Source organism: Streptomyces sp. NPDC005262, assembly GCF_042872425.1.
Taxonomy (GTDB): Bacteria; Actinomycetota; Actinomycetes; order Streptomycetales; family Streptomycetaceae; genus Streptomyces.
This window is the reverse complement of the sequence record NZ_JBIAKK010000022.1, coordinates 55,981-103,415: the sequence shown is the minus strand read 5'-3', so window position 1 is coordinate 103,415 and position 47,435 is coordinate 55,981. Positions and strand designations below refer to the sequence as shown.

Below are 47,435 nucleotides of genomic sequence, written 5' to 3'. Positions count from 1 at the left end.
CCCGTTACGAGAAACGCGCCTACATCTACCTCGGAACCGTCACCCTCGCAGCCCTCACCATCTGGCTCCGAACATGATCCAAGAAACAGTGCCTAAGAGGTTGTCTCACGTGGCAAGTTCCGCGAGCTTCTTGTGCAGCTCGGGGCGGTGGCTATGGCCAGGCTTCGGCTCTGCCGGTCGTTGCGGTCCACGTACGGGATCTTGAGGCCGCGAGTAGTCCATGGCAGGCTCATGCCGCATGATCGATGAATTCGCGAAGGACAACCTGCTCGGGAGACTGCGGCGGGACCGCAAGGCGCTGCTCTGGAAGCTCGACGGCCTGTCCGAATACGACGCCCGCCGACCTTTGACAGTGACCGGGACCAGCCTCCTCGGCCTGGTCAAACACGTGGCCAATGTCGAGGCCAGGTACTTCGGCGAGGTCTTCGACCGGCCGTCCCCGGAACCGCTGTCCCGGTGGCAGGACCACGACGGCAGCGATCTGTGGGCAGCTGAGGACGAGGCGCGCGATCAGATCATCGAGTCCTACCGGCGCACGTGGGAACACTCAGACGCGACGATCGACGAGCTTGCCCTCGATGCCCCCGGCCACGTGCCGTGGTGGCCGGAGCCTTCTCCCAACACGAACCTGTTCGCCATCCTGGTCCACGTCCTCGGCGAGACCAACCGGCCCTGGGTCCAGGACTTCATGCGTCCGGCGTCGTCGTAGGCGTAGGTGTTGGTGCTCGCCCCCGCCGTCCACGGTCTCCGTGGCAGCGGCGCCGGCCGGCCCGGGTTCCGCGTCGGCCGCCCCCGCTGCAGGTCGGTGAGTTCGGCCGGAACCGTTGCCTCTCATCCGCCCGCAGAGCGGCAGCGGCCCGCCAGGCGGGGACAGCGCCAGTAGTAGTCCTTGCAGCCGACCTGTCGACGCCGCCGGCCCGCCGGAAGTCGCCTCGGCGTGTCGCCTTGCAGGGTTCCCCGGATACGTCAGCGACGGAGAGCCTTGCGCCGCCCCGCCGTGCGGGCACGAGCCCACACCTCGGGAAGCTGCCGCTCCCGGGCGCCGGCTGCGGCCCTCTCCTGACCATGCAGCAGGCGCCAGGTGAACCCGGATTCGCCCGCCGCGTGCGCAGAGACCGCGAGCCAGCGCAACGCGTCACATGTCACGACGCTGTCGTGCTGGGAACCGCTCACCTTCTGTACGTCCTTGACGCGCTTGCCGAGACGTCGCACAGGCTTCCCGAGGGCCGGGCGGGCCGCCTCCGCAGCGTAGCGGAGCCTCTTGGCGACCTTGCGGGCGTTGTGGATCGCTGCGTCACGCTCCGGCCCGGAAGGCATGTCGAGTGCACGATCCATCCGCTGAGCGAGCCGGTCGTACTCCTTCAAGAGGGCCTTGACCAGGACCTTCTCGGGCTTGCCGGCTGCCTTTGTACGCAGCGGCGGGCCGTCGGCCAGCAGCTTCAGCTTCTCCAGCAGGTCCAGGTAACGCGGCGAAGCGAGCGCATCGAGAGTGCGTCGACGGCCCCCAGCCCGCCGCGCCGCCTCCCATGCCTGCAGCCGTGCGTTGACGGGGCCGAGGACCAGCTCGCCGGGCAGTTCCCCCACGGCGGAGGTCAGACGACACCGAGCTCGGGTTGCTCGGGCCAGTCAGGCACTGCGTGGCTTCCGGCCGGTACTCTTCTTCGCTGCCGTCTTCTTCGTCTTCTTCGTCGTGGCTCTCTTGGCCGCCGACCTTTTGGCAGGTGCCTTCTTGGCCGTCTTCTTTGCGGCCGCCTTCTTGCGGGGTTTCATCTCGTGGACGGTGGCGTGTTCGCCGGTCTCGCCGCGGGACTCCTTGGCCCTCTGCACGGACGCGTTCAGGGCTGCCATCAGGTCGACGACCTGCCCGGGCTGCTGCTCCTCGCCCTCGGCCGGTTGGGCTGGCTCCTTGCCTTCCCTCTTCGCCTCGATGAGCTCTTCCAGGGCGTCCCGGTACGCGTCACGGAAGCCGGAGATGTCGTCGATGGCCATGCTGTCGGCGAGCTGTACGGCCTGCTCGATCTCTTTCTCGCCCAGCTCGGGTTCCTTCGGGGCCAGCTCGGACGGGTCGCGGATCTCGTCCGGCCACCTCATGGCGTGGAGGACGATGACGTCGTCCCGTACCCGGAGCAGGCCGAGGCGCTCGCGGTTGTGCCAGGCGAATTTCGCGATGGCAGCCTTGTCGGACCGCTCAAGTGCCCTGCGCAGCAGGGTGTACGGCTTCGCCGCTACTTGCCCGTCGGCTGCCAGGTAGTAGCTGTCACCGATCCGCACCGGGTCGATCGTGTCGGCGTCCACGAACGTCACGATCTCGATCGCCTTGGCCGTGGGAAGGGGTATCTGGTCGAGCTCTGCGTCCGTGATCGGGACGATCTCGTCCTTGGTGAGCTCGTAGCCCTTGCCGATCTCGTCCTGCGTAACGACCTCGCCGTCGATCTCACACACCTTCCGCGTGCGGACCCGGCCCATATCCTCCAGGTGAACCTGGTGGAATCGGATCGAATGATCCTCGGTGGCACCGACCACCTTGCAAGGAATCGTGACCAAGCCAAAGCTGATGGCCCCGCTCCAAATCGTCGACGGCATGCATACCTCCAGGACCCCCCCACGGGCCGGTCGGGCAGCAGTCCAGGCCGCGGCAGGGCCACCGCCCGTACAGCGATCCTTACGCCGGACCGGGGCCCGCGCACCTGGGACAGCCGGATGCGCCCGCCGTCGTCCCGGGTCAGGCTGGAGGGATGAGCGCGCCGATAGTCGTCCAGGGCCTCTCGCCCTCGGGCGGGCGGAGGGTCACGATCAACGGGCAGGGCGTCGGGCTCGCCCACACGGACAATGACCTAGTCGAGTTCCTGAGGCGGGCCGGTCTCGACGATGCCTGGGATCTCCTCGACGACGCGCACTGGGTCGAGTGGCAGGGCGGGCGGGCCCACCGGTACGAACCGGCGTGATCTATCCGAGTCGAAGACGTTGAACTTGTTGCTCCGGAGCGAGAAGCGACTTGGGTGTTTACCCAGCCCTCCTGAGGGAAAACAAAGGCAAACCTGCAAATTCATACATATTTCGATTGGAAACGTAGCAATAGTTTTGAAACAGGCAGCAGGCACTGTGGCTTAGACGGCGAACGGCGAGATCAGAAGGCATAACAGGGGCGAACTGAGCGGACCCCGTTTCATACAGAACTGGACAAGCTCAGCGACCTAGTCGTTTGCTCCCAGCCGAGCACTCCCCGCTTTCGCTCAGAAACCTGGGCAAAGTCCACGCAGCGGTGCCTAGCGCATCTCCTCCCACCGGAGGCTGCGCGTCCCAGGACGCAGGCCGATTGCTGGCCGCACCGTCGTCCGCCCACCGGAGGAAGTGACGCCTCATGCCGCCCACCCCCGCCGCCAGCATGGACCCCACCGCCATGAGGGTTGCCCGACTGCTCCCCGTGTTCTTGATCCTCGGTGGCATGGCCGCCAATCTCTTCGCTCCCGAGCCGTACATGGGCCTGCCTTTGCTGGCCGCCGCACCCCTTATGGGGTGCGTCGTCATGCGTACCCGCACAAACGTCGGCGTCGCTGCCGCCGCCTGCATCGCCAGTGTTGCCATCGATCTATGGATCGGCCGTCCACCACCCGCGACTCTGGTGGACTTGGGTGTAGTGGGTCTTATCGGCCTCATCGGACTCTGGGTCAACCACCTGATGTCTCGGCAGCGAGGCCACCTGACCGTGGCGCGCGACATCGCGGAAGCCACGCAGCGCGCCGTGCTGCCCTCACCGCCCGAACGCCTAGGATCCTTCACCGTCGCCGCCCGCTACGAACCGGCTCAGGCAGAAGCCAGGATCGGCGGGGACCTCTACGCGGTGCAGGAGACGCCCTTCGGGTTGCGTGCCATCGTCGGCGATGTGGTCGGTAAAGGCATGGGCGCCGTACCCGCTGTCTCCGCCGTTCTCGGCACCTTTCGTGAGGCCGCCGAGTCCGCCCCCGACCTTCGCGCGCTAGCGCAACGACTGGATCACGCGCTCGAGCGAGACTGCCATGCCGACGAGGAGGATGCCCAGTGCTACACCACGGCCTTGCTCGCCGAGATCCCGCCCGGCGACAGCACCGTCACACTGCTCTCCCTGGGCCACCCCGCGCCGTACCTTCTCCACGCGGGGAAAGTCACTCAGCTAGAGCCGACCGCGCCCGATCCGCCGCTCGGCACCGGGCTGCCCGAAGCTGGTCAAGACAACACCTCCGACACCTTTCCCCTGCCTCCTGACGCCACCGTTCTCATGCTCACCGACGGCGTACTCGAGGCCCGCAACCGACATGGGCACTTCTACGACCCCACCGCGACGCTGTCACGACGCACGCGCATCCAGCCGAAGGACCTCGTCGACGCCCTCGTCCGAAGCGTCTCGCGGTGGACCGACGGCGAACGCCAGGACGACCTGGTCGTGCTGGCACTTTCCCGCACGCCGGCAGGCCAGCAGGAGGCAGACCGACTCGCGGTCCGGACGCCATGGACGCCGGCCCCGTCCCCGCTGTGCGCACCCAACACATCACCTGCGCTCTCCCCGGCTACATCTCGAAACCAGCAAGAGTCCTGACCTTCCCCTCGGGTGTGGGCGGAGGGTCATCATCAACGGGCAGATCGTTGGGCTCGCCCACGATGACCTTTCCTCGTCAAATCCCAGAGGTGGGCCGGTCTCGACGTCGCCTGGATTTCCTCGACGACGCCCAGTGGGTCTGGTACGGGGTCGCCGTCGCGATCTGGATGTCCACGCCGCCCGGCCACACGCTGGGAAGGCGCCGGATCGTCGACGCGCAGGACGTCCGCGCTCCCGGGGTGCCTTACCGGCAGATCGCCACAATGATCAGGCCGGGTTGCCGTACAGCAGGACGCCGACGATCCCCGGCACACGTCACCCGGACGTGCGCGCGGCGACCACAAGGGCAAAGGAGCCGTGCCAACACCCGCACCCGCACGCGGTCCAGGCCCGCTTCCTGGGGCCTCTCCTGGGAGAGGGGCAGGGGCGGGCGCGCGTACCGGTACCGCATCGTGGTCTTCACGACGGCGTACGCGAGACGCCTTCAGCAGCAGCGCGAACTCGCCGCCCGCAGAGACCTCCTACCTGGCGGCGACGTAGCCTGATGTCGAAAGAGACCGCCGCCGAGCTCCCTGCCCAGGCCCGCGAGTCCGCCAGTGAAGCGGCCGCCACGCGAGAGTGTGGGCGGCGAGCCGCAACGACCCGAGCCCCAGACCCCCCGTCCCCCACCACAGGACCTCCATGCGCAGGTTCGCCCCGGCCGCAAGCGCCGAGGTCGTAGCAGGCTTCCTTCCTCTCGACGCCTGGCACGCCCGCTTCATCGGTTCCGGATCTGAGGCACCCCACCTGATCCGCGGTACCTTCGACGTCCACGGCACGGTGCGCCGCGCTCTGCTGCATTCCACCGCCTTCGGCGCCTATGACATCCGCATCAACGACGTCCCCGCCGACGACTCCGAGCTCAAGCCCGGCTGGACCAGCTGTCAGTGGCGTGTGAACCTCGACGTGGCCGACGTGACCGCGCATATCCGCCCGGGGCGCAACGCACTCGGAATCACCCTGACCGGCGGCTGGTATACCGAACGGTTCGGCTTTCGTGACGCGGCATGCCGCGTTTACGAGGGTGCGCCGGCCGCGGCCGCCCAGCTTACGCTCGACTATGAAGACGGGACGGTGGAGACCGTCATCACTCATGAACGGTGGCACTGGGCACGGGCCCCCGTCGTATCCGCGAGTCTCTACCAGGGGCGCTCACCGCAACCGGCCACGCGGCGGCCGCGTCGCGCTTGTTGACCCAGACCGAATGCCCTTCGTGGTTGTACCCGGTCACCATGGGCGCGACCACCGTGTGGGAACGCTGGGACTCCATGCTCGAGGACGGCTCGATCAACCCGGGCCAAATGACCTCATTCAACCACTACGCGCTGGGCGCTGTGGCTGACTGGCTGCACCGTAGCGTCGCCGGACTCGCGCCACTGGAACCGGCCTACCGCGTCATCCGGATCGCACCTACCCTGCTGGCCGGTCTCGACGACGCATCGGCATGGCACGAGACACCGTACGGGCGCGCCCGCGCAGGCTGGCGACGCGAAGGCGCGAAGGTGTACTTCCATGCTGAGATACCACCGAACACCCAGGCCATAGTTGAGCTCCCCTCCGGTACGCGTTACGAGGTCGGCAGCGGGGTTCACACCTGGGTAGAAGTCCATCCGCAAAATTCCCTGCCCCGAAGCCCGTTGAGTCTCCGCAGCAGCCTGGCCACGATCATCGACGACCGGCAGGCATACGAAGCAGTGCTGAACGCAATCCGAACCATCGATGAGTCGCGCGCTGAGACATTCCGCCGAACAACTCGTTGGAGGCCGGGCCGAGAGCTTCGGGAACCCTTGGACAAAGCTCCCGTCACCATCCTTGCGGCGGTGGAACAGGCGCTCGCCACCCTGCCGACCTGCGACCCGGTAGTCCAACAAGCAGCCCTACCGGCTCCTGACCCTGCCCGGGCTGATCACTGATTGCTGCCCGAACTCGTCGACGAGCAGTGGCCTGAGTGGCGTTGGGAACCGGCCGCTGCCCCGCGGAGCCGTCACCGGTGAGGAAGCCCTATGAGGCCTTCCTCACCGGTCACGGCTCCGCGGGGCACTCCGTCGTTTCGGTGTCTACCGGTTCCGCCCACGACTATGTACGCCGAGAACGGCCGCAGCGACCGAGCAGACCCAGTCGCGATTCTCCGAACGGCCCAACTCGGTTGCTGTCGAAGGGCGTCACTTGGCGTCGGCGCTCTTTGTCGGCGACTAAAACCGTCAGCGCAACGCGAGGGTCGTCGCGAGCCGGAGGGCGCCCAAGAGTTCGGCCCGGGTGCCGAGGCCGGCGGGGACTATGTCGAGGCCGGCGGCGATGGCGGGCTGTCCGGCGACCCCGATAGGCAGCGCCAGCCCTGCCGCTCCGGCTACGAAAGTCCCGATGACGTGTCTGCGGCTCAGTGCGCCGCGCGGCTCTGTGGACATGTCGAACTCCTTGAGTCATGTGGTTTTGCCTTGCATGGGGCCGCACTTTTGCGAACCCCTGGTCTCCACCCAGCGAGCCGAGCAGAGGCCATGTGCATGCAGGTCAGCCTCGGTTGACGGTGACGCCGTACCTGCCGCGGACAACCGTGAGTCGGGCGCAGCCGCTCTCGGCGTGGCCCTGACAGGCGCTGTACGCGCCTCGGTTGCACCCGTTGGGGCCGCTGACGGCGGTCTCCCCAGTAACAGGGAGGGTGATGGTGCCACTCGTCGCGCTCCCCGTCTCGGCGTGCAGCGTGGACGAGGAGGCTTCCGAAACCGACTGCCACTTCCCCGCGATGTCGCGGTAGAACGAGCTCCTCTCGAAAATGAAACGTTTCAAGCTTCTCCCTCGATATCCCATGTGTGTGCTTGCTCAAATCTTCCGACCGGTCTGGTCGGGGTCATCTCCTTGCCGTTGACCTGTACAGAGACCGGCTCTTTAGTAGGGCGCCCTGGGCGTGAGCACCGTGTACCGGAGTGGACTTCCCGCTACGGGAATGCCTGTGCCGAAGTGCGTCAGCGCAGCGTGAGGCTGGACTGACGTACGACCAGTTCCGGCTGGAGGATGACGTGTTCGTGCTGGTGGCCGTGTGAGCCCTCGTCTGTTTCCCGAAGCAGCAGCTCGGTGGCTTTGGCTCCGATGGTGAGGGCAGGCTGGCGCACCGATGTGAGGGGTACCGTGGCCGCCGCAGCGAACTCGATGTCGTCGTAGCCGACGATGGCCATGTCGTCCGGGACACGGACTCCGGCCGCGTACAGGGACTGCAACACACCGAGAGCCAACAGGTCGTTGGCGCAGAAGATGCCAGTGGGACGCTGCGCCAGGCCGAGGAGCCGGGCTCCCGCGTCGCGTCCGGCCGCGACGTCGAGACTTGCGGCCGGAATCTCCTGCAGGGCATGGGGAGGGAGGCCGGCCTCGGTCAGCGCAGCCAAGGCACCTGTGCGCCGGTCCTGGACCTGCGTCAGGTGTCCCGGTCCGCTGACGTAGGCGAGGGTGCGGTGACCCACCGCGGTCAGGTGACGGATTGCCAGAGCCCCGCCGACGACGTCATCGACGGAGACCGAACACCCGTCGTCGTCCCCCGCCACGCGGTCCACGAGGACGAAGGGGATGCCGTGGCGGCGGAATTCCCGAAGGTTGCGCCCGCCGGGGTCGGCGGGAGTGACCAGGACTCCGCGAACGCGCTGTTCGGCGAAGAGGGCGAGGTAGTCGGCTTCGTCCTGGGGGTTCTGGCCACTGTTGCAGACCATGACGCCCAGCCCGGCGGCCCTGGCGGCGCGTTCGGCTCCACGGGCGATGTCGACGAAGAACGGGTTACCCATGTCCAGGACGAGCAGCGCCATCATGCGGCTGTGGCCGGCCCGTAGTTGACGGGCGTGCTCGCTGCGCACATAACCCAGACCCGAGATCACTCTCTGCACTTTTTGCCGGGTTTCCGGCGAGACCCGCTCCGGCTGGTTGATGACGTTGGAGACGGTGCCCACGGAGACGCCCGCCTCGCGTGCCACGTCCTTGATACTCACCGTCCGTGCAGTACTCGTCATCCGTCCCACCTGGTCTCTCCTATCGGTTCTCCTCCTCTGAGCGAAATACCGCCTGAGGGCTTCATCCTACGCAGTCGGTATTTCCGGTCAGGCGAGATGGAAGACCTCCGTGAGCGGCCGCATGGCACCGTCGGGTGCCCGCCCGTCGAGTTCCTCGAAGAACTCCGCCATCTCGGCCTGCCAGCGGGCGTTCACCTCGGTGGCTTCCATGGCGACGCGGGCCCGGTCGAAGTCCGGGGTCTCCAGATAGCCGACGAGCAGCCCGTCCTCGCGCAGGAACAGCGAATAGTTGTGCCATCCCGCTTCGGTGAGTGCCGCCCGCATCTCGGCCCATACGTGCTGGTGGCGCTCGCGGTACTCCTCGATCCGCTCGGCCCGGACCTTCAGCAGGAAGCAGACGCGCTGCATTGTCGCCTCTCTCGGATGGGGTGGGGCCGCCGCACCGGTGGCGGCCCCACGGCTCGAACGACGCTCAGAACTTGAACTGATCGATGTTGGCCTTGTCGAAGACGGTCGGCTTGCCGAGCGAGACGACGCCGTCCTTGCCGATCGTGAACGACCCCATGTCGCCGGCCTTGAAGGTCTCCCCCTCGGCGCCGGTGATCTGGCCGGACTCCAGGGCGACGGCCGTGTGGGCGGCGAGTGCGCCGAGCTTGGCCGGGTCCCACAGCTCGAAGCCCTCGACAGTGCCGTCCTTGACATAGGCGCGCATGTCGTTGGGGGTGCCCAGGCCGGTCAGCTTGACCTTGCCCTTGTACTTGGAACCGGACAGGTACTGGGCGGCCGCCTTGATGCCGACGGTGGTCGGCGAGATGATCCCCTTCAGGTTGGGGTGTTCCTGAAGCAGACCCTGCGTCTGCTGGAAGGACTTCTGGGCGTCGTCGTCACCGTATGCGGTCTTGACGAGCTTGATGTCCTTGTACTCGGGCTTCTTCAGCTCGTCCTTCATGAAGTCGATCCAGGTGTTCTGGTTGGTGGCCGTCTGGGCCGCCGAGAGGATCGCGATCTCGCCCTTGCCGCCGATCTGCTTCGCCAGCAACTGGACCTGGGTGCGGCCGAGGTCCTCTGCGCTGGCCTGGGAGACGAAGACCTGGCGGCAGTCGGCCTGGGTGTCGGAGTCGTAGGTGACGACACTGACGCCGTTCTTCATGGCCTGCTTCAGAGCCGTGCACAGGGCGCCCGGGTCCTGGGCGGAGACGGCGATGGCGTCGACCTGTTGCTGGGTGAGGGTGTTGACGTAGGAGACCTGCCCGGAGGTGTCGGTACCGCTGCTGGTCCCGACCTCCTTGTACGTGGACCCAAGCTGCTCCACGGCCTTCTTGCCGCCGGCGTCCGAGGTGGTGAAGTATGGGTTGTTGACCTGCTTGGGCAGGAAGGCGACCGTGAGGCCCTTCTTGGTGGCCTTGTTCGGATCGGCCTTGCCGGTAGCGGCCGGGCCGGCCTCCTTGCTCGCAGAGTCCTTGCTGGTGCCCGAGCAGGCGGTGACGCCGAGGGCCAGGACGGCGGTGACGGCGAGGGCGGCTGTCAGTCGGCCGTTTCTGACGGTGGTGCCGTACATATGGGTTTCCTTTCGCTGCCGCGAGCGGCAGGGACTGCCGGGCGGACGCCCGAACGGTGACGAAGAGGGTGCGGGGTGGCGCGCAACCCCGCGGTGATGCTGTGCAGCGTGGGGTGCGAGAGGGGTCAGGGGGTGGCGGCCGATGGTGAGGTGGCCGTGGATTTCCTGCGAGCCCGGGCCTGGGCAACCTGGCGGCCGACGCGCGGGGCGAGGACGGAGATCACCAGCAGGACGCCAGTGACCACAATCTGGGACTGGGCGGAGACGTTGACCAGGCTCATGACGTTCTGCAGGGTGCCGAGCAGGAACACGCCAGCGATGGCGCCGCCCAGGGTCCCCTTGCCACCATCGAAGTCAATGCCGCCGAGCAACACCGCCGCAATGACGGAGAGTTCGAGGCCAGTGGCGTTGTCGTAGCGGGCGCTGGCGTAGTGGAGGGCCCAGAAGACGCCGGTGAGCGCGGAGATCACACCGGTGGTCACGAACATGGAGAGCTTGAGCCGCTTGACGCGGATGCCCGCGAACCGGGCTGCCTCCTCACTGGCACCCGTGGCAAACAAGGAACGGCCGATCGGTGTGGCATGCAGGACCACGACGGCCACAGCGAGCAGCACAGTGAAGGGGATAGCGGCGTACGGGATGAAGGTGTCACCGATCCGGCCGGCGCCGAAGTCGAGGTACTGGGTGGGGAAGTCGGTGACGGAGTCGGAGCCCAGGACGATCTGCGCGATGCCGCGGTAGGCGGCCATGGTGCCGATGGTGACGGCGAGCGAGGGCAGGCCGAGGCGGGTCACGAGCAATCCGTTGATCAGACCGCAGACGACGCCGAGCAGCAGGCACAGAGGAATGATCGTCTCGATCGTCATACCAGCGTTCCACAGCGCGCCCATCACGGCTCCGGACAGGCCCGCCGTGGAACCGACGGACAAGTCGACCTCGCCGGAGACCACAAGCATGGTCATGGGCAGAGCGATCAGGGCGATCGGAAGTGTGTTGCCGATCAGGAACGACAGGTTCAGCGCGTTGCCGAAGTTGTCGACGAAGGAGAACGAGCAGACCAGGAGCGTGAGAAGCAGGGCACCGACCGCGGTGTCCCAGCGGACTGCTCCACCGAGGCGGGCGAGGACCGGGGTCCGGGTGGCGAGAGACGGGGTCTTGGTCGTGTCAGGCATGGCGGGCGCTCCTCATCTGTGCGGCCTTCTTGCGCAGCCCTGCGGCCACCCGCAGGGCCAGGATCCGGTCGACGGCGATGGCGAGCAGCAGCAGGAAGCCGTTGATCGCGGTGACCCAGACGGAGCTGACGCCGATGGCCGGGAGCACGCTGTTGATGGAGGTGAGCAGAAGGGCGCCGAGGGCAGCACCGTAGACCGTGCCGGAGCCGCCGGTGAAGGCGACACCGCCGACGACGACGGCGCTGACCACGGTGAGTTCGAATCCGTTGCCGGTGGCGGAGTCGACGTTGCCGAAGCGGGCGAGGTAGAGAGCGCCGGCAAGGCCGGCGAGAGCGCCGCAGAGCACATACGCCGTCATGATCCGTGCCCTGACCGGGACGCCTGCGAGCCTGGCGGCCTCGGGGCTGGAGCCGAGCGCGTAGAGGTCGCGTCCGCTGTGGTAGCTCCTCAGGTAGTAGGCGACCGCGGCCAGTACGGCGACAGCGAGCAGGGCCAGGTAGGGCAGCACTGAGATCCCGCCGTGGCCGAAGTCGACGAAGCTCTTGGGCAGGGCGTCGGCGGTGATCTGCCGGGAGCCGACCCAGATGGAGTCGATGCCGCGGACGATGTAGAGCGTGCCCAGGGTGACGACGAGCGCAGGCACCTTGCCCAGGCTCACCAGGGCCCCGTTGAGGACCCCGAAGAGCGCGCCGAGGGCGGTCGCGAGCAGGATCGCAACGAGCGGGTTGCCGCCGTTCTGGAGGTAGATGCCGGCGGCGAAGGCGGAGATACCGAGGACGGAGCCGACCGAAAGGTCCACGTTGCGGGTGATCACCACCACCGCCTGGCCGACCGCGACGAGGACCAAGATGGTCGCGTTCAGCATCAGGTCTTTGATGCCCTGCTCGGACAGGAACTCGGTGTTGGACAGCTGAGTCACGCCGAGCATCACGGCGAGAACGAGGACCACGGCCAGTTCGCGGGCCTTGAACACCTTGTCGACGAGTCGTCGCGAGGCGACAGACTGGGGTGCGGGCTTGTGCCGCGCCGGGTCTGCAGTCATGGTCATGCCGCGTTCCTTCCTCGGTCGGCACGGCCGGTTGCCGCCGCCATCACGGTCTCCTCGGTCGCCTCGGACCGGGGGATCTCGGCGGTCAGCCGTCCTTCGTGCATCACCAGGACCCGGTCGGCCATGCCGAGGATCTCCGGGAGGTCGGAGGAGATCATCAGCACCGCCACCCCCTCTGCGGCGAGCGAGGACAGCAGGCGGTGCACCTCAGCCTTGGTGCCGACGTCGATTCCGCGGGTCGGCTCGTCCACAATCAGCACCTGCGGGGCGGTGGCCAGCCACTTGGCGAGGACGACCTTCTGCTGGTTGCCGCCGGAGAGCGTGCCGACGACATCGGCGAGGCGGGCGTACTTGACCTGGAGCTTGACCGCCCAGTCCACCGCCCGATCGCGCTCGGCGCCGCGGTTCATCAGCCCCGCTCGGGTGGTCGTAGCGAAGCCGGTGAGGCCGATGTTCCGCTCGATGGACATGTCCATCACCAGACCCTGGGCACGGCGGTCCTCGGGTACGAGGGCGAGGCCCGCGGCCATCGCCACACTCGGCGCCCCTGATCGCAGCTTCCGGCCGAGGACCTCGACCTCGCCGCCGTCGAACCGGTCGACGCCGAACACCGCGCGGGCCACCTCACTGCGTCCCGCTCCGACCAGCCCCGCGAGGCCGACGATCTCACCACGGCAGACCTCGAAGGAGACGTCCGTGAAGACGCCCTCCCGGGTCAACCGGCGCACGCTGAGGGCTACTTCACCAAGCTCGGTTTCCTGCTTGGGGTACAGCTCGTCCAGGTCGCGGCCGACCATGCGGCGCACGAGGTCGTCCTCGGTCAGGCCATCGAGGGGCTCGCTGGAGATCAAGGCACCGTCGCGCAAGGTGGTGACGCGCTGGCAGAGCGCGAAGATCTCCTCCAGGCGGTGCGAGATGAACAGCACCGCCGCGCCCTGCTCGCGCAGCGTCTTGACGACGCCGAACAAGCGGGCGACCTCGCTGCCGGTGAGCGCAGCCGTCGGCTCGTCCATGATCAGGACGCGGGCGTCGAAGGAGAGCGCCTTGGCGATCTCAACCAGCTGCTGGTCGGCGATCGACAGGCCGCGCGCCGGCTGGTCGGGGTCGAGATCGACGCCGAGGCGACCGAAGAGATCGGCCGCGGCCCGCCTGACCGCTGGGTGATCCACCCGACCGAGGGAGCGGCGGGGCTGGCGACCCACGAAGATGTTCTCCGCCACGGACAGATCAGGGAAGAGCGTCGGCTCCTGGTAGATCACGGCAACACCGGCGTCGCGGGCACCTGCCGGGCCGTGGAAGTCGACGGGCTTGCCGTCGAGCAGGACCGCGCCCGTATCGGGGCGGTACACACCTGCGAGAGTCTTGATCAGGGTCGACTTGCCTGCACCGTTCTCGCCGGCGAGGGCGTGAGCCTCACCGGCGTACAGCCGCAGCGACACGCCGCGCAGGGCCCGGACGGCGCCGAAGGACTTGCTCACCCCCTCCAGCGCGAGCACCGGAGTCGTCTCCGGTTCGGGGTGCGTCATGGGTGTTCTCCCGTGCTTGTGCCGAGCAGAGCGCTCGACATGAAATGTTTCAGTGGGGTTGCCGGGAAGCTAGCCGTGCCCCGCCGGAAGCGTCAAGAGGTCTTCTCAACCGGACGCCCCGAAATTCCGCTGAGCTTGCGGAAAACGCCGGGGATCAACCCTGAACTGCAGAGGTGAGGGCTGCGGGTGCAGGCCACATCTTCCCGATGACACGATCCGGTAACGCGCCGGTCAGCTGCCGGAAAACCTTGACGGCCGTCTTGCAGGCAGCTAGCTTCTGCGATGAATCGATTCATTGAATGGTTTTTCGGCGGCGGTCCTCCTCGGGCCGCCCACGCATCCCCCGAGGTGGACATGCCTGACATCGCTGCGGTGAAGGCCGCACTCGCCAACCAGCGGATCGAGACACCGTCCTGGGGCTACGGCAACTCCGGCACCCGGTTCAAGGTGTTCGCGCAGGCCGGTGTGCCACGAACGCCGTACGAGAAGCTCGACGACGCGGCCAAGGTCCAGGAGTTCACCGGGGTCGCACCGAAGGTGTCGCTGCACATCCCCTGGGACCGGGTCGACGACTACGCGGCCCTGGCGACGTACGCGAAGGAGCGGGCCCTGGAACTGGGGGCGGTCAACTCCAACACATTCCAGGACGACGATTACAAGCTGGGCAGCGTGTGTCATCCGGACGCGAAGGTCCGCCGCAAGGCCGTGGACCACCTGCTGGAGTGCGTCGACATCATGGACGCGACCGGTTCCACGGATCTGAAGCTCTGGTTCGCGGACGGCACCAACTATCCCGGCCAGGATGACATCGTCGCCCGCCAGGACCGGCTGGCCGAGGCGCTGGCCGAGGTGTACGAGCGCCTCGGTGAGGGGCAGCGGATGCTGCTTGAGTACAAGTTCTTCGAACCCGCCTTCTACGCGACGGACGTGCCGGACTGGGGCACGTCGTACGCGCACTGCCTCAAGCTGGGACCGAAGGCGCAGGTGGTCGTGGACACCGGACATCACGCGCCGGGTACCAACATCGAGTTCATCGTCGCGCTGCTGCTGCGTGAGGGGAAGCTCGGCGGTTTCGACTTCAACTCGCGCTTCTACGCGGACGACGACCTGATGGTCGGCTCCGCAGACCCCTTCCAGCTGTTCCGGATCATGCACGAGGTCGCCAAGAACGGCGGCCTGAAGCCGGAAACGAACGTGGCGTTCATGCTGGACCAGTGCCACAACATCGAGGCAAAGATCCCGGCCGTCATCCGCTCCGTGATGAACGTCCAGGAGTCCACCGCCAAGGCCCTGCTCGTCGACCTCGACGCGCTGACCGCGGCCCAGCGAGCAGGTGACGTGCTGGCCGCCAACGAGACGCTGATGGACGCCTACAACACCGACGTACGCCCCCTCCTGCGCGAGCTCCGCGAGGAGCAGGGTCTCGACCCCAACCCGGTCGCCGCCTACCGAAACTCCGGCTGGCAGGAGCGGATCGTCGCCGACCGTGTCGGCGGCGAGCAGGCCGGCTGGGGTGCCTAGGAGCTCTCCGGCAGCCTGGCAGTCCTAGCAGCCCTGGCCTGCCCGTACCTCCACCGCCCCACGAAGTACCGCACCTCACACATCCCGAAGGAATCCGGTCATGTCCTCCGCCACGCACACCACGGCCTCCGCGCTGATCACACGCTCCCGCCGGCTCGGCTCCGACCCGCGCAACACCAACTACGCGGGTGGCAACACCTCCGCGAAGGGGACCGGGACTGACCCGGCCACCGGCGGCGATGTCGAGCTTCTGTGGGTCAAGGGGTCGGGCGGCGACCTCGGCACGCTCACCGAGTCCGGCCTCGCGGCGCTCCGGCTGGACCGGCTGCGCTCGCTCAAGGACGTCTATCCGGGGGTGGAGCGCGAGGACGAGATGGTCGCAGCCTTCGACTACTGCCTGCACGGCAGGGGCGGTGCGGCCCCCTCCATCGACACCGCGATGCACGGCCTGGTGGACGCCGCGCACGTGGACCATCTGCACCCGGACTCGGGCATCGCACTGGCCTGCGCCGCCGACGGTGAAAAGCTGACCGTCGATTGTTTCGGCGACAAGGTGGTCTGGGTGCCCTGGCGCCGTCCCGGCTTCCAGCTCGGCCTGGACATCGCCGCGATCAAGGCGGCCAACCCGCAGGCAGTCGGCTGCATCCTCGGCGGCCACGGCATCACCGCCTGGGGCGACACCTCCGAGGAGTGCGAGGCGAACTCGCTGTTCATCATCCGCTCCGCCGAGGAGTACCTCGCGGACAAGGGCAAGGCCGAGCCCTTCGGTCCGGTGCTCGCGGGGTACGAGCCGCTGGGCGACGCCGAGCGGCGGGAGAGGGCGGCTGCCCTGGCCCCCGTGATCCGCGGCCTGGCCTCCCAGGACCGCCCGCAGGTCGGACACTTCGACGACGCCGAGACCGTACTGGACTTCGTATCCCGTGCCGAGCACCCGCGGCTTGCGGCACTCGGCACGTCCTGCCCCGACCACTTCCTTCGTACGAAGGTGCGCCCGCTGGTCCTGGACCTGCCCGCCACCGCCCCGCTGGACGAGGCGATCGTGCGGCTCAAGGAGCTGCACCAGGAGTACCGCGCCGAGTACCGCGCCTACTACGAGCGGCACGCCACCCCCGACTCCCCTGCCCTGCGCGGCGCGGACCCGGCCATTGTGCTCGTCCCGGGCGTGGGCATGTTCTCCTTCGGCAAGGACAAGCAGACCGCGCGGGTAGCTGGGGAGTTCTACCTCAACGCCATCAACGTCATGCGCGGCGCCGAGGCCGTCTCCACCTACGCGCCCATCGAGGAGTCGGAGAAGTTCCGCATCGAGTACTGGGCGCTCGAGGAGGCCAAGCTTCAGCGGATGCCCAAGCCGAAGCCCCTCGCCACCCGCATCGCGCTCGTCACGGGCGCGGGAAGCGGCATCGGCAAGGCCATCGCGCACCGACTGGTCGCCGAGGGCGCCTGTGTGGTCGTCGCCGACCTCAACGCCGAGACCGCTGCCGCCGTCGCCGAGGGGCTGGGGGGCCCCGACAAGGCTGTGGCCGTCACGGTGAACGTCACCTCAGAGGACGAGATCGCCGAGGCGTTCAAGGCCGCCGCACTCGCCTTCGGCGGGGTGGACCTGGTCATCAACAACGCTGGGATCTCCATCTCCAAGCCGCTCCTGGAAACCACGGCCAAGGACTGGGACCTCCAGCACGACATCATGGCCCGAGGTTCGTTCCTCGTCTCGCGCGAGGCCGCCCGGGTCATGATCGAGCAGAGGCTCGGCGGCGACATCATCTACATCGCCTCCAAGAACGCGGTCTTCGCCGGCCCGAACAACATCGCCTACTCCGCCACCAAGGCCGACCAGGCACACCAGGTCCGGCTGCTGGCCGCCGAGCTCGGCGAGCACGGGATCCGCGTCAACGGCGTCAACCCCGACGGTGTCGTCCGGGGCTCGGGCATCTTCGCCGCGGGCTGGGGCGCTCAGCGCGCCGCGACGTACGGCATCGAGGAGGAGAAGCTCGGCGAGTTCTACGCCCAGCGCACCCTCCTCAAGCGTGAAGTCCTGCCGGAGCACGTCGCGGGCGCGGTGTTCGCCCTCACCGGCGGCGACCTCACCCACACCACGGGCCTGCACATCCCCGTGGATGCGGGCGTCGCCGCCGCATTCCTGCGCTGACACACGCGCCACCGACCGCACCTGGGGCCGCTGCGTCAGTGCAGCGGCCCCAGGTGCACCCCAGCGGGCCGGCGGCGGAGTGCCGTAAGGGCGCCCGCCCCTCGCCCTCAGACGGTGTCTTCGCCGACAGCCCGCTTCCTTTCCTCTTACTCGTTCCCCGAGCAGCCGCTCGCCGCGGAGGTACCCCCACGTGACCACGACACCGCCGTCATCGGCCTTTCGCTCCGCGTTCGCCGCGGTCGACCTCGGCGCCACCAGCGGACGCGTGATCCTCGGCCGGGTCGGCCCGGACAACCTCGACCTCACCGAGGTCCACCGATTCCCCAACACCCCCGTGCGCCTGCCCGACGGACTGCGCTGGGACGTCCTCGCCCTCTTCCAGGGAGTCCTCGACGGGCTGCGGGAGGCCGCCCGCTCCGGCGGCGTCACCTCCATCGGTGTGGACACCTGGGCCGTGGACTACGGGCTCCTCGACGCCGACGGCGCGCTGCTCGGCTTTCCCCACCACTACCGCGACAGCCGAACCGACGGCGCCGCCGAGCGCGTGTGGGCCACGGTCGGCCCCCAGGAGCTGTACCGGATCACGGGACTGCAGCACCTGCCGTTCAACACCGTCTTCCAGCTCGCCTCCGCCGCCACGAGCGCCCAACTGGGCGCCGCCCGCACCCTGCTCCTCATCCCCGACCTGCTCATCCACTGGCTGACCGGATCCATCGGTGCCGAGGAGACCAATGCCTCCACCACCGGTCTCTTCGATGCCCGCACCGGTAGCTGGTCCAACGACATCCTCGGCCCGCTCGCAATCAACCCCGGTCTGCTGCCGCCGCTGCGTGCCCCGGGCGACTCGGCCGGGACGCTTCTGCCACATGTCGCCGCCTACGCCGGTCTGGACACCCGCACCGCTGTGACCACCGTCGCCTCGCACGACACCGCGTCCGCCGTCGTCGCCGTCCCGGCCACCGAACCGCACTTCGCCTACATCTCCTGCGGCACCTGGTCACTGGCCGGTCTCGAACTGGACGCGCCAGTCCTGACGGAGGCATCTCGGGCCGCCAACTTCACCAACGAGCGCGGCATCGACGGCACCATCCGCTACCTGCGCAACATCATGGGCATGTGGCTGTTCGAGGAATGCCGACGCACCTGGGACAAGCAAGGGCTGCCCACGCACATCCCCACGCTGCTCGCCGATGCCGCCCGCGCCACGCCGTTCGCTGCGGTCATCGACCCGGACGCCCCCGAGTTCCTGGCTCCCGGTGACATGCCCGACCGTATTCAGGAGTACTGCCGCCGCACCGGCCAGCCGGTCCCCGCCAGTCAGGGCGCCGTGGTCCGCTGCATTCTGGAGAGCCTGGCCCTGGCCCACCGGCGCACCCTGCGTCAGGCCGCCGAACTCGCCGGCCGGGACATCACCCGTATCCACCTCGTCGGAGGAGGCTCGCGCAACGATCTGCTCTGCCAGCTCACTGCCGACGCCGCCGGGCTGCCCGTCATCGCCGGCCCCACCGAGGCCACCGCGCTCGGCAACATCCTCGTCCAGGCCAGAGCGGCCGGACTGGTGGGAGATCTGCCGGCGATGCGCAGCCTCGTCGCCTCCACCCAGCACCTGCGGCATTACCGTCCCCGTGGTGACACGGCAGCCTGGGACGCGGCCGCCGCCCGGCTCGACCTCGACCCCAACCTCGGCCACCTTGACACCGCCCGAAGGAACTCGTGATGCGCGTCGCGCTCTTCGCCACCTGCGTCAACGACGCGGTCTACCCGTCGACGGCGATCGCCACCGTCAAGGTCCTCGAACGCCTCGGCGTGCAGGTGGACTTCCCCGCATCTCAGACCTGCTGCGGGCAGCCCCAGTTCAACACCGGCTACCGCCGCGAAACCGAACCGCTGGTGCGACGCACGGCCCGCGCCTTCGAGGGTTACGACTACGTAGTCACCCCCTCCGGTTCCTGTGTCGCCATGGTGCGCGACAACTACCCCCGGATCGGGGCCAGGGCGGCGGCCGAGGGGCGCGGCGAGGCGCTGGCGGACGCGGCCTCGTCGCTGGTCCCCAGGACGTACGAGTTCACCGAGTTCCTGGTCGATGTCCTGGGCGTGATCAATGTCGGGGCGTACTTCCCTCACCGCGTCACGTACCACCCGTCCTGCCACGGGCTGCGAATGCTGGGCCTGGGCGACCGGCCGCGCCGGCTTCTCGAGTCAGTCAAGGGCCTGGAGCTGGTCGAGCTCCCCGGAGCGGAGGAATGCTGCGGATTCGGCGGCACGTTCGCTGTGAAGAACCCGGACGTGTCGGCGGTGATGGGCGCGGACAAGGTGCGCAACGCCGTCTCCACCGGTGCCGAAGTGCTGTGCGGCGCCGACAACTCCTGCCTGATGCACATCGGCGGCATGCTGCGCCGCCAGGACGCCCCGCAGCGCGCGCTGCACCTCGCAGAGATTCTCGCGAGCACGGAAGAGGAGCCACTGGCATGAGCGGAACCTTCGTCGGAATGCCTGCGTTTCCCAGGGCGGCGCACGACGCCGTACGCGACTCCACCCTGCGCGACAATCTGCGGAAAGCCACGCACACGATCCGCGACAAGCGCGCGGTGGCAGTGGCCGAGCTTGCCGACTGGGAGCAGCTTCGCGAGGCCGGAAAGCAGATCAAGGACCATACGCTGCGTCATCTCGATCAGTATCTCGTGCAGTTGGAGGAGTCAGTAACGGCGGCAGGCGGAACAGTGCACTGGGCGGCTGACTCGGTCGAGGCCAACCGGATCATCGCCGAACTGGTCAAGGCGACCGGGGAGACGGAGGTCGTGAAGGTCAAGTCGATGGCCACCCAGGAGATCGGCCTCAACGAGGCCCTGGAGGCCGAGGGCATCGCGGCCTACGAGACAGACCTCGCCGAACTCATCGTGCAGCTCGGTGAGGATCGTCCCTCTCACATCCTGGTCCCGGCCATCCACCGCAATCGCGGTGAGATCCGTGAGATCTTCACGCGCGAGATGAGCGAGTGGGGTCGTCCGGCACCCGAAGGGCTGACAGACTCCCCAGCCGAGCTGGCCGAGGCCGCCAGGCTCCATCTGCGCGAAAAGTTCCTGCGCGCGAAGGTCGGCATCTCTGGCGCGAACTTCATGGTCGCCGAGACCGGAACGCTCGTGGTCGTGGAGTCGGAGGGGAACGGCCGAATGTGCCTGACGCTGCCCGAGACCCTCATCTCGGTCGTCGGCATTGAGAAGATCGTGCCGACCTGGCAGGACCTGGAGGTCTTCGTCCAGACGCTCCCCCGCTCCTCGACGGCCGAGCGCATGAACCCGTACACGTCCATGTGGACGGGTACTACCGACGCCGACGGCCCGAAGGCCTTCCACCTGGTCCTGCTCGACAACGGCCGCACCGACACCCTCGCCGACGAGGTCGGGCGCCAGGCCCTGCGCTGTATCCGCTGCTCGGCGTGTCTCAACGTGTGCCCCGTGTACGAGCGGGCAGGCGGCCACGCGTACGGCTCCGTCTACCCGGGTCCGATCGGCGCGATACTCACTCCTCAACTCCGGGGCACTCAAAGCGAGATCGACGCCTCGCTCCCCTATGCCTCGTCGCTGTGCGGCGCGTGCTACGAGGTGTGCCCAGTAGCCATCGACATCCCTGAGGTCCTGGTCCACCTGCGGGAGAAGGTCGCGGATCACGGTGGCCCGGGGCACCGTCTTGAGAAGGCCGCGATCAAGGCCGCGGGCTGGATCCTGGATCGCCCGGCCGCTCTCACTGCGGGCGAACGCCTCGCCTCCGGGACACGCAAGCTGCACCCCAAGCGGCTCCCGGGCCCCGGCGCCCGCCAGTGGACCGCCAGTCGCGACCTGCCTGACATGCCCGCCGAACCGTTCCGCGACTGGTGGAAGAAGAACCGCTCATGACACCACAGCCATCCTCCCGCGACCGCATCCTCGCCCGGGTGCGCGGGGCGCTCACCGATGTCTCCATCGCAGCCGAGACTCCCGAGATCACCCGCGACTACCTCACCAGCCACACCCCCGACGACCCGGCCGCGGTCCTCGATCTCCTTCACGAGAACCTCGCCGACTACCGGGCCGTCGTCCACCGCACCACCGAGGACGAACTCCAGGCCCTGATCGGCCGACTGCTCGCGGAACACGGCGCGCAGAGCGTTGCCATCCCCCCGGGCCTCCCCGCCTCTTGGCTGGCCTCCACGGACGCCAAGCAACACCCGGACCATGCTGCCGGGGGCTCGCTGACACCGTACGAACTCGACGCGACCGACGCCGTGGTCACGGGCTGCGCCCTCGCCGTCGCCGAGACCGGCACCATCGTCCTCGACGCCGGCCCCGGGCAGGGCCGCCGCGCCCTCACCCTCGTCCCCGACCTGCATATCTGCGTCGTACGCGCATCCGACCAGATCGTCGCGTCCGTGCCGCAGGCCCTGCCACGCCTCGACCCCACCCGCCCGCTGACCTGGATCTCCGGCCCGTCCGCCACCAGCGACATCGAACTCGACCGGGTCGAGGGCGTACACGGCCCCCGGACCCTGGAAGTGATCCTGGTAGTCGACTGACACCCTCATCGGCATCGACCGCTCTATGAGGAGGAGGAGGGCCGGAACAGTTACGCCGGCCCTCCTCCTCATAGCTCAGCGCGCGAGCGCGGGGCGCTTGCTGTCGAACTGCGGGCCTGGGGATGAGGTACTGCATGACTGCTGCGTCGTCACGGCTATCACGGCTACCTGAAGTCGGGGATCTCGTAGCGTCCGGGTGCCGCTTCTACCTGTTCCATGTGTCTTGGCCCGCACCGGTAGCAGCTCACCGTCGACCGACGCTGTCCTGGTGACTACCGGTCCGGAATCCGGCGGGACTCATCGCATTTCACGGATTGCACGCAGGCGTCCGAAACAGCGCGATGGGCGAAGGCTGGGCTAAGGGCTGTCCCGTAATCCCTGCTCGCAGTTCGTGGTCGAGCCAACTGCCCGTGGGATGCTGCAGGGTGTCAGGCGGGCGACAGCCGACACTGACGTGTGATCAGGAGACGGTCGGGAGCCAGTTATTACGAGGGGCCGCGAGCTACCCGCTCCGTTGCGCTAGGAGTTGGCCAGACCCGGAGGACCCAAGCTCCATCGGATAGGGCCGGCCGCGCCAGCACCGCAAGAAACCGGCGCGCTGCACCACCCATACAAGGCCCGCCACCGCATGGGCTGCACGAGGCCCAGGGAGGCACCAAGGCGCCGACGTTCCTTCCACTTGCCGCCCAAAGCCCGTCGGCCCACCTGCCAGATCGGCCGTGAGTCGGCCAACACAACCCCTCCTTGAAACGTTCAATGCTTGCGGTCCGACCCTGCATAGGTGCACCGATTCTGAGATTTCGCAGATGAATCGTGGTTGAAACGTTGATTGAACGTGGGGGCGTGGCTAGCCTCTCGGCAGCGATTTGAAACGTACCAGTCAGCCGCACGCGCGATTGGCACCCGTGCTGTTCGCTCCTCATCCATATGCTGCCGGGCCCTCGTTGTTCTTCCCGGACCCCTTGACCCACTGGAGATCGCCATGCCTCATTCGACCCCCGCGTGGCGCGGGAGGGTCGCCCGCGCCACCGCAGTCACCGCAATGGCCACAGCCCGGAGCGTGAAGCCGCACCCTTGCGACCTGAAGTGGTCCCGGGGCGCGGTCCCAACCCCGCACGGTGTCATCTCAGTCGACCGGACCTTCAACCCCTCCCCCTCCGATCTCGACGTCGACGGATCGACGAGTACCACCGGCACGGTCTCAGTACCGGAAATTGACGACTCGACGGTCGGCGTCGACGGCACCACGGTGCGGGCGCACGGTCACAGCCTCCGCAGCGGCGCGCAGCTGTCCGACGACTACGTCAGCGTGACCGTCGGCGCCCGAAGCCACCACATCGTCGCCACCTGCAAATGAATGCCGCGGGTGCGCCGCGCCCCCAGCGATGCGCACCCCCAGAGCCCACATTCGCTCCACACCCCCGACCCCGCGCGCACTGCGACGCGCACGCCCGAGGAAAGACCTGCCCATGTCACTGAAGGGAAGTTCACGAGTGAGATCGAGAAGCCTGCTGGCGGTCACGGCCGCACTGGGGCTCGCAGCATCCGGCATCACCACTGCGTCGGCAACCGGAGCCAGCAGCGTCGAGCTGAAGGTCACCGACCTGCGTACGGACAACCTGGTCAATCCAGTCGGCATCGATGACCGGACGCCCACGCTGCAGTGGCGGCTCGACAACAGGGGTGCGCACCTCCCCACCGGTCAGCAGGCCTACCAGATCCGAGTCGCTCACAGCGCAGCAGCTCTGAAGCGTGGCGGCGCTGATCTCTGGGACTCCGGCAAGGTCCGCTCCGCACAGTCCAGCAACATCCGCTACGCCGGCCAGCCACTTGCGTCCCGCGAGACAGTGGCCTGGCAGGTGCGCGTATGGGACGCCCAGGGGCACGCCTCGCAGTGGAGCGCACCCGCCACCTGGGAGCTGGGGCTGCTCAACCAGTCGGACTGGTCCGCTCGTTGGATCGAGAACGCGTCCTACGACTACACCCAGTCTGACGGCTCGGAGACCCCGCTTCCCGTCTTCGGCAAGGCCTTCCCCGTGCGTGGTCCGGTCGCCAAGGCGCGCCTGTACATGTCCGGTCTCGGCATGTACGCCGCCAGCATCAACGGCAAGCCGGTCAGCAAGGCGGTGCTGGAACCGGGCGAGACGAGCTACGCGGAGGAGGTCGACTACCGCACCTACGACCTCACCGACGAACTCAGGCACGGCGACAACGTGCTGGGCATCGAGACCGGCAGCGGTCCCTACCAACGCGTCAAGACGGCGGGCCATTACTCCTTCGGCGGGGGCCTCGACCAGTTCACGGTCTTCGGTGAGCCGAAAGCAGTTGCCCAGCTCGAGATCACCTACGCCGACGGCACCCGGCAGACCATCTCCAGCGACTCCACCTGGCGCACCGCACTCGGGCCCACCACCTTCTCCTCCTGGTGGAGTGGTGAGGAGTACGACGCCCGCCGCGCGGGCACCTCGCCTACCGCGACCGCCAAACTCGCCGGCGCCGGCTGGCAGAAGGCCTCACTCGCCCAGCTGTCCGCGACCACCATGCCGCGCGACACCACTCCCCTGCGCGCCGATCCGCGCCCGCCGGTGACTGTTCAGGAGAGCATTCGCCCTCAGTCGGTCACCCCGGCCGGCAAAGGCTCCTACGTTCTCGACTTCGGTGCGAACCACTCCGGCTGGCCGGCCCTCAAGGTATCCGGACCCGCAGGCACCACCATCACCATGACTCCGGCGGAGAAGCTCAAGTCCGACGGCACCCTCGACACCTCATCGACCGGCGCTACCGCCGCCGACAAGATCGCCTATCAGTACACTTTGGCCGGCAAGGGTACCGAGACCTGGCACCCCAAATTCACCTACAGCGGCTTCCGCTACCTCCAGGTCGACGGCCTGCCCACAGCACCCACCCGGGACACCGTCACCCTGCAGGTGCTCTACGCCGACAACCCGCAGGCGAGCACCTTCGACTCCTCCAGCCAGCTCATCAATGACATACACGCGATGACGCTGCGCTCCATCCAGAGCAACATGATGTCGGTCCTCACCGACTGCCCCGACCGCGAGAAGGGCCCCTACACCGGAGACAACCTCCACAACATCGATGCCCTGCTCACCGACTACGACCTGTCCGCGTACGAGCCTCAACTGGTCCGCAACATGGTCACCGCCCAGCGCCAGCCGGGCGACGAGTCACCCGGACTCATTGCCAACATCTCCCCCGAATACCACCGGGTGCTGCCGCAGAAGCTCCAGTATCCGCAGGGAACCATCGAGTTCCTCGATGAGGTGAACTGGGGCGGCGCGGTCATCCGCATCCCCTGGAAGCTCTACCAGACCTACGGCGACACCCACACCATGGACGCCTCCTACGACGCCATGGTCAAGTGGCTGGACTACGAGGCAACCAACAAGGCAGCGAACAACGGCGACTTCCCAGGACTCGGAGACTGGTCCGCCACCGACAACACCACCCCCATGCAGCTCGCCATCCTGGCTGGCTACTACACGGCGCTGGACGACATGTCGAAGATCGCCGGGGCGCTTGGCAAGAAGGCCGACCGGGCCAAGTACGCGACGCTCGCTGCTCAGACCGCGAATGAGTTCAACGCCCGCTTCCGCCACGAGGACGCCGACGGCGTCTACTACGGCAGCGACAGCGAGGCGTCCAACGCGATGGCCCTGGACGCCGGAGTCGTCCCCGCAGCAGACCGCGCCAAAGTGGTCGACCGGCTCGTCGCCTCGGTGCGCCGTGCTGATAACCACATCACCACGGGCTCGGTTGCACTCGGGCCGCTGTTCCGCGCCCTGGAAGCGGGCGGGCGTGACGACGTCATCTACGACATGGTCGTCAACCGCACCTCGCCTGGCTACGGCTACCTTGTCGACAGCGGCCACACCACTCTGTCGGAGTCCCTGGACGGTTCCGGCTCGCAGAACCACCACTTTTTGGGCCAGGTCGACGCGTGGCTCATCAGCGGCCTGGCAGGCATCCGTCAGGCGCCGGGTTCCGTCGGCTACAGCCAAGTGGACATCGCCCCCGCTGTCGTCGGCACCCTGACTCGCGCCCAGGGCGCCTATAACACTCCGCAGGGCGCTGTCACCAGCGCTTGGCACAAGGACTCCAAGGGCAACCTGACCCTGGAGATCACCGTTCCTGACGGGACCACTGCCAACGTCCGCGTTCCCATCTCTGGCAAGAGCAGCGTCCGAGCCACTGGCGAGAGAGGCACCCCGACACTGGTGAGCCGCACCGACTCCACGGCGAGCTACCGCGTCGGAGCAGGCAGCTACACGTTCCAGGTGCACCACTGACCGCACGGCAGGCGGTTTCCCCCAGTGCCGGGGAAACCGCCGAAGGGGTGCCCGCCACCTACCACCGCACCCACGGGGTGCGCTACTTCCACGGCTGCTACTCCGTCGGCGACGACACCCTCTGGGGCGTCAACAACCGAGGCCCGGCGGGCGACCAGGCCCCCGCCACCGCAACGCCGTCGTAGCCCGGACCCGCCCCGAAGGCAAAGAAGGCGTCCGCCCACGACAAGAAGGAATCGACGCCACTGCTCTCTACCCGAGACCTTCAATCAGTCCATCGTTCGGTGGGAAATCGTCCGCAGCTCTCCCCTGTGGGCCGGGGCGGAGGGTGCTCAGATGGTGACGATAGGGTCACGCGGGGCGCTGGAATCCCCGTCGCGCCGTCGTCGGGGCTGTCGGAGGATCAGGGAAGAATCCGGTCCAGTCGTGAGCGGGCCAAGGAGGCGATGGGATGCGGCAGGCAGGTGTGCTCGATGTTGGGTGCCACAGTGCGTTGCTGACGGTGGTGCGACGGCGCCCGGGTACGGTGCTGGAACCGGTGTTCTCCCGCAAGGTGCGGCTGAGACTGCACGAGGCCCTCGACCGCAAGGGACGGCTGGACAAGGCCGGCGTGAAGAGCGTCGAACGGGCAGTGGCCGAGGCCGTCGCCGCGGACCCGTGCCTGCGGGGACCGGAAGTGTTCGCGTTCGCGACCTCCGTCATCCGGGACGCGCCCAACCGCGACGAGATCATCGCGCGTGTGGCACGCACCACCGGCACCCGCCTTCGCGTGCTGACCGGCGAGGAGGAGGCGCGGCTGGCCTACCTGGCCGCCCGCCAGTGGGCAGGCTCGATGGCCGGGCAGCTGCTGGTACTGGATATCGGCGGCGGTACGGTAGAGATCGCTGCCGGCACCGGAAGCCGGCCCCGCGTCGTCTACTCGCTGCCGCTGGGCGCCCGCAGGATCACCCGGGACTGGCTCCCCGGCGGCACCAGACCGTCCCCACGCCGACTGGCTGAAGTGCGGCAGCACCTCAGCCAGTTCCTGGAAGCCGTCCCCGGCCTGCCGCAGGCCGAACCGGGCGGGCGGGTGCTGGCCTGCTCCAAGACCTTCGAACAGCTCGCCCGGCTCGCCGCCGCTCAGGGCAAGACACCGCGAGCCGGACGGCAGCTCGCGCTACCCCAGCTGCGCACGTCAGTCTCCCTGCTGGCCGCCGCAGGACCGTCCCGCCGTTCCAAACTGCCGGGCATCTCCGCCCACCGCGCCGAACAGTCCCTGGCCGGAGCCCTAATCGCACAAGCCCTCATGGAAGCCTGCGGAGCCAAGACCGTCGAGATCTGCCCCTGGTCCACCCGAGAAGGACTGCTGCTCACTCGCCTCGGCGTCCACACCACAGCCGCGCACCCCCGCCTCGTCGGCTGAATCCAACGGACGTCGAAGGCCGACACCCGGGCCATCGGAGGACAGCCATGAATGGGCATGAGTCAACGGAGATCGAGGAACGCCTCGCAGGGCTGCCCGATTGGACCCGTGGCAGGGATGAGATCACGGGCCAAGTTCGACCGAGAGCGGCACATCGGTCACCACGCTCCCCCTGCCCCGGCCGTAGCCGTGGCCCAGGCAGGGGGGCGTAGTGCTCGGGGGCGAGTTCTAACCCAGCTTGAGTCCGCCCCCTCCCGAGTGTGGGGGCGGATTCGTCGTCCGGCCGCGGGTGGGTGAGGGTTCCGTGGTCCGGACGACTCATGCACTCAACCAGCCCACGTCCCCCTGACTCAAACCCCATTTGGGCCATCCGGCGGTACGCAAACCGCGACGCTGGCTCGCCTCCCAGAACCGGGACTGGGGCCGACACGACGAGGAGCAGCGGCGGTTCGGAAAGATCGCGCTCGAGATCTCGCCAAGCGCGCCATACCGTCCCGTAGTCCGCGGTCTGCGCCTCGCTCCACGGCTCAGTGGCCGGGGGCCCGAGCGCTCGATGGGCGGCCTTGCGCCCTCCGAGAGGATCGGGGGCATGGCGCACTCCCCTATGCAGGTCAATGCCCTCATCGTCGATGCCACCGACCTCGAGTGACTCGCTGTGTTCTGGTCCGAGCTGTTCGGAAGGCCGGTCGTGGGCCGCGGGGCCCCTATGCATGGCTTCAGCGAGAGAACGGCCTATGCCTGGGCTTCCAGCAGACCAACAAACCCAAGTCGGGCAAGAACCGCACGCACTTCGACATCACCTCGCCCAACCCCGCAGCCGAGCAGCAGCGGGTGGGCGGCGATGCCCTCACCCGGCCGGTCGAGTCGCCGCGCGTGCCATCGTGTACGCCGCAGACCACTCGCGGCGCCGAGAGTACTGGGTGGGGGCGAGCACAACCGCGACTCTGATGGCCAACGCGGTCGCCCCCGGTCTGCTCGACCGCTACCTGGCCAGGACCGGTTTCGGTTCCCAGCAGTCCACCGAAGAGCGCGATTCCAGCGCCCGGCCAATCTCTGGGCACCCGCGGCCAGTAGCCCCAGGGCCACGACTTCGGCGCACCCGGCCGCTTCGATGCGCAGGCGCACGAGCGCGGCCCGCAGGCGTGGGCCTCGCGCCATCACACGGTGGTCGGTGCCGTAGCTGCTGCGACGACCCCTGCTGCGGTCGCCTTGGCCCGGCTCATTAGGCGCGGGGAATGACGCACGGCAGGGTGGGCGCGGCCGCCCGCGTTCGACTTTCAAGCAGCGTACGACGCGAGCACCGTCGTCGCCCGGTGCCACACGCCTCCACGGCGGTGAGCCGCGTACTGTGACGGCCGGGCCGGGCCGCCGCTCCGGCGCCCCCGGACCACCATTCGAGCAGATGGCGGCTGTCAGGTCGTTTCTTAGTGCGCCGCAAGGTTATCTGTTGTCCATGACTGAATCGCCGGATCTCGACGACCGTGTCCCTGCTGCTGGAGCTACGCGGCGGGCGCTGAAACGCGTACTGCCGTCGGCCTCGGGCCCCGGCAGGATCATCCAGGGTATGGACCGGCTGGAGCACGCTGCCGCCCTGGACGGCCTCGTCGAGCACCTCCGCAGCACGGTTCGAGCGGTTCCCCTCGGCCGCGCGAGGGACGTGCTGCACGGCCGCTGGCTGGGCCATCCCGTTCACCCTCTGATGGTGCACTTGCCGATCGGCACCTGGTTCTCGGCGGCCGTGCTCGACCTGCTCCCGGGACAGCAACGGGCAGCGAGCACGTTGATCGGCGTCGGGCTTGCGGCCGCCGTTCCGGCGGCCGCGGCGGGCTGGGCCGACTGGGCGGAGCTGCAGCACCGGCAGATGCGGGTAGGGCTGGTGCACGCGGCCGCGAACGCCACGGGAGTGGGGCTCTACGCGGGATCTATCACTGCTCGAGTACGGGGGCGCACCGCGCTGGGCAAGGCGCTCGGGTTCGCCGGCTTGGCGGTTGTCGGTCTCGGCGGGGCGATCGGCGGTCACCTGGCCTACCGGCAGGCTTCTGGCGCCAATCACGCCGAGGTGGTGCCGGAGTTGGTGAAGCCGGGGTGGCACGATATCGGGGAGGTCGCCGACTTCCCTGTCGGCAGAGCGGTCCGGCGGCACGTCGACGATGTGGCCGTCCTAGTCGTGCGCGAGAGCGGCAACCGTGTCCACATTTTGGCCGACTCGTGCAGTCACATGGGTGGCCCCCTGTCCCAGGGGGCGATCGACGACGGCTGCGTCCGCTGTCCCTGGCACGGCAGCGTCTTCCGCCTCCAGGACGGATGGAATGTGAGCGGACCCGCGACCGCCCCTCAGCCCGTCTTCGACACCCGTATCACCGGTGGCCATGTCGAGGCTCGGCTGCTCGGCGCGGAAGCGGCAGGCACAGCCGCCCCGTCGCATAATCCGGCTTAGGGAAGGCAAAGATGCCACAAGCCCAAGGTGCTCAGGTCTTGCCCAGTTCCCGCTCAATGGCGTTGCGGTCAAAGCCCTCATTTTTCGCGTACTGCGTGATCGCTTCCTGCAGATCGCGCTCGAGATCACGCCAAGCCCGCCATGCCGTCTCGTAGGTCGTCGTCTGCGCCTCGCTCCACGGCTCAGTGGCCGGCGGCCCGAATCGCTCGCGCAGTTCCACGACGCGGACGTGCGCCTCTTCCGTCGCGCGTCGCATGCCGACCAGCTCTTCCAGGGTGTCTGCCACGACCGAACCCTAAAACGCCACAACCGGGAGCGCCTGCGCGAACCCGGAAGGGGCGGGCGTGGCATCGGTGATCAAGCGGCGCTCTTGTTGCGGCGGTGTCCAGCCGGGGCGAGCGCGTCGATGAGCTCTTCCCGGTTCATCTTGGAGCGGCCGGCGATGTCCTGCTCGGTGGCCCGTTGGTACAGCTCCGTCTTGCTCAACTGTCGTAGCTCGCTCCTGGCCCGGCCCTGGCCGCGGGTTGTCGCCGACGCGGGCTGCCTTCGGCGGGGCCTTCTTGTCTGTGGTCTTCCTCTTCGCCTCGGGCTTCGAAAGGCAAGGAAGACGCCCAGAGCGACTGGAAGGTCAAGGTCGGGCCTTCTACGCGCGCTTGGAAGGCCACGGTCCAGGAACAGATCCCGGACGAACGCATCGCGTGGACCTCGGAGGGAGCCAAGGGCACAACGCGCGGCTGTGTCAGTTTTCACGAACTGACTCCCACCCTGACGCGCGTCGTCCTGCTCGTCGAGTACTACCCTTCCGGCTTCTTCGAGAAGACTGGCAACATCTGGCGCGCCCAGGGGCGCCGCCTACGGCTGGATTTCAAGCACTTCCAGCGATACGTCACCCTGACCGACGAGGAACCGGAAGGCTGGCGCGGCAAAATCCGCGACGGCGAAGTCGTCCGCATCCACGAGGAAGCCATCGAAGAAGAGCAACAAGCCGCCGACGAAAACCAGGACGTAGAGGACGAATACTCCGAAGACGAAGAAGGAGTCGGAGAGGAAGAAGAGGAAGGCGAAGAGGAGTACCGGTGATCGCTCACGACGATGCCGGCAGCGCGGGTGGCAGCCATCGCGACCGCCGTGACGGGTATCAGGGGCGAGGGTTACGCCGCGCGATCCTGGCGTTGAGGGCAGTGGCGAACAAGCACCATGCCGCGTACGGCAGGAGCGCGGCAGCCGCACGTCGGTCGCTGCGGGCCGTGGTGCGAATGAGATGGAGGTTGCTGGCGTCCAGGAGCAGAGTGCTGACCAAGCCAGCGCGGGGGCTACGAGCTGCGAAGAAGGCCCAGCTCCAGGCCGTACGCAGCGACAGGTTCACCGTCAGCGCGGCCACCAGCTCGGTACGTTCTCGCTCGCCGGCCTGGCTCCAGGCACGGCCCGCGGACCACGCGATAGTCGCGTGGAGGGGTGGCCAGACCGCACCGAAGGCCCAGCGCGGCGGCTGCCATCGCGGTGTGGCCAGCCCCCGGTACCAGGCACTGTTCGCGTCGACCGCGGCAGCGCCCACTGTTGCCGCAGCGGCTACCGCCAGTGCGGCACCGGCGTAGGGCTGCCACCGCACGCGAGTCCCGGAAGGGTTCCGCCACCGTCGGCCAACGCGGCCCTGTCGTCGCCCGCTGCATTCGCTGATCAGCCTCACACCCACGATCCTTCCCGCCACGGCCCCACCTTCGTCGGCCATGCCGTACATGACCCTGACACCCTGCTTGTTCGCTCATCTGCCCGATAGCAAACTGGACCACGCCTCCACGAGGCCTCCGTGCACGCTCGTACGAAGCCCTCAGCCAGGAGTCGGGCCCCCTGGCTTCGCAGCGACGGGGGCCCGCCTCGTGCGCCTGCGCCTATCCCAGTCACCTGTTCCCCGCCCGTACGGCGCATAACGAGCCTGCGCCGGCTCCGTACTGAGCGTGGATCAACCGAGGTTGCAGAAACCGCGCCCGACGGCGTGCTGGGCGCCCATCGCTGTCGAGTCCAGCGACAATTCCAGACGATCCTGCCCGCGACGTCCTCGGTCCTGGATGCGAAACAGCAGCATCTTCCACGTTCCGCCAGCTGACCAGCGGGGATGGCGTTCATCGACCGTTTCCCATGGCCGCACTCCCCCACTGCACACCCGTCCGCACCCCGTTGATCACCCGTCGGTGGTCACTAAACCGGCCCCACGCCCACCACGCGGCAGAAAGGACTCCGGTCGATCACACTTCCGCCTTCGTCAACGTGCCGCTGGAACTAGTCACCAGCCCCGGGGCTACATGGCGCCGGTCCGCGCGTCGGGCACGCCCTGCAGCTCGGCGCTATGCGTCCGGCCCTTCACCAGTAGTGGCGCCGCCCGCCGACCGAGTGGCCGACAGCACCGAGGATCCAGAGGATCGCACCAATCACGACGAGGACCACGCCGATGGTCCACAAGATGGAAATGCCGAACAGGAATCCGAGCACGAGCAGGATGACACCGAGGGCGATCATCGCAGCCTCCAATCTTTCAAGGGCATCTCCGAGTATGCCCTTGTGCGCTGCTCCCGGCACCGGGACGGACGGCGGGCCCCTCCTCGGAGCCGTGCCAAAAAGATGGCTGCCACTCGACCGCACCCGTCCGCTCCGGTCACCCTGCTAGGCAATGCGCCGCTGAGCACCCCGGCACCGGACTGGTCGACGTTCCCGGGACCTGGTGACCGAACGCGGCAAGCGCTGAGCACACCCCCGAAGGCAGCGTGCCGGCTCCGGCTTGACCGGCCGGACCAAGGTGGTCACCCAGACCGACGTGTGCCGCTCCATGCCCCACGCGCAGGTCGGCGACTTGCCAAAAGCACTCTCCACCGACTGGACAACGCGCGGACCTCGCCGCTCAGCGATCGGGCGCTTCCCTCCGCTGGCCCCCAGCAGGCCGGACCTAAATCACCCAGCACCGCGATGGCCGCGACATGATCCGCTGTTCGTCACCAGCCGTCGCGCAGCAGTGATCTCCAGTTCCGTCTTGCCCAACAGAGCACGGCCCCGCCCCTTCCGCGGGGGCTGAACGCGCGGTCTGCTCCGTGCTGGTAGAGGTGTTCCAGGAGCCGGATGGCATCGTTTCCGGTGGCGAGGACCCTGGTCTTGGGCTGGGTGGGGTTCTTGCCCAGGCGCACCGGTCGGCCGTAGCGCGTCCCCATTGCTCGTCGACCAGCTCGTCCAGAAGGTGAGGGGCGGTGCCGGCGACTTCTTCCAGTACGGCGCGTACCACTTCGGTGATCAGCTCCAGGCGGGTCAGGTCGCGCACCGCGGCCAGGACATGGGTGGAGTCGGTGCGCTGTGCGGTGCGCTCCCGCACCAGGCCGTACTCCTTGAGGCGGGCCAGCGCGAGGTCGAGGAGACGGTCAGCACGGTCGCCTTCGGCCAGACGGTCGCGGAGGTCGGCCAGCACGCTGTGGTGGAAGCCGGGGTCGTCCAGCTCCATGGCCATCGCATACTTGAAGTCGATGCGGCAGCGGACCGCCTCGGCAGCCTGCCGGTCCGACTGGCCGAGCAGGAACTGCAGCACACAGACGGTGGCCAGTTGAGCGGGCGAGAGACCCGGACGCTCGTCACGTGGGTACCAGTCAGCGAAGTCCTCGTCGCACCACAGCCCATCCAGCCGATCACGCACCCATATCGCCGTCGTGCCGTTCGGGTTGCTCGCCCGCGCGACCTGCGCAGTCAGAGGCGGGACTTGCTCACCGGAACGGGGGCGGAGGGACAACGGGCACCACGACAGCTGCATCGGTCATCGGAACTACCCGAGCATGCCCGTTGACCATGCTGCCGCACCCGAAAATCCAAGAGTCCCGACAGAGTCAAGCTAGTCACGACGTGGGCCCGCTCGACCGCGTCCGGGTACGCATACGCATGGGCGGCTATGGATTCGTCGATTCGTCGATTCGGCGGCGCGGCGGTATTCGGCGTTGATGCGTTGGGCTTCTTCGAGCTGGTCTTCGAGGATGACGATGCGGCAGGCGGCTTCGATGGGGGTGCCGTGGTCGACGAGCTCGCGGGCTCGGGCGGCGATGCGCAGTTGGTAACGGGAGTATCGGCGGTGGCCGCCCGCGGAGCGGAGCGGGGTGATGAGGCGGGCGTCGCCGATGGCGCGGAGGAAGTTCTGAGTGGTGCCGAGTATCTCGGCGGCCCGGCCCATGGTGTAGGCGGGGTAGTCGTCGTCGTCGAGACGGCCGAACGAGTCGTCTGCTGTCACTTGCACCTCTCTGTGGAACGCGTGGAGGGGCCCTGGTGCCATGTGGCACCAGGGCCCCGAAGGAACTTGCTACACCATCTGCCGACCCTGGTACTGCGTCGGCGTACTGTTTCCGCCGACCCGACCGGAACAGCGTCGGGGGTGCGGGGATCGCGGTTGCTTGACCGGAGACCACCTCACTATCGATGTCCTGCGGTACCCGGACTCAAGGCTTGCGCCCGGGCGATCCTGATGGCGCCTGGCTCCTCCGTTCTTTCCCTCTGGATGAACTACTTACCAAGTGGAACTGCGTACTGCTGCGGCCTCGAACAGCGCCACTCTTCTTCGGCAGCCGGCCCCGTCGCCCGTCCTGCATCTGCTCTGGCTCAGAACCCCACTGCCGAACGTCCCGGCACGCGCGCCCGCAGCCGACGCCTTTACCGGGGAACCACTGACAACCGCACTGCTGGTACTGCAACTGCACTTACTGGAACTGCCACTGCGTCAACTGCGGTACTGCTCGTGGCGGCCCCTGACACTGCGGGCCACCCGGTCCGGTCGTCAGTCCCGTCGCCGTCCTGCAACCGCTCTGGCTCCGGAACTCCACCACCGCACCGTCCTGCAACTACGGGTACTGCTGCCCGGCAGTTCGTCTCTGCCTGGCCTTGCCTGATCTCGGCTACGAGAGAAAACATAACCACACCCCTACCCAATGTCTACTCCAGCGGACATAGATTTTCTCGTGTCCGACGGTGAGGAAGCCACCTTCGAACGGACCAGGAGCGGGGAGCGGGGAGCGGCCCCGCACTGGGCGGCATCACCTCCGGCCAGCGCCATTCGCGCCTCTGGGCGCTGCGAGTGAGAGCGCCGCAGGACCCCGTCCGGCTTCGCTCCTGGCCGGCCGCACCCCGCTCCCGCCCCGCAAACCGCCAGCTCGGCGGTCCGCAAGGGCCGGGCGGGCAGGGCGGGACGTTGTCGATCCGGTGAACAGGGCGACCGGATGGACAGACTCGGCGGCAGCGCCGCGACTGATCGTTCCGCGATCGCCGGCGGCGCACGCGATGCCGGGCGGGCCGACCGCCCCCGCTGTGCGACCGCCTGCGCTGTGCGCGGCGGCAGACCGACCGACGTTACACGGGGCCGGCCCGGTCAGGGTGCTGGGCGCCTTGCCCGATGAGGGTGTCGAGCTGGGCGGCGAGGCGGGGATGGGAGCCGGTCAGGTAGGGGCGGGTCGCGGTCAGTGGGCGGACGAGGGCTGCAGGGTCGTCGTGCGCGAGGGCCGCGTCGAGCTGGCCGAGGGGGGTGCGGGCGGTCGCGGGGAGATCGGTGAGGGCGGCGATCTGTCCGGCGATGCGACGCAGGCCGGCGGCGTTGTCGCGGGCCCAGGCGGTGTGAGTGCGGTCGGCGGCGCGACTTTCACGGGTGGCCTGGACGCGCTGCTCTCCGGTGGTTCCGGCGGGGCCGGGGCGGTTGCGCAGGTAGCGGCGTTCAGCGGCCTGGCGGCTGGCGACGCCGAGAGGGGCCGCGAGATCGGCCCAGCTGGCGCCCGCGTGGCGGGCGGTTTCGATCAGACCGGTTTCCCATCCGGCGAGCTGCTCGCGCACCTGCCGCAGCAGCAGAAGGGACGCCAGGGCCTGCTGCGGGCCGTTACCCGCCCCGGCGGGGTCGGCTGCCCGCTCATGGGCTTCATGCACAGCGTGGTCGATGGCTTCCAGGGCCGCCGCCGCGGCCAGGAACGAAGCAGGGCTCTGGGCGTCGGCGCGGGAGGGGGGCGGCTGACCGGCTGCTGTCACGCGAACTCCTTCCGGCTGTCATCCTTTCGACGACAGGTTGTTTGTCATCCATTGGATGACATGCTACAACGGTTTCAGTGAAGCGCATTGGCAGGTACTGCCCGAACCTTCAGGAGGTGTTTCGCGATGTTGATGCGCACCGACCCCTTCCGCGAACTCGACCGGCTGACCCAGCAACTGATGGGCCCCGGCACCTGGTCGCGGCCGTCCACGATGGCGATGGACGCCTACCGCGAGGGTGACGAGTACGTGGTGGCCTTCGACCTTCCCGGCGTCAGCGCGGAGGCGATCGACATCGACGTCGAACGGAACATGCTGACCGTCAAGGCCGAGCGACGGCCCGTGGCGAAGTCCGACGACGTGCAGATGGAACTGTCGGAGCGGCCGCTGGGCGTGTTCTCCCGCCAGATCGTGCTGGCCGACACCCTGGACACCGAGCGCATCAAGGCCGACTACGACGCCGGGGTCCTCACCCTGCGCATCCCGATCGCCGAGCGCGCCAAGCCCCGCAAGATCTCCGTCGGCGGGGAGTCCTCCCGCAAGGAGATCTCCGGCTGAACCCGGCGACCCGTGCCGCGGCGCAGGACGGGCGCCTGATCTCCCCCTCCCCCGTCCTGCGCCCCCCCATCAGGCCAAGAGAGGCGGTGGCTGACATGACCCTGCGATGGGAAGCCTTCCTCGACCACGTGAAGGAACGCGGCGAGTACGGGAGCAGACACGAAGCCGAACGCGCGGCCCGCGTGGTGCTCGCCCTGCTCGGCGCACACCTGCTCGGCGAGGTGCGTGCCCAACTGGCGGCACACCTGCCCGAAGGCTTCGCCCTGATCCTGCTCAACCCGCTGCAGAGCGCCGAACCTCTCCCACCCGAACGGTTCCTCCGGGCGACGGCGGCCTGGATCGACGGGGCCACCGAACAGACCGCGGCCTGGGACGTCAGCGCCGTCCTCAGCACGGTCGCCGACGCGGTCGACGACGACCTGCTCAAGCAGATCCTGCTCCAACTCCCCGCAGGCTACGACCTCCTCTTCGGCCGCCCCCAGCCCACCTGACCCTCACCCACCCGGGTGCCCGGGCCGCCGGCCACCCACACCACGACCTCGACGACGAGAAAGGCGACTACCGCAGTGATGTCCGACCAGCGTGAACCGGTCCTGCACCACCCGGCGATGACGTTCGAGGAGATGCTGGAGAAAGTCCGCTACGAAGGGGCCTACCCCACCCGAGAACGGGCCGCGGAAGCCGTCCACCTGGTCCTTTCAGGGCTCGGACGCCAGCTGACCGGCGACGAACGTGCCGAACTGGCAGCCCGCCTGCCCTTCGAGGCCGCCTCCACCCTCACCGAACAGATCCCCGCAATCGAGCCCCTCACCGGCCGGGCCTTCGTCAAAGACCTCGCCTCCCGCACCGGCGCCACCCCGGCCACCACCCGCTGGGACACCGGCGCCGTCCTGGCCGCCGTCACCACCCTCGCCGGCCCCGACCTCCTCACCCGCATCCTCGACCAGCTCCCCACCGGCTACGCTCTGCTGTTCGGCCGCGCCGAACTCACCCAGGCTGCCTAAGGCAGACTGCCGCGCGACAACCCAAGGGACGCCGTCGGCGGCTGTGAGTGGGGGCGTAACCGGTGGTGTCCGTGGCGGGCAGTGCATCCTGGCGAGTTCGATCTGGTCATGCCATCAGGGCGATAGACCACGAGTCGCGGTTGCTCTTTGCCGACTTCGATCCGTCCGTACCCGGCATCTTGGGAGACCTGCGCCGGCACGCGCTCGAGTTGGGGGTCTCGCGCTACCTGGCTGCGGAGCGGTTGATCGCTGACGGCAACCTCACTCAGGAGCAGCGCGGTGAGGTGTTGTCGGCTCTCGTGCAGGCAATGGTGAGTGGGCCTTCGCAGCCGCCCGCCGACACTCCGAACGCGCCCGCGCAGGCTGGTCGCTGACTTGCCCTGCGCGGCCCACACGACTGGTTGATCGTCGGGTTATCCACAGGTCGAGCGAGGTCCTTGGTGTTGCCCGTACGGTGCTGGTCTTCGAGGATGAGGAGGCGCCTGTGCATGTCGAGTTGGAGTGGTTGGCCACCGAGGTCATCGCCGAACTTCCTACGGCTCAGGCTCGGACTGAAGTGCGGTCGTTGATCGTCGATGTTCTGCGCCATCCGGACCAGTTCGCCGGATAGCCGTCACCGTCATGGACCTCGGCGAGCACGTCGACGCACTCATCGAGATCAGACGCGTCGGGCCGCCGGGTACGGCAGGTCGGAGTTTCGGCGGCCGTAGGAGCACCCTGTCGATTCACCGAAGCATGAAAGCTCAACACGACCGACCCCGCATGTCTGTGACCAGCATTTTCGCAACAGGCCCTAGCATGCTGACTGTGCGATCCACTCTCCCGAAGATCGAGGGCGGCCGGGTACAGGGCCTCCTGCAACTCATCGAGGACGGCATCCACCTCGTCGTCGCGGCGCTCCTCGTACTGCTCGCGGGGCTCCTTACCGTCGGGGTCGTCCACGACGTCATCAGGTCGATCCAGGGGCCGTACCGCGAGGAGACGGTCGTTCTCTCCGCCCTGGACAACGGCCTTGTGCTGTTCATCGTGGCCGAGTTGCTCCACACCGTCCGCCTCACCATCAGGAACCAGACCCTCGACGCGGAGCCGTTCCTCGTCGTCGGCCTGATTGCCGGCATCCGCAAGGTGCTCATCGTGACGGCCGAGGCGGAGAAGTCCTTCCGGTGGAACATCGAGGGGATCGAACTGCTCATCCTGGCGGGCCTGATCCTCGTGATGGCGACAGCGGGGTACGTATGGCGGCGCTCGACGCGGCCGGGAGACTACTTCCCGCTCCAGGAGGCGGGCCGCTCCCCGTCGCCGGCGCCGTCACCCACACCGGTGCGCGGGTCCTGATCCGTCACCTTCCGCCTCCACGGCCGCCCGCACCCGCTGCTCCTCGCGAGCGGAGCCGACGTCCCGTTCCAGGGGTGTGCGGCTCACGGCCGTCGCGAGGTCCTCCAAGGCCCGCTTCTGCAGTTCCGCCTCGCGCCGCACCACCGGGCTCCGGTCCCCGGCGGCGGCGCCCTCCCACGCGTGGAGCGTCTCCTCCACGCGCCCCCAGTCCGGATTCCTGTGCTCGCGCACGTCGACTGCCGCCTGCGCGGTGTCCGCCTCCAGGGCCTCGGCGAACCGCTCCGCCTCGGGGACAAAACGGCTGTCGGCCCGCGGGACGTGGCTCTCCATGAGCATCGCCGCCCGGCCGAACCCCTTGAGCGCCTCCTGCGCCTCCTCCGCCTCGCGCAACGTCAGGCCCCTGGGGAGGACCGGTTCCTGCCTTGCCCGGTCGTAGGCCTCCTGCCAGGCGGCACGTGCCTCCCTGCTCGCCAGCAGGGCCCTGCGCATGTCGGCGCGATGCTCCTGGGTCGGTTCGGCGTAGCTGCGGAGCACTGCGGCCGCGTAGCGGCCGTTGGCGGCGAGCCAGTCCGCAAGCCGGCCCGGCAGCCGGGGCGTCTCCCATGCGGGGAACACCACGTACGCCAGCATTGCCAGGGCCCCGCCCAGCAGGGTGAGCACCACGCGCTCCGGGACCGTCTGCGCCAATGCCTGGCCGCCCATGCCGAGCAGGAAGACGACGTACGCGGCAGTGAAGCACTGGGAGTAGGCGTAGCCCGTACGGATCAGCGTGTACGACAGGCCCGCCGAGACCACCGCCAGCGCGCCGAACACATGGGCGTCCGGGCCCAGGGCCCGCACAATCCCGGTGGCGAGCGCGACCCCCGCCAGGGTCCCGGCGAAACGGGCCACCGCACGCGCGTACGTCCGGTGGAAGTCCGGCCGCATCACCATCACCGAGGCGATGGGCGCCCAGTAGCCGTGGCCCAGGGGTAGCCGGGCGGCGATCAGATAGCCGAGCGTGGCCACCGCCGCCAGGCGTACGGCGTGCCGGAACACGGGCGAGTCCCGGCGGAGCTCACAGCGGACCGCCCGGACGACGACCGGGACCAGCCGGAACATTGTCGGGCGCACCAGGAACTGGGCACCCGCGGGGCCGGGCGGCGTGGGCATCTTCCCGCCCGCGCCGCCGCTCCCGGCGATCTCCACCGCCTCGCCGAGCAGTTCCACGAGCCGCTCGGCAGCCTGCCGCGCGGGCCCCTCCAGCACCTCGTGCTCCTCGTCGACGCGCAGGACGTCCGAGCTCCCGGGCGGCACGTCCGCGGGAGTGCCGCGCCGGATCGAACGGGCGGCCGCGTCCAGGACGTCGGCGGCCGCGTCGAGCAACTCCCGCGCGCGGTCCCGCCCGGGTCCCTCCGCCGGGGCGCCGACGTCCGGGTCGGCGAGCGCGGCGACGACCGGCCGAATGCGCTCGGCGAGGCCCCGGGGGCCGTGGAGGACGGGGGGACGGGTGCGCGCCTGTGACGGCGTCACGGCGGCCGCGTCCCGGGCCGTCATCAACGGCTCCGGGTCGAAGGGGGCGATCGGGTCGTGCCGCAGCCGACGGGCGTAGTCCGCCACGGCGGCCAGGGCGTCGGCGAGCGCGTCACGATGCGCCCCCCAACGGCGGATCGGGAACAGCAGGATCAGCACGGCCTGCACCACGCCTCCGAGCGCGATGATCCCGGCGTGCTCCAGGGCTCGCCCGACGCTCGTGGGCAGGGTGATGGTCACCAGCATGCTGCCGACCGTCGTCGCTGCGACGATCCCAGCGGTCGATCCGACGGCCCACGCCATCCCCGCGACAAAGGCCCATACGGCCAGCAGCGGGAGGAACGTCACGAGTCGCCCCGCCGCCAGGTAGCCCACGAAGGTGCTGAGCGCCAGACCCGCGCCCGCGCCGAGCGCGATCACCTTGCGTGGACGCCAGGTGCGCTGGAAGGTGGCCCCTCCCGCGGAGTAGGCGCCGAGGGCGGCGGACGCGGCGTATGCAGGGGAGACCAGCCACAGCGCCGCCCCGACGACGATCGCCACCCCAGCAGCCGTGCGCAGCGCGAGCAGGGGCTCCAGCCGCGTGTCCTCGATCGTGAGCCCGGATCGAACGACCTCCCCGAAGGCCCGCAGCCACGTCACGGGTGTGAGCCTAGCCGGAACACCCCGCCGGGTGGCGTCGGCCTGGTTGAGGTGCGGGAGCCGTCGGGCAAGGAAGCCTCCGGCACGGGGCCAGGAACAGGGTGGCGGCCGCAGCCTCCGGGACGGAGTGCTACCACTGCGGACACTGTTGGGCGTCCACCGTCCGGCTTACCGGGCCGGAGCGCGGGCGATTGCCGCTGGTTCAGGTCCGACGGGAGCGCAGGCGATCGTCGCCCGTCCAGCCTCGGCCGGAGCCGGGGCGATTGCCGCCTGTTCCCCCGGACGGGTACGGGGGAACAGGCGGGACGGCGGCCCTCGGGTCCCTTACCGCTTGTGGCCGTTGCCGTGTCCGTTCGGATGCAGGACCGGGCGGAGTAGGCCGCCATCAGACCGACGGGATCGGCCCCGAAGACGATCGTCTGGTCGCCCGGTTTGACGTGGGCCATCTCGGTGGCGTGATAGCCGGTGGGGAAGATGTCGGCGAGCATCACACAGTCGGTCCGCCGGTCGGCGGTGTCCTCGCCCGGACGCAGCGCGTTGAAGTCGCCGTAGGGCACGCGCAGCAGTTCCGCCTGGCCGCCCTGACAGGGGCCCATGTCGGCGAATCCGTAGGCGGCTCCGGCGAGGGCCGGTTCCGGCTGCATGGTCAGGCAGTAGTTGGTGAGACCCGGCTCGCACTGCTTGCAGAAGCCGCAGGCGATGTTGAAGGGCAGGACCAGATACTGGCCGAGCTGGACTTCGGGGACGGCCGAGCCGACCTCCACGACCTGGCCCATGTTCTCGCGTCCCAGGGTGCGGCCGGACTCGAACGAGGTGCGGCCTTCGTACATGTGCAGGTCCGAACCGCAGATGTTGGTAGTGGTGATCTTGACGATGATGTCGCAGGGGTGTTCGAGCTTCGCGTCCGGTACGTCCTTCACTGTGACCGTGCGCGGGCCTTCACATACCGCTGCTTCATGATGGCTTCCTTTGGTGCCGCGGCATGACCGCAGCACGGCGGGGATGGAGACGGCGCAAAGAGCCTGACTCCCGGAGTGGGTGCGACGGGGTCCGTGGCACCCGCATGCCTCTGTGGGCAGTTCACCCGGTTCAGATGGAACGGTGGTGCTACTGCCAGCCCGCCAGGCGGCCCCGGCGCTCCGACGGCGTACCGTCCAAGTCCCCGTCGGCCCATGACGCGAAAAGTCACGCCCCGATCCACCAGCGGAATCTTCAGACTCGGACGACCACCAACCAACGACGTATCTACAACTGACGTTACCAGCTAGTCGCCGTGGTCGTCCTGGAGCATGTGGCGACGTTCCTGTTCGCGCTTGGAGTAGGCGGCTGCCCGGATCGCCTCGTCGCTCTCCAAGCCTGATCCCAGCGCGCCGCCCACAGTGGCGACCGAAGCGACGAACCATGACAACGTCAAGTATTCCGCGGCGTGCAGCGGGGTCCGTGTCACGGAAGCGAACACTTGGCCGTTGATGATGAACAGAGCCCACACCAAGTTGATGACGATCAGACCGCCGTAGCAGACGAGCACCCCGATACCCACGGTCATGACCGTCGAGGCGTTGTAGAGCCTCGCCCTCTGCCTCGCCTCCGGCGAGACCTCTGTTGATCGATGCCACAGCTGCGCGTCGACGATCAGCCAGCCGACCATGAGCCCGACAGACCCGACCATCGCGATCACGAGGCGTGGCGCGCTCAGGTACTCGGCCAGGCCCCAGATGGTGGAGTTCACGGTGGCGACTGCTCCCGTGGCGAGTGCGGCCGCGAGGGCTTTCGACAAGCCCGGCACCAACCGCCACGGCCGGTTGGCGCGGACCATTCCGACGAGCACCCTCAGGTAACCGCGCGGCCCGCTTACTACGTACCGAAGATCAGCGGTCTCCTCCTCACCGACCGGGCCCAGGTGAACAGGCGCGAGACGACTGACGAAGCGCCCCAGAAGCGGCTCACTCTGCGGAGGTCCCTCAGCCCCGGTGGCCCGCGGACCCGCCAGGCCAAGCACGGCTTCTTCCACGGCCCGCCGGGCTCTCGTCTGCAGACGCAAGCCCCCCAACGGAGGAAGAGACAGCAGCGCCAAGCTGTGTTCGTGACTCACATCCATAACGACCTTGCGCCCGTGTGAGTGCAGCGGAAGGTCGGTGAGGGCCACGACAATGTCCCAATTCTCAGCTCTTCCGCGGTCCATGATCCGGCGCATCAAGGTGGGCGGGTCCTCGGTCCCTGCGGTGAAAGGCTCACTGACCACCTCGACCTCGAAACGTCGGCCCTGGCCCGACTTGTCGGCGAGCCGAGTGGAAAGTATCCGGCCCATGCGCTGCGCGATCTCCGTCGGCGCATCCGGATCCGCCAGGAGAGCCACGACCGTAACGCCCTGAGACGACACCCGCATGACTCCTTCTCGTCGGCTGCCCCCACCCCCGACCGCCCGTGCCCACAGGATGCCCCCGAGGTATCGCCGACGCCGCGTGACACGCTGGCCCCTGCCAGCAGGTGCAGGCGGTCGGTCAGATCTCCTCGTCCTCCCCGTGCAGGGCCTGCTCCACCACTGGGCCACGGTTGCGTGCGCCACCGCGAACACCCGCTCCGCGCCACCCCGGGCACCGCGACGAGATCGATCGGCAGGCCCGCCTCCTGTTCAACTTCGTCACCGTGATCACCTTGTTCATGGGCATCACTGCCTCTACGCCGCGATGTTCCTGCTCGTCCATGTCACTGCGGCGTTCCTGCTCACACCGCAGTCGTTGCGTCCCCTCGTCCGACACCAGCACGATGCCGAGTACCTCTCCATGGCCCGCCACCGGCCGGGGCCCTCGGGGCCCGCGGTGCGGACCAGGTTGCCCGTCTTTTCCCGGTGCTCGTGCACGAGGCGGATAGCCATGGCACCCTCACCGGCCGCCGACGCCACCCGTATGACCGAGCCGCTCCTGACGCCGCCGGCGGCGAAGACCCCGGGAAGGGTGGTCTCAAGCAGCAACGCCACCTTGTCGGCGTCCGCCAACAGCGGAGTGTGCGCCGCCTGGGCTAAGGGCTGTCCCGCAATCCCTGGCGGGGCGCACGACGACAGCTACGGCACCTCGCTGCGTTGTCGGAACGCCCGAATACGCCCGGTACGATGACGCCCCACCGCCTTGCGATGCACCGCATCTGACGCCGCGCGCTGATCCACCAGGGATTACGGGACAGCCCTCAGGCCGTGTATCGAAAATGGATCCGGGATACTCCGGACGCTCGTGTGAGCGGGTCCCGGTGACGGCGCCTGTCACGCGGTTCCCGGTGCGATCCCTGTCACGCGGTTCTCGGTGCGATCAGGTAATCAGGAACGGTGAACAAGGACGCGACCGATCCCTTCGTGCATGTCCGGGGCGCCAGTGAGAACAACCTGCGGAACATCGATGTCGACGTTCCGCGGGACGCGATGGTCGCCTTCACCGGCGTCTCCGGTTCGGGCAAGTCCTCGCTCGCGTTCGGCACGCTCTACGCGGAGGCCCAGCGGCGCTACTTCGAGTCCGTAGCACCTTACGCCCGAAGGCTGTTGCAACAGGTCGGCGCACCGCACGTGCAGGAAATCACCGGACTGCCACCCGCCGTGGCCCTCCAGCAGCGACGCGGGTCGCCCAGCTCGCGCTCGACGGTCGGCACCATCACCACGCTGTCCAATCTGCTGCGCATGCTGTACTCCCGCGCCGGCACCTATCCGCCCCGGGCCGCACGGCTGGAGGCCGAGTCGTTCTCACCCAACACCGCGGCCGGCGCCTGCCCGCGGTGCCACGGACTGGGCGTCGTGCACGACGTCGCCGAGGACCTGCTCGTCCCGGACCCCTCGCTGAGCATCCGCGAGGGGGCCATCGCCGCCTGGCCGGGCGCCTGGCAGGGCGCCAACCTGCGCAGTGTCGTGAGCGGCCTGGGTATCGACATCGACCGACCGTGGCGCAGGCTCAGGAAGAAGGACCGGGACTGGCTGCTGTACACGGACGAGCAGCCCTCCGTGTACATCGAGCCGGAGGAGGACCGCGTCGACTACGGCTATCAGGGCAAGTTCTGGAGCGCCCGCAAGCACGTCATGCACGTCCTCGCCGACTCCAAGAGCGAGAAGATGCGCGAACGGGCGCTCCGGTTCGTCAGGAGTGTGCCCTGCCCCGAGTGTCACGGCAGCGGACTGCGGCCCGAGGCGCTCGCCGTGACCTTCGCCGGACGTTCCATCGCCGAGATCAACGCGATGCCGCTCACCGAGGTCGTGGCACTGCTGCGGCCCGTCGCGAGGCGGTCCGGGGCCGACGCCACCACGTCGACCGCCCGATCCGGGGAGACGACCGAGGTCGCGGTCCGGATCTGCGGCGATCTGGTCGCGCGGGTCGACGTACTGCTCGACCTGGGCCTCGGATATCTCAGCCTCGGGCGCCGCTCGACGACCCTGTCGCCCGGCGAGGCGCAGCGCCTGCGGATCGCCACCCAGCTGCGCTCGGGGCTGTTCGGCGTCGTCTACGTTCTCGACGAACCCTCCGCGGGCCTGCACCCGGCTGACGCGGAACCGCTGCTGGACGTGCTGGACCGCCTCAAGTCGGCGGGCAACTCGCTGTTCGTCGTGGAGCACGACATGGACGTCGTACGGCGGGCGGACTGGGTGGTCGACATCGGCCCCGGCGCGGGTGAGGGCGGCGGACGCGTGCTGTACAGCGGCCCGGTCGCCGGTCTCGAGCGGGTCGGGGAGTCGGCCACGAGCCAGTACCTGTTCGGGCGTGCCCAGCCGCTCGATCACCGCCCGCGCGCACCGCATGGCTGGCTGCACCTGAGCGGCGTCTCCCGCCACAATCTGCACGACGTGTCCGTCGACGTACCGCTCTGTGTACTGACGGCGGTGACGGGCGTGTCCGGTTCCGGAAAGTCGACGCTGGTGACGCAGGTGCTCGCCGAGGTCGTCCGCGGCCACCTCGGACTCGTACCCGAGGAGCACGACGAGGCGCAGCTGGAGGTCGACGTCCAGGACGCGTCGGGGGTCGAGTCGTTCGACCGGCTGGTCCGGGTCGACCAACGGCCCATCGGCCGAACTCCCCGGTCCAACCTGGCCACGTACACGGGGATGTTCGACGCGGTGCGCAAGTTGTACGCGGCAACGGACGAGGCCAGGGCGCGCGGCTACTCGGCCGGGCGGTTCTCCTTCAACGTGCCCGAAGGGCGGTGCGAGACCTGCCAGGGCGAAGGATTCGTCGCGGTGGAACTGCTGTTCCTGCCCGGCACCTACGCGCCGTGCCCGACCTGCCAGGGCGCCCGGTACAACGCCGAAACGCTGGAAGTCACCTACTGCGGCAAGAACATCGCGGAAGTACTGGCGCTGTCCGTCGACGCCGCCGCCAAGTTCCTGTCCGCCGTCCCGGCCGCCTCCCGCAGTCTGGAGACGTTGCGCGAGGTGGGACTGGGGTACCTGCGGCTGGGCCAGCCCGCGACGGAACTCAGCGGTGGTGAGGCGCAACGCATCAAACTGGCCACCGAACTGCAGCGAGCCCGCCGCGGTCACGCGCTCTACCTGCTCGACGAGCCGACGGCGGGGCTGCACCCGTCGGACATCGCGCTGCTGCTGCGACAGCTGCACAGGCTCGTCGACGCCGGCAACACGGTCGTCCTCGTCGAGCACGACCTGGACACGATCGCCACCGCCGACTGGGTCATCGACCTCGGGCCGGGCGGCGGCGACGCCGGCGGGCGGGTGGTCGCGGCGGGCCCGCCGGCCAAGGTGGCGAGGGCCCGCCGCAGCGCCACCGCGCCCTATCTCGCGGCCCGGCTAGCGCGCTCCTGACGACGGCGCGAGGGGCTGAGCACCTGGCCGACACGGGTCATCGTGGTCGAGAACCCATCTACCAGGAGCTTCGTCGTGTTGTACAGCAGCCCAACTCCGAGGCGCCGAACTCAGGTTGAAAAGGGCTCACGGCCTAGTTGCGCCCGGAACCCGCGGTGCACCGCGTTCAGTCAGCCGGGCATGGGGTGGTGCGCCTGGGCGAACTGCTCCACGACGGCGGCGCAGAAGGCGGGCAGGTCGGCCGGGCTGCGGCTGGTGACCAGTTGCCCGTCGACGACCACCTCCTGATCGGCGACGATCTCCGC

Annotated in this window: 41 protein-coding genes and 4 pseudogenes (1 of these 45 running past the window's edge); 23 read left to right on the top strand and 22 right to left on the bottom strand. The window is 68.6% G+C overall.

The genetic code is table 11. From position 1 onward, the window contains the following. Positions 1 to 238 precede the first annotated feature (238 nt). Positions 239 to 670: pseudogene (locus ACFYP5_RS35420) on the top strand (DinB family protein); the annotation flags it as partial. A gap of 296 nt (positions 671 to 966) precedes the next feature. On the opposite strand, the gene ACFYP5_RS35415 reads toward ACFYP5_RS35420, so the two are convergent. Beyond that, on the bottom strand, positions 967 to 1,596 hold the full coding sequence (locus ACFYP5_RS35415) for a CHAD domain-containing protein (RefSeq protein ID WP_389043456.1): 630 nt from the start codon (positions 1,594 to 1,596) through the stop codon (positions 967 to 969). Between the two features lie 30 nt (positions 1,597 to 1,626). Further along, the gene (locus ACFYP5_RS35410; protein WP_389043448.1) at positions 1,627 to 2,583 is read right to left on the bottom strand and encodes a Ku protein; all 957 of its coding nucleotides are present in this window, start codon (positions 2,581 to 2,583) and stop codon (positions 1,627 to 1,629) included. Between the two features lie 152 nt (positions 2,584 to 2,735). Between ACFYP5_RS35410 and ACFYP5_RS35405 the strand changes: the two genes are divergently transcribed. Continuing rightward, positions 2,736 to 2,945: a hypothetical protein gene (locus ACFYP5_RS35405; RefSeq protein WP_389043445.1), complete on the top strand. Its 210-nt coding sequence runs from the start codon at positions 2,736 to 2,738 to the stop codon at positions 2,943 to 2,945. Positions 2,946 to 3,186: 241 nt separating this feature from the next. Here ACFYP5_RS35405 and ACFYP5_RS35400 read toward each other — a convergent pair. Continuing rightward, positions 3,187 to 3,396, bottom strand: a pseudogene (locus ACFYP5_RS35400) (hypothetical protein); the annotation flags it as partial. Between the two features lie 49 nt (positions 3,397 to 3,445). Between ACFYP5_RS35400 and ACFYP5_RS35395 the strand changes: the two are divergent. The 3 genes from ACFYP5_RS35395 to ACFYP5_RS35385 all read left to right on the top strand — a co-directional run bounded on the left by ACFYP5_RS35395 (position 3,446) and on the right by ACFYP5_RS35385 (position 6,525). After that, a complete protein-coding gene (locus tag ACFYP5_RS35395; RefSeq protein WP_389043443.1) occupies positions 3,446 to 4,573 on the top strand; it encodes a PP2C family protein-serine/threonine phosphatase in 1,128 nt (375 codons plus the stop codon). 681 nt (positions 4,574 to 5,254) lie between these two features. After that, positions 5,255 to 5,806, top strand: a complete 552-nt coding sequence (locus ACFYP5_RS35390) for an alpha-L-rhamnosidase N-terminal domain-containing protein (protein ID WP_389043441.1) — start codon at positions 5,255 to 5,257, stop codon at positions 5,804 to 5,806. Then, positions 5,713 to 6,525, top strand: coding sequence for an alpha-L-rhamnosidase C-terminal domain-containing protein (locus ACFYP5_RS35385; RefSeq protein ID WP_389043439.1), 813 nt, complete (start codon positions 5,713 to 5,715; stop codon positions 6,523 to 6,525). The genes ACFYP5_RS35390 and ACFYP5_RS35385 overlap by 94 nt, the downstream gene beginning before the upstream one ends. Positions 6,526 to 6,813: 288 nt before the next feature. Here the strand turns inward: ACFYP5_RS35385 and ACFYP5_RS35380 are convergent, their stop codons facing one another. The 7 genes from ACFYP5_RS35380 to ACFYP5_RS35350 form a co-directional block, all read right to left on the bottom strand. Continuing rightward, positions 6,814 to 7,017, bottom strand: coding sequence for a hypothetical protein (locus tag ACFYP5_RS35380; RefSeq protein WP_389043438.1), 204 nt, complete (start codon positions 7,015 to 7,017; stop codon positions 6,814 to 6,816). Positions 7,018 to 7,572: 555 nt separating this feature from the next. After that, on the bottom strand, positions 7,573 to 8,601 hold the full coding sequence (locus ACFYP5_RS35375) for a LacI family DNA-binding transcriptional regulator (RefSeq protein ID WP_389043436.1): 1,029 nt from the start codon (positions 8,599 to 8,601) through the stop codon (positions 7,573 to 7,575). An 87-nt stretch (positions 8,602 to 8,688) separates the two neighbouring features. Continuing rightward, positions 8,689 to 9,009, bottom strand: a complete 321-nt coding sequence (locus tag ACFYP5_RS35370; RefSeq protein ID WP_389043433.1) for an L-rhamnose mutarotase — start codon at positions 9,007 to 9,009, stop codon at positions 8,689 to 8,691. A 64-nt stretch (positions 9,010 to 9,073) separates the two neighbouring features. Beyond that, positions 9,074 to 10,159, bottom strand: a complete 1,086-nt coding sequence (gene rhaS, locus ACFYP5_RS35365; RefSeq protein ID WP_389043430.1) for a rhamnose ABC transporter substrate-binding protein — start codon at positions 10,157 to 10,159, stop codon at positions 9,074 to 9,076. A gap of 125 nt (positions 10,160 to 10,284) precedes the next feature. Beyond that, positions 10,285 to 11,331: an ABC transporter permease gene (locus ACFYP5_RS35360; RefSeq protein ID WP_389043427.1), complete on the bottom strand. Its 1,047-nt coding sequence runs from the start codon at positions 11,329 to 11,331 to the stop codon at positions 10,285 to 10,287. Continuing rightward, on the bottom strand, positions 11,324 to 12,379 hold the full coding sequence (locus ACFYP5_RS35355; protein WP_356394874.1) for an ABC transporter permease: 1,056 nt from the start codon (positions 12,377 to 12,379) through the stop codon (positions 11,324 to 11,326). Before ACFYP5_RS35355 ends, ACFYP5_RS35360 begins: the two co-directional genes overlap by 8 nt. After that, the gene (locus ACFYP5_RS35350) at positions 12,376 to 13,905 is read right to left on the bottom strand and encodes a sugar ABC transporter ATP-binding protein (RefSeq protein WP_389043425.1); all 1,530 of its coding nucleotides are present in this window, start codon (positions 13,903 to 13,905) and stop codon (positions 12,376 to 12,378) included. The genes ACFYP5_RS35355 and ACFYP5_RS35350 overlap by 4 nt, the downstream gene beginning before the upstream one ends. A 354-nt stretch (positions 13,906 to 14,259) precedes the next feature. Here ACFYP5_RS35350 and rhaI point away from each other — a divergent pair, with 354 nt between their 5' ends. The 11 genes and pseudogenes from rhaI (at position 14,260) to ACFYP5_RS35295 (ending at position 30,270) form a co-directional block, all read left to right on the top strand. Beyond that, positions 14,260 to 15,426, top strand: coding sequence for an L-rhamnose isomerase (gene rhaI, locus ACFYP5_RS35345; RefSeq protein ID WP_355955039.1), 1,167 nt, complete (start codon positions 14,260 to 14,262; stop codon positions 15,424 to 15,426). A gap of 100 nt (positions 15,427 to 15,526) precedes the next feature. Continuing rightward, positions 15,527 to 17,572: a bifunctional aldolase/short-chain dehydrogenase gene (locus tag ACFYP5_RS35340; RefSeq protein ID WP_389043423.1), complete on the top strand. Its 2,046-nt coding sequence runs from the start codon at positions 15,527 to 15,529 to the stop codon at positions 17,570 to 17,572. A 190-nt stretch (positions 17,573 to 17,762) separates the two neighbouring features. Then, positions 17,763 to 19,289: a rhamnulokinase family protein gene (locus ACFYP5_RS35335; protein ID WP_389043422.1), complete on the top strand. Its 1,527-nt coding sequence runs from the start codon at positions 17,763 to 17,765 to the stop codon at positions 19,287 to 19,289. After that, complete coding sequence (locus ACFYP5_RS35330; RefSeq protein WP_389043419.1) at positions 19,289 to 20,044, top strand: (Fe-S)-binding protein; 756 nt, start codon at positions 19,289 to 19,291, stop codon at positions 20,042 to 20,044. The genes ACFYP5_RS35335 and ACFYP5_RS35330 overlap by 1 nt, the downstream gene beginning before the upstream one ends. Beyond that, on the top strand, positions 20,041 to 21,465 hold the full coding sequence (locus ACFYP5_RS35325; RefSeq protein ID WP_389043416.1) for a LutB/LldF family L-lactate oxidation iron-sulfur protein: 1,425 nt from the start codon (positions 20,041 to 20,043) through the stop codon (positions 21,463 to 21,465). The genes ACFYP5_RS35330 and ACFYP5_RS35325 overlap by 4 nt, the downstream gene beginning before the upstream one ends. Next, positions 21,462 to 22,121, top strand: a complete 660-nt coding sequence (locus ACFYP5_RS35320) for a lactate utilization protein C (RefSeq protein ID WP_389043413.1) — start codon at positions 21,462 to 21,464, stop codon at positions 22,119 to 22,121. Before ACFYP5_RS35325 ends, ACFYP5_RS35320 begins: the two co-directional genes overlap by 4 nt. 982 nt (positions 22,122 to 23,103) lie before the next feature. Further along, positions 23,104 to 23,478, top strand: coding sequence for an alpha-L-rhamnosidase C-terminal domain-containing protein (locus ACFYP5_RS35315; protein ID WP_389043412.1), 375 nt, complete (start codon positions 23,104 to 23,106; stop codon positions 23,476 to 23,478). A 136-nt stretch (positions 23,479 to 23,614) separates the two neighbouring features. After that, positions 23,615 to 26,431 (top strand): family 78 glycoside hydrolase catalytic domain, encoded by a 2,817-nt coding sequence (locus tag ACFYP5_RS35310; protein WP_389043409.1) that lies wholly within the window; start codon positions 23,615 to 23,617, stop codon positions 26,429 to 26,431. A 44-nt stretch (positions 26,432 to 26,475) separates the two neighbouring features. Continuing rightward, positions 26,476 to 26,571, top strand: a pseudogene (locus tag ACFYP5_RS35305) (IS630 family transposase); the annotation flags it as partial. Between the two features lie 311 nt (positions 26,572 to 26,882). Beyond that, positions 26,883 to 27,833 carry a Ppx/GppA phosphatase family protein gene (locus ACFYP5_RS35300; protein ID WP_389043406.1) on the top strand — a complete coding sequence of 317 codons (951 nt, stop codon included), beginning with the start codon at positions 26,883 to 26,885 and terminating at the stop codon, positions 27,831 to 27,833. 1,564 nt (positions 27,834 to 29,397) lie between these two features. Beyond that, on the top strand, positions 29,398 to 30,270 hold the full coding sequence (locus ACFYP5_RS35295) for a Rieske 2Fe-2S domain-containing protein (protein ID WP_389043454.1): 873 nt from the start codon (positions 29,398 to 29,400) through the stop codon (positions 30,268 to 30,270). Positions 30,271 to 30,301: 31 nt separating this feature from the next. On the opposite strand, the gene ACFYP5_RS35290 is transcribed toward ACFYP5_RS35295, so the two are convergent. Both ACFYP5_RS35290 and ACFYP5_RS35285 read right to left on the bottom strand, forming a co-directional pair. Then, entirely contained in the window at positions 30,302 to 30,556 is a 255-nt protein-coding gene (locus ACFYP5_RS35290) for a hypothetical protein (protein ID WP_389043404.1), read from the bottom strand. A gap of 71 nt (positions 30,557 to 30,627) precedes the next feature. Next, complete coding sequence (locus ACFYP5_RS35285) at positions 30,628 to 30,756, bottom strand: hypothetical protein (RefSeq protein ID WP_389043402.1); 129 nt, start codon at positions 30,754 to 30,756, stop codon at positions 30,628 to 30,630. Positions 30,757 to 30,870: 114 nt separating this feature from the next. On the opposite strand from ACFYP5_RS35285, the pseudogene ACFYP5_RS35280 reads away from it, so the two are divergent. Beyond that, positions 30,871 to 31,350 (top strand): annotated as a pseudogene (locus ACFYP5_RS35280) (SRPBCC family protein); the annotation flags it as partial. Positions 31,351 to 31,408: 58 nt separating this feature from the next. On the opposite strand, the gene ACFYP5_RS35275 reads toward ACFYP5_RS35280, so the two are convergent. From ACFYP5_RS35275 to ACFYP5_RS35255, 5 genes are all read right to left on the bottom strand, one after another. Next, complete coding sequence (locus ACFYP5_RS35275) at positions 31,409 to 31,879, bottom strand: TspO/MBR family protein (protein WP_389043399.1); 471 nt, start codon at positions 31,877 to 31,879, stop codon at positions 31,409 to 31,411. 749 nt (positions 31,880 to 32,628) lie between these two features. Continuing rightward, on the bottom strand, positions 32,629 to 32,784 hold the full coding sequence (locus tag ACFYP5_RS35270) for a DUF6131 family protein (protein WP_319329897.1): 156 nt from the start codon (positions 32,782 to 32,784) through the stop codon (positions 32,629 to 32,631). 424 nt (positions 32,785 to 33,208) lie between these two features. After that, entirely contained in the window at positions 33,209 to 33,835 is a 627-nt protein-coding gene (locus ACFYP5_RS35265) for a transposase (protein WP_389043397.1), read from the bottom strand. Between the two features lie 297 nt (positions 33,836 to 34,132). Then, positions 34,133 to 34,522 carry a MerR family transcriptional regulator gene (locus ACFYP5_RS35260; protein WP_389043394.1) on the bottom strand — a complete coding sequence of 130 codons (390 nt, stop codon included), beginning with the start codon at positions 34,520 to 34,522 and terminating at the stop codon, positions 34,133 to 34,135. 1,109 nt (positions 34,523 to 35,631) lie between these two features. Further along, positions 35,632 to 36,294, bottom strand: a complete 663-nt coding sequence (locus tag ACFYP5_RS35255; protein WP_389043391.1) for a type III effector protein — start codon at positions 36,292 to 36,294, stop codon at positions 35,632 to 35,634. 126 nt (positions 36,295 to 36,420) lie between these two features. Between ACFYP5_RS35255 and ACFYP5_RS35250 the strand changes: the two genes are divergently transcribed. The 5 genes from ACFYP5_RS35250 (at position 36,421) to ACFYP5_RS35230 (ending at position 39,191) form a co-directional block, all read left to right on the top strand. Beyond that, complete coding sequence (locus ACFYP5_RS35250) at positions 36,421 to 36,852, top strand: Hsp20/alpha crystallin family protein (protein ID WP_389043389.1); 432 nt, start codon at positions 36,421 to 36,423, stop codon at positions 36,850 to 36,852. Positions 36,853 to 36,947: 95 nt separating this feature from the next. Continuing rightward, positions 36,948 to 37,343: a DUF2267 domain-containing protein gene (locus tag ACFYP5_RS35245; RefSeq protein WP_319740839.1), complete on the top strand. Its 396-nt coding sequence runs from the start codon at positions 36,948 to 36,950 to the stop codon at positions 37,341 to 37,343. 78 nt (positions 37,344 to 37,421) lie between these two features. Further along, positions 37,422 to 37,856 carry a DUF2267 domain-containing protein gene (locus tag ACFYP5_RS35240; protein ID WP_389043386.1) on the top strand — a complete coding sequence of 145 codons (435 nt, stop codon included), beginning with the start codon at positions 37,422 to 37,424 and terminating at the stop codon, positions 37,854 to 37,856. 140 nt (positions 37,857 to 37,996) lie between these two features. Next, the gene (locus ACFYP5_RS35235; protein ID WP_389043384.1) at positions 37,997 to 38,230 is read left to right on the top strand and encodes a hypothetical protein; all 234 of its coding nucleotides are present in this window, start codon (positions 37,997 to 37,999) and stop codon (positions 38,228 to 38,230) included. A gap of 424 nt (positions 38,231 to 38,654) precedes the next feature. Beyond that, positions 38,655 to 39,191 carry a phosphate-starvation-inducible PsiE family protein gene (locus tag ACFYP5_RS35230; RefSeq protein ID WP_389043381.1) on the top strand — a complete coding sequence of 179 codons (537 nt, stop codon included), beginning with the start codon at positions 38,655 to 38,657 and terminating at the stop codon, positions 39,189 to 39,191. On the opposite strand, the gene ACFYP5_RS35225 is transcribed toward ACFYP5_RS35230, so the two are convergent. From ACFYP5_RS35225 to ACFYP5_RS35210, 4 genes are all read right to left on the bottom strand, one after another. Next, entirely contained in the window at positions 39,165 to 41,342 is a 2,178-nt protein-coding gene (locus tag ACFYP5_RS35225; RefSeq protein ID WP_389043379.1) for an FUSC family protein, read from the bottom strand. The two genes, ACFYP5_RS35230 and ACFYP5_RS35225, sit on opposite strands and share 27 nt — an antisense overlap. Beyond that, positions 41,339 to 42,262, bottom strand: coding sequence for an alcohol dehydrogenase catalytic domain-containing protein (locus ACFYP5_RS35220; RefSeq protein ID WP_389043376.1), 924 nt, complete (start codon positions 42,260 to 42,262; stop codon positions 41,339 to 41,341). Before ACFYP5_RS35220 ends, ACFYP5_RS35225 begins: the two co-directional genes overlap by 4 nt. 344 nt (positions 42,263 to 42,606) lie before the next feature. Beyond that, positions 42,607 to 43,728, bottom strand: coding sequence for a hypothetical protein (locus ACFYP5_RS35215; protein ID WP_389043374.1), 1,122 nt, complete (start codon positions 43,726 to 43,728; stop codon positions 42,607 to 42,609). A gap of 291 nt (positions 43,729 to 44,019) precedes the next feature. Further along, complete coding sequence (locus ACFYP5_RS35210; protein ID WP_389043372.1) at positions 44,020 to 44,337, bottom strand: hypothetical protein; 318 nt, start codon at positions 44,335 to 44,337, stop codon at positions 44,020 to 44,022. A gap of 324 nt (positions 44,338 to 44,661) precedes the next feature. Between ACFYP5_RS35210 and uvrA the strand changes: the two genes are divergently transcribed. Continuing rightward, positions 44,662 to 47,130: an excinuclease ABC subunit UvrA gene (uvrA, locus tag ACFYP5_RS35205; protein ID WP_389043369.1), complete on the top strand. Its 2,469-nt coding sequence runs from the start codon at positions 44,662 to 44,664 to the stop codon at positions 47,128 to 47,130. Between the two features lie 170 nt (positions 47,131 to 47,300). On the opposite strand, the gene ACFYP5_RS35200 is transcribed toward uvrA, so the two are convergent. Then, on the bottom strand, positions 47,301 to 47,435 hold the final stretch of the coding sequence (locus tag ACFYP5_RS35200) for a type 1 glutamine amidotransferase domain-containing protein (protein ID WP_389043366.1). 432 nt of this gene lie beyond the right edge of the window; only the last 135 of its 567 coding nucleotides appear in the window; its start codon lies off the right edge, out of view — the gene reads right to left on this strand; it ends in the stop codon at positions 47,301 to 47,303.

Coding starts and splice junctions, on each gene's coding strand:
- ACFYP5_RS35410 (WP_389043448.1), bottom strand. CDS start 2,583: ATGCCGTCGACGATTTGGAGCGGGGCCATCAGCTTTGGCTTGGTCACG.
- ACFYP5_RS35405 (WP_389043445.1), top strand. CDS start 2,736: ATGAGCGCGCCGATAGTCGTCCAGGGCCTCTCGCCCTCGGGCGGGCGG.
- ACFYP5_RS35395 (WP_389043443.1), top strand. CDS start 3,446: ATGGCCGCCAATCTCTTCGCTCCCGAGCCGTACATGGGCCTGCCTTTG.
- ACFYP5_RS35390 (WP_389043441.1), top strand. CDS start 5,255: ATGCGCAGGTTCGCCCCGGCCGCAAGCGCCGAGGTCGTAGCAGGCTTC.
- ACFYP5_RS35380 (WP_389043438.1), bottom strand. CDS start 7,017: ATGTCCACAGAGCCGCGCGGCGCACTGAGCCGCAGACACGTCATCGGG.
- ACFYP5_RS35375 (WP_389043436.1), bottom strand. CDS start 8,601: ATGACGAGTACTGCACGGACGGTGAGTATCAAGGACGTGGCACGCGAG.
- ACFYP5_RS35370 (WP_389043433.1), bottom strand. CDS start 9,009: ATGCAGCGCGTCTGCTTCCTGCTGAAGGTCCGGGCCGAGCGGATCGAG.
- rhaS (WP_389043430.1), bottom strand. CDS start 10,159: ATGTACGGCACCACCGTCAGAAACGGCCGACTGACAGCCGCCCTCGCC.
- ACFYP5_RS35360 (WP_389043427.1), bottom strand. CDS start 11,331: ATGCCTGACACGACCAAGACCCCGTCTCTCGCCACCCGGACCCCGGTC.
- ACFYP5_RS35355 (WP_356394874.1), bottom strand. CDS start 12,379: ATGACCATGACTGCAGACCCGGCGCGGCACAAGCCCGCACCCCAGTCT.
- ACFYP5_RS35350 (WP_389043425.1), bottom strand. CDS start 13,905: ATGACGCACCCCGAACCGGAGACGACTCCGGTGCTCGCGCTGGAGGGG.
- rhaI (WP_355955039.1), top strand. CDS start 14,260: ATGCCTGACATCGCTGCGGTGAAGGCCGCACTCGCCAACCAGCGGATC.
- ACFYP5_RS35340 (WP_389043423.1), top strand. CDS start 15,527: ATGTCCTCCGCCACGCACACCACGGCCTCCGCGCTGATCACACGCTCC.
- ACFYP5_RS35330 (WP_389043419.1), top strand. CDS start 19,289: ATGCGCGTCGCGCTCTTCGCCACCTGCGTCAACGACGCGGTCTACCCG.
- ACFYP5_RS35325 (WP_389043416.1), top strand. CDS start 20,041: ATGAGCGGAACCTTCGTCGGAATGCCTGCGTTTCCCAGGGCGGCGCAC.
- ACFYP5_RS35320 (WP_389043413.1), top strand. CDS start 21,462: ATGACACCACAGCCATCCTCCCGCGACCGCATCCTCGCCCGGGTGCGC.
- ACFYP5_RS35315 (WP_389043412.1), top strand. CDS start 23,104: ATGCCTCATTCGACCCCCGCGTGGCGCGGGAGGGTCGCCCGCGCCACC.
- ACFYP5_RS35300 (WP_389043406.1), top strand. CDS start 26,883: ATGCGGCAGGCAGGTGTGCTCGATGTTGGGTGCCACAGTGCGTTGCTG.
- ACFYP5_RS35295 (WP_389043454.1), top strand. CDS start 29,398: ATGGACCGGCTGGAGCACGCTGCCGCCCTGGACGGCCTCGTCGAGCAC.
- ACFYP5_RS35270 (WP_319329897.1), bottom strand. CDS start 32,784: ATGATCGCCCTCGGTGTCATCCTGCTCGTGCTCGGATTCCTGTTCGGC.
- ACFYP5_RS35250 (WP_389043389.1), top strand. CDS start 36,421: ATGTTGATGCGCACCGACCCCTTCCGCGAACTCGACCGGCTGACCCAG.
- ACFYP5_RS35245 (WP_319740839.1), top strand. CDS start 36,948: ATGACCCTGCGATGGGAAGCCTTCCTCGACCACGTGAAGGAACGCGGC.
- ACFYP5_RS35240 (WP_389043386.1), top strand. CDS start 37,422: ATGTCCGACCAGCGTGAACCGGTCCTGCACCACCCGGCGATGACGTTC.
- ACFYP5_RS35230 (WP_389043381.1), top strand. CDS start 38,655: ATGCTGACTGTGCGATCCACTCTCCCGAAGATCGAGGGCGGCCGGGTA.
- ACFYP5_RS35215 (WP_389043374.1), bottom strand. CDS start 43,728: ATGCGGGTGTCGTCTCAGGGCGTTACGGTCGTGGCTCTCCTGGCGGAT.